The sequence below is a fragment of the Cellulosimicrobium sp. Marseille-Q4280 genome (assembly GCF_943181405.1).
GTDB lineage: Bacteria > Actinomycetota > Actinomycetes > Actinomycetales > Cellulomonadaceae > Cellulosimicrobium.
Genome location: NZ_CALPBY010000006.1, coordinates 1 through 55,845, shown reverse-complemented (window position 1 = coordinate 55,845; position 55,845 = coordinate 1). Strand labels below are relative to the sequence as shown.

Sequence of the window (55,845 nt, the reverse complement as noted above, 5' to 3'; positions counted from 1 at the left end):
ACGATGCCCGTGACGAGGTCCTTCTCCTCGGCCCTGGCCTTCCCGACGCTCTTCCCGCTCCCCGGGTCGACGTCGGGTGAGAGCGGCCGGTAGCGGATCTCGACCGGGTAGGTGCGACCGGAGACCTCGACGACGGGCGCGGCGTCGGGCAGGGCGTCGACGACGTAGTCCGGCGCGCCGCCGAGCTCGGCGAGGTGCGCGGGCGAGAAGTGCGCGGCGAAGCGGTCCGAGTCGATCGTCGCGGACGTGATGACGAGCTTGAGGTCCGGGCGCTGCGGGAGCAGCCGCGCGAGGTACCCGAGCAGGAAGTCGATGTTGAGCGACCGCTCGTGCGCCTCGTCGATGACGATCGTGTCGTAGGCGAGGAGCTGCGGGTCGCGCTGGATCTGCGCGAGCAGGATGCCGTCGGTCATGACCTTGACGAGCGTGTCCTCGCTCGACGTGTCCGTGAACCGGACCTGGTACCCGACGACGCCGCCCAGCGGCACCTGGAGCTCCTCGGCGATGCGCTCGGCGACCGTGCGCGCCGCGATCCGGCGGGGCTGCGTGTGCCCGATCTGCCCGGCACGGCCGCGTCCGAGGTCGAGGAGGATCTTCGGGAGCTGCGTCGTCTTGCCCGACCCGGTCTCGCCCGCCACCACGACGACCTGGTGGTCGCGGATCGCGGCGGCGATGTCGTCGCGCCGCGCGCTGACCGGGAGCTGCTCGGGGTAGACGATCGGCGGGACGACGACGGCCCCGCGCTTCTCGGCGGCGCGGTCGAGCTGGGCGCGGCTGACCTGGCGCGTGCCCGACGCCGGCCGGTTGCGCCGGTCCGGCCGGGTCCCCGGGGCCGTGCTCTGGGTCTGGTTCGGAGCCTGGCCCGCGCCCTGCGGCGCGCGACCGCGGCGGCGGTTCCCGCGTCGCCGGCCCGGCGTACGAGGGGTGCCCTCGTCGGCGCCGTCCTGCTGGGCAGGGCGCACGTCGGGCTGGGGCTGGGAGGACTCGGGACTCACGACGACCCATTCTCTCAAGCGGTGGCAACCGCAAATCGCCGGACGGGCTCCGTCCCGCGAGAGAACGGCCCGATGATGCTGTCAGGGTCCCGCCAGCTGTGGAGTTCGATCGGAGCGGCCCCAGGTCGATGCAGGGTGGCAGGCTAGCTCCGCTTGTTCTTCGGCACCGCCCAGTCAGGTGTTCGGCGCTGGATCGGCTGCGCCTGGTGCCTCGGACGAGAGGCGTACGTGGACAGGCGGTCGAGTGCAACTGCTCCGCCGTCGACCAGCGCGACGATTGGTCTGTGGTCTCGGCGCAGTACGCCGATGGCGTGAGCGAGCCGTTCGGCATCCAGCTGGTTGAGCTGTGCGTCATTCTTGAAGTCTTCTGGCTGGACGAGGACTGCCATCGCGACGAAGTCCTCGAGGTGCCGGCGCACGTCGCCGGGAAGCAGCAGCGCAGACGCCTTGCCGATCAGCGATCCGACCAGCGTAGGCCGGTTGACGGTCGCGGACCGGTCGCTGATGACGACGGTGACCTGCTCGCTCCGGTTGATCTGCTTCTGAGCGCCCGGGGTCTCTAGGCCCCGGGCGCCGTGAATGTCGGTCCGGGAGGAGGCGACGGGGCCCAGGAAACGAGGGATGAGAACATCGATGACCGCCTCGTCGCGGCCACCGATGGTTGACGTCGTTGACGGACATGGCGAGGTCGGTGACGAACCCGATCTCCGACAGGATCTGGGTGACGGATCTGAGGGCGTTCGGCTGCTCACGGATGTGAAGGACCGTGTCGACATCTGTGGTGGAACGAACTGGCGGAACGCCGCGTTCGAAGCAGTGCAGCTGGACCATCTGCCCACCGACGAGTGTCCAGTCATCGGGCATACGGTCTGCAAGGTCGAAGAGGCCTAACCAGGAGGCGGTCTGCGCTGGCGGCATCTCCGGCAACACGATGGTGGTCACAGGTACTCCCTCGCCAGCTCACGTGCCTGACGGACGTCGCGCTCTGACCCGTTGTCCACCAGGTCGGCGATGACGAGGGCGATGGGCACCGGGTTGGGTGGCAAGAACGGTGACACGTGAAGGATGGCGTTCGGCTTGCCGCGCGATGGCACGAGCCAATGGTCAGCCTTGATCGCCTCGGCTTCATCCTGATGGACGTAGCCCTCGACCAGGTCCGATACAGCCATCTGGGAGCGTCGGTCGCTGACTCCGCTGGGCACGACCCTGATGTCGTCGAGCACCTTGGCGGGATCGGGTGCGGACATCTCGAGTCGCTCGCCGCGCGAACGTAGCCATGATGCGAGGACCAGAGCGGGGTCGCTCCGGTCGCGCAGGTGGGACATCCGATCGTTGAGCTTCCACGCTGCCTGGGCGTCGAGCCAGCTGTCCGTCTTCAGGATGAGCGCCCACGCGTTGCGGGGACTCATCGGTCGCCCGGCCGGCTTGGGTTGGCGTAAAGAATGTGGGCTGACTACCCAGCGTCCGCCGACCTTCTCGCCCTTGAGCTCGCCGGAGTGCAGCATGGCGAGCACCCGACGTTCGGACACGCCGAGTGCTCGTGCTGCGTCGGCTACGGAGACGATCATGTCGCCAATTATACGGGTGCACGAACGATTGACGACACCGCTCCGGCGGATCGGTTGCTCGTGTCCTTCGGGTGCACGAACGGCTGCGTTGCACGACGTCGGCAGCCGGAGCAGCCAGCTCGCGGAGAGCGGGGTCGGCGTACGGAGCTCCAGTCACCTCCCTGGAGCCGGCAGCAGAGAGAGCGAGGCCCGGAGTCAGCGCGTCGCGTTCCACACGTCCGTGGTGTCGCACGTGGCGGGGACGTGGAGTCCGGCGGGCGGCTGCCAGTCCCCGGAGGCGTTCTCGACGAGCACGCCGCCGCCGAGCCCGACAGCGTCGCCGTCGACGTACGACCCGCCCGCGCCGCTCAGCGTGGTCCCGTTCCAGGCGACGAGGTCCTCGCTGAACACCGGCAGCCAGCGGGTGCCGAACCCGTCGGTGACGTAGACGCACCCGTCCTCGACGGTCAGGCGACCCTCGAGGAGGGCGTGGTCGCCCGCGCCGACGCTTTCGCCCCACAGCGACCTCGTCGACCGTGACCCCGCCGGATCCCGTCCACAGCGAGGCGCAGCCGCCCGTCGCACCCGCGCCGAGCGCGAGGAGGGCCGCGGCGGTGACGGAGCGTCGTCGTCGTCCGGACGCCCGGTGCCGGGTGCGCGAGCGCGCCGTCGCGCCGGTGCGTGTCATGGCGCGACCGTAGCGGGTGTCGGGGGGCGGTGGGACGCTCGGACGACATCGCCGAGCGGGGAGGAACCATGAGCAGCACGGTCCAGGTGACGTTCGACGCGCGGGACCCGCGCGCCCTGTCCATCTTCTGGAAGGAGGTGCTGGGCTACGTCCACCCGGGCCCGCCGGGCGTGGAGCTGCCGGACGGCGCGGACCCGCTCGCGGCGTGGGACGAGTTCCTGGAGCGTTCGGGCGTCCCGGAGGACCAGCGCAACAGCGCGTCGGCGCTCGAGGACCCGGACGGCAAGGGTCCGCGGATCTTCTTCCAGCAGGTTCCCGAGGAGAAGGTGGCGAAGAACCGCGTGCACCTCGACGTGCGGACGGCGCCGGAGCTGCGCGGCGACGAGCGGATGGCGGCCCTGGAAGCCCGGTGCGACGAGCTCGTCGGGATCGGCGCCTCGCGGCTGCGACGCTTCGAGCCGGAGCCCCCGACGAGCATCGGGTTCATCGTCATGACCGACCCCGAGGGCAACGAGTTCTGCCTCGACTGAGGACGTCGGCCCGGTCTTGCGGCAAGGAGGCGTCACCGCCCGGATGGCTTCACCGCCCGGACGGCGTGACCCGCCCGCCCTGACGGGCGGACGGGTCACGGGCGTGAGGTGCGGGTCGTCAGCCGCAGGCGACGCCCTCGAACGGGACGGTGACGCTCTCCTCGGGACCGGTGCCGTCCGTGGCGGATGCCGTGACGGTCACCTCGCCGTCCTCGACCGTGCCGGACCTGGTCGAGAACGACGCGTACGCGAACTTGCCCGGGGCGACCGCGGCGAAGTCCTTCGCCCCGAAGCCCGTGTCGAACCGCACGTCGAGCGCCGCGTCGTCGGCGTTCGCGGCGCGGACCGCGACGTACGCCCGGCCGGCGAGGCAGCGGGACTCGGCGGTGACGTCCGAGAGCGTCGACGGCCCGGTGGCGTCGCCGACGGTGAACGTGTGCACCGGCGAGACCACGGTGCCGCCGTACGGCCCCGTGACCACCGCGTACCACCCGTGCTCACCGGGCTCGACGTCGGTCCAGGTCGCCGTCGCAGCGGTGCCGCTCGGCACGCCGGTGACCTCGTCGATCGTCTCGGTGGTGAGCACGTCCACGGTCAGCCCGTCGGTCGCGAGCCGCTTCGTGGTCGGCTCCAGCCCGAGCGCGGCGTAGGGGATCTCAAAGTCCTGCATGCCGGGCGGGTCGTTCAGCGCGGCGTCGTCGGAGTCGAAGTCGTCCAGCGACGGCGAGTACGTCCGCACGACGATCCGGCCGCTCCCGTCGGTGCCGCCGTCGTTGTCGAAGTGCAGCAGCCGCAGGTACCCGAGACCGCCCTCCGGCAGGCCCTGGTAGTCGAACAGCATCGAGTACACGGTGCGGTCGGCGACGCCGTCACCGTCGTCGTCGAAGTCGTCGGTGCGGGTGTAGGCGTCGTGGTAGTGGCCGGAGCTCACGAGCGCGACGTTCGGGTTCGGTGCCACGACCTCGTCGAGGATGCGCTGCGGGATCGGCCCGAGCCCGCCCGTGGTGAGCATGTACTCGTGCAGGTTGATCCAGACTGTGCGCTCCGGGTACCTCGCGATGACGTCGTTCATCCACGCGATCTGCTCGTCGCCGGGTGCCCACCCCATGTACAGCATGAGCAGGTCGACGCCCTGGACGCTGACCAGGTCGTAGTGACCCCGGTTGTCCTGGATGTCACCTCCCCACCACGGGTTGGCCGAGAACCGGTCGGCGCCGAAGTACTCCGAGTACGTCGAGTAGTCGGCGAGCGCGCCGCCGACGTCGTGGTTGCCCGCCAGCACGCCGTAGGGCAGCCCGGCGTCGTCGAGCGTGCGGTACGTCGGGTCGGCGTTGAGCCACTGGTGCTCCTGGTCCCAGTCGTCGACGATGTCGCCGGTGTGGACCAGGTACTGCAGGTTCACCTCGTCGCGGGCCTCGAGGACGAAGTCGTGGATCGCCTCCTGGTGCGAGTACCACTCGTCGCCCGAGCCGTCCGTCGGCTGGCCCTGGTTGTCGTTGTAGTACTGCGTGTCCGACTCCCAGGCGATCGTGAAGTCGTACTCCGACCGGGCCGTGGCGTCGGGGTGGAACGGCGTGGCGACGTCCTCGCGGCCCGACCGCGGCGTCCCGGCGAACCCCTCGGAGTGCTGCACCAGCACCGTCACCTGACCGTCGCGGACGTGGTCCTCCACGGGAACGGTGCCCCCGAGCTCGAACTCGGTGGCCGCCCCGTCGGTCGTGACGTACCGGTCGACCTCCTGCCAGGTGTCGCCGGCCACGTCGAGGACGGACAGCAGCACCTTCGCGCCGGCGTTCGCCGACCCGGACCAGGCGATCCGCACCTCGCTGTCGGAGCCGGCGTCCTCGGGCACGTCCACCGTGAACAGCTGGTACGGGAGCTCGGTGTCCGAGGAGACCTCGGCGGAGAGACCGTCGGTGCCGACGATCCTGTCGAGCTCGTCGGCGCTCAGGAGGGTGCTCCCGTCCCGGTCGGTGGACGACGCATCCGTCGTGGTGCCCGAGAACGCCTCGACCTGCGGGTCCGCGGCGTCGACGGTGTGGCCGACGCGGAACTCGACGTCGAGGTCGTCACCGGTCGCCGACCCCGGGGTCGCGGACAGCGTCACGTCGCCGGCCTCGACCGTCGCACCGTCGGCCGGAGCGCCGAGCTCGACCGTCGGGACCTCGTCGGGCGTCGTGAGCCGGAGCGTCCGCTCGGCGAGGTTGCCCAGCGCGTCCGTCGCCCTCAGGACGACGGTGTGGTCGCCGGCGGCGAGCTCGAGCGACGACGTGGTGTGGGGCAGGTCGATCTCCTCGCCGTCGAGCGTGGCCGTGACGGAGTCGACACCGGAGCCCGAGTCCGACGCCTGCGCGTCGATCGTGAAGCTCCCGCGGTACGTCTCGCCGTCGACCAGGTCCGTGCTGAGCTCGGGCGCCGTGTTGTCGACGACGACGGTGCGGGTCAGGGACCCGGCGCCGTCGGCGCGGCTCGCCGAGACGGTGTGCTCGCCGTCGTCCACCGCGGTGGTGTCCCAGGTGTGCGCGAGCGAGTCGAACGCGTCCTGCGGCACCGAGAAGGTGGCGGTGAAGTAGACCTGGTTGGCGTCGTTGAAGCCGATCCGTGTCGTGGGATCCGGGCACTCGCGGACCGTCTCCTCCTGGCCCTCGCCCGCCCCACCGCACACCTCGGGGCGCAGCACGCGGCCGTCGGGCAGGGCGAGGCGCAGGTTCATCGCCACGAAGTCGTCGTTGTTCTCGTCCGGGTCGGGCTCGGGCCACGCCTTGGTGCCGGCGTAGATGCCCAGGGTCAGGCCCTCCCCGGCGACGACGCGCTCGACCGGCACCTCGCTGGTGACCGTCTCGACGCGGGAGTAGAAGCCCTCGTCGAAGATCGTCAGCACGTCGTCGCCGAGCCTGACGCCGTTGCGGAAGAACGCGTCGGTGTTCGTGGCCTCGAACGCGAACAGCGCGGGGGCCTCGAGCGCCGCGGTGAGCTCGTCGACCTCGGAACCGTCGATCGACAGGCTCAGGTCGGCGGGGTCACCGGTCGTCGTGGCCGCGACCCGCGTCGCGCCGCCGACGTGCTGCCCGTCGGCCACGCCGAGCCGCACGGGAGCGTCGCCGGTGTCGTCCAGGTCGACCCTGACGGGGCCGAACGTGGTCGCGTTCTGCCCGTCGGACGCCCAGACGGTGTACTCGACCCAGGTCTTGCCGTAGAGGTCCACGGCGGGGACGGCGTAGGAGAACCGGTCGGCGGCCTCGGCGCGCAGCAGCTGGGTGACCGGCTCGCCGACGTCGGAGGTCAGGGTGAGCTGAACGGTGCTGACCAGCCGGTCGTCCGTCGCCTCGAACAGCAGGGCGAGCCCGTCCATCTGCGGGGCGTCGTCGCTGCCCGTCAGGTCGGTGACCACCGGCTCCTCGTCGTCCTGCGGCGTGACGACGAGCCCGGCGGGCACCTGGTCCGGCGCCACCGAGCCGGGGGTCGCCGCGCCGGTCCCGACGAGCGTCTGGGTCGTGCCCTCGTCCCAGCGGTACTGGATCGGCTGGTCGGCGACCGTCTGGCCGTCGTTCATGTAGTCGGCGCGCGAGACCGGGTGACCGGTGTTCGTCTCGACCTGCAGGCCGCGCAGGCCGCCGTTGGCCATGCCGCCGGAGGAGATCTCGACGAGGTCGGTGCCGGCCGTCAGCGTGCTCCCGAAGTGGGCGTTGAAGTCGGCGGCCGTGAGGTGGTCGTTCGCGCCGTTCTTGATCCACAGGACGAGCGTGCGCCCGGGCGCGATCTCCACCAGGGCCGTCGACCTGTCACCGGGGACGGCGAAGTGGGTCGAGACGCCCGGTGCGGTGGAGGTGCGGTCGTAGACCGACCAGCTCAGCGCCTGCCCTGCCGGGTCGTCCACACGGATGCCGCGCGACCCGCTGTTGGCCATGCCGGGCTGCCCGGTCACGTGGAAGATCGGGAGGTCGGCGGCGGCACCGACCGCGGCGCGGAAGTCGCCGTCGGTCCGCGCGAAGCTGTCGACGGTGGTCGACGTGTACTGCAACCAGAGCACCGCGCTGCCGTGCGCGGGGATCGTCGCCGTCTCCTCGGCGAGCGTGAGCGGCTTGTCGCTGCTCGACGTCCCGGCGTTCGTGAAGACGTAGGTGAAGCCGTGGCCGGCGACGTCGACGGGCTCGTCGGTCGTGTTCGTCACCTCGAAGAACTCGAAGTCGTCGTACCCGTCGTTGTCGGGGGCGATCTCCGTGACCACCAGGGGTGAGAGCGGGGTCGTGTCGGTGGTCGCGGCTGCTGCCGCCGGGACGGTGGCGATCGAGCCGCCGGCGACCACGAGCGCGGTGATGCCCGCGACGCGTCTGCTGAGGGCATGTCGTGACAGAGGCATGCGAAGAGGACCCTTCGTTCGTGGATGACGGTCGAACGCTGCCCGCACCACGTGAACGGATCCGTTCTCGGAGGTGAACCCGCGGCGACCGGGAGCGGTCGGGCGGGGTGCGCTGAAACCTGGGTTTCAGCGTGTGCTCAGCCGAGCATCCTGCGCATGACGACGCGCGACGTCCCGCCGCTGCGGCCGGTCGTCGCGGCGGCGCGCTCGAACCCCGCGCGCTCGAACAGGGCGACGTTCCCGACGTACCCGGAGATGACGTCGACCCGCTCCGGCCCGGAGTCCACGGGATAGCCCTCGATCGCGAGCGCGCCGTGGCCCTCGGCGTGCTCGACGGCGCCCGCGAGAAGGTGGTGCGCGAGGCCCATCTTCCGGTACCCGGCACGGACCACGAAGCACACCACGCTCCACGCGTCGAGCTCGTCGACGAACGGGATGGTGCGCGAGTGCATGAGGCGCCGGTACGTGCTGCGCGGTGCGACGGAGCACCAGCCCGCGACCTCGCCGTCGACGTACGCGAGCACTCCGGGTCCGGGCTCGGTGCCGCACAGGTCGGCCATGTAGTCGGGGCGCTCGTCGTTGCCGACACGGCTGTCCCGGTACGACATGCACCAGCAGCCCTTCACCCCGGGGCTCTTCGGGCCCACGACGGTCGCGAAGTCGTCGAAGCGGCCGACGGCGGGGCGCACCTCCACCCTGCTGTCGCCCCACGTGCCCGTGCCCACGGTCGTCACGCTAGTCCGCCCCGCACCCCGCCGCGTGCCGAACCCCGGCTTGTGGCGGCATCTGGAGCCCATGTGCCGCACAACCCGGGGTTCGGCAGCCCCGCCGGGCGCCCGGGTCGCGTCGCCGGGGCGACCGGGCGGCGTCGTGTGATGGGATCGACGGGTGTTCACGCGTCCCCGCACCCGCCTCGACCTCGTCCCGCGCCGCGTCCGCGTCCAGGCCGTCGTCGAGACCTCGACCGCGCTGCGCCGCATCACCTTCCGTGACGCCGGCGAGGGTGCGTCCGGTGTCCCGGGGTCGGACGACCCGGGGACGCTCGCCACGCTCCGGTCGCCCGGTCCCGACGACCACGTGAAGGTCTTCCTGCCCGACCCGGCGTCCGGCGTGCTGCACCCCCCGGCGCTCACTGCCGACGGTGCGCTCCAGCGCCCGGGCGGCGTCGTGTCGATCTCGCGCGAGATGACGGTCCGGGCGACCCGGACGGTCGACGGCGCGGGTGAGGTCGACGTCGACTGGGTGCTCCACGGCGACGACGTGCCCGGTGCCCCTCCCGGCGAACCGGGCGGTCCGGCGTCCGCCTGGGCGGCGCGCGCGAGGCCCGGTGACGAGGTGGTGCTCGTCGGACCGACGGCGAGCCAGGGCGTGCCCGACGGGATCGGTCGGCTCCTGGTTGTCGGGGACGAGACGGGTCTGCCCGCGCTCGCGCGATGGGTCGCGGCCGTCGGGCCGGAGATCCCGGTGACGGCGATCGTCGAGATCGGCGACGACGTGGACGAGGCGTTCGTCGAGGACGAGCTCGGGCGCGCGACGGTCGAGATCCTCTACCGCACCGACGGCCCGGGCCAGCTCGCCGAGGCGGTGCGTGCGCTCGGTCCGATCGACGCGGACGAGTACGTGGTCGGGGTGGGCGAGGCGACCGATCTCGTGCCCGTGCGTCGCGACCTGCGCCGCGCGGGCGCGCGCCCCGACCAGCTCGCGATCCGCGGCTACTGGCGGCGCGGCGTCGTGAACCTCGACCCGGAGGCCCCGCTGGACCCGAGCGACCCGGACTGACGGGTCGTTAGGCCCCGGCGACGACGTCGACCGCCAGCCCCCGGCTCGCGGCGTGCAGGCGCTGGTCGTCCGTCCACAGCGCGGAGCACCCGTGCACCTGAGCGGCGGCGAGGTGGAGCGCGTCCGGGGTACGGAGGCCGAGCGCCGCCCGGAAGCGGGCGGCTCGCTCGAAGACGTCGGCGTCGACCGCCAGCTGGCGGAAGAGACCGAGGATCGTGCGGTACCGCGCCTCGAGCTCGAGGTCGCCTTGGCGCAACGGTCCGACCAGGCACTCCATGGCGACGAGAGGGCTCACGGCGACCGCTTCGTCGCCGGCTCGCGCGAGGCGGCCCCGCACCGCGTCACCGCGCGTGCCTGGATCCTCGACCGCGTAGATGACGACGCACGAGTCGAGGTAGATCACTCCCAGCCCTCGCGCTCCGCCGCGATGTCGGCGTCGACCTCCTCCGCGCTGCGGACCGAGCGTGGCGGGTGGGCCTCCAGCCACTCGAGGATCGCGGGCCCCGTCCCGTGCGAGAGGTCGGCCCGCACAGGGACGAGTCGCACGAGGGGGACGTCGCGCTTGGCGATGACCACCTCCTCGCCCGCAGCAGCGCGGGCGATCAGCGCCGACAGGTTGTTCTTGGCCTCGAGCACGTTCACCTGCATGCGTCCTCCTCGTCCTGGCCAGGTTGCCTGGCCAGGCGACGCGAACGTCAAGGGGCTGTGGAGGACCCGAGCGATGCGAGGCCGTCTGCCGACCGCGTAAGCGGCTGCGTGCGGGCGCGCCGTGCGCGACGCTGGGCCGCATGACGACTCGGCTCCTGGTCTTCGGTGGTTCGGACTTCGTCGGCCGCGCGGTGGTCGACGACGCCCTCGCGCGCGGCTGGGACGTCACGGTCCTCAACCGCGGCACGCGGCCCGCCCCCGACGGCGCGCAGCAGCTCGTCGGCGACCGCACCCGCCCTGACGGGCTGGACGCCCTCCGCGCGGACGACGTCGCGCAGAAGTGGGACGTCGTCGTCGACACGTGGTCGTGGGCGCCCGTCGCGGTGCGCGACGCCGCGCGCCTGCTCGCGGGGCGGATCCCGGGCGACAGCCGGTACGTGTACGTGTCGTCACGCTCGGTGTACGCGCCGTGGACGCCCCGGGGCGCGGACGAGTCGGCGCCGCTCGTCGACGCCCACCCGGACGAGGGGACGCACGACGACTACGCGCGCGCGAAGCGGGGCGCCGAGATCGCCGCCGTCGACGCCCTGGGCGACCGCGCGCTCCTGCTGCGCGCGGGCCTGATCCTCGGGCCGCGCGAGAACGTCGGCCGCCTGCCGTGGTGGCTGCGCCGCGTCGCGCAGGGCGGTCCCGTCCTGGCGCCGGGCCCGGCCGAGCTCCCGCTGCAGCACGTCGACGCGCGCGACCTCGCGGCGTTCGCGCTCGACGCGGCGCTCGCGGGCGCGTCCGGTCCGGTCGACGTGGTCTCCGCACCGGGCCACGCGACGATGCGCGACGTGCTCTCCGCGTGCGTCGCGGTGACCGCCGAGGCGGCCGCGGCGGCCGGGAACCCGCCCGCCGAGCTCGTCTGGGTCGAGCCGGAGGTGGTCGAGCGAGCGGGGATCGCCCCGTGGTCGCAGCTGCCGATCTGGATCCCGCCGGGCGAGCTGTACGACGCGCTGCACGGCTCGGACACGTCGCGCGCGTTCTCGCTGGCGCTCCGCACGCGCGACGTGCGCGAGACGGTCCGCGACACGTGGGACTGGCTGCAGGCCCTGGACGCCGACGGCGAGGCGACGCCGCAGCGCGCGGACCGCCCCGGCGTCGGGCTCCCGCGCGAGCTGGAGGAGGAGGCGCTCCGCCTCGCCCGGTCAGAGGCCGCCGACGCCTCCGGCGGCGGTGACGGACCCGGCCGACCTGGCGTCGGCTTCACGGCCTGAGATCCCGTCGCGCGAACGCGGCCGGCGGTGCGTGAGCTCGTGGTGCCGAGCACGACGCCACGCGCCGTCGACCACGACCTGAAGGTCGCCGACGACCGGTTGACGACCTTCAGGTCGTGCTCGGCGCGGTGCGTCCGGCTCAGCCCTCCGCGAGCAGCTCGCGCACCCGGGGGATCACCCGTGTCCCGTAGAGCTCGATGCTGCGCATCATCGCGTCGTGCGGCAGCGTCCCGGACGAGTACTTGAGGTCGAACCGCCCGGCCCCGAGCGTGCGCACGGTCGAGGCGATCTTCTGCGCCACGGTCTCGGGCGACCCGACGTACAGCGAACCGTCCCGGATGTCGTGCGCGAACCGGCCCCGGTGGTACGCGGGCCAGCCGCGCTCGCGGCCGATCCGGTTGTTCATCGCGGCGAAGTGCTCGTAGACCTCCTCCTGCGCCTTCTCGTCGGTCTCGGCGACGTGCCCGGGGGAGTGCACGCCGACCGGCAGCACCGGCTGCCCGAGCTCGTCGACCGCACGGTGGTACAGGTCGACGTACGGGCGGAACCGCTCGGGCTCGCCGCCGATGATCGCGAGCATGAGCCCGAGCCCGTGCCGCGCCGTGCGGACCACCGACTCCGGCGAACCGCCGACCCCGACCCACGTGCGCAGCCGCCCCGACTCGGTCTTGGGGTACACCTCCTGGCCGGACAGGCCCGCGCGCGTCGTCCCCGACCACGTGACGGGGCCCTCGTCGAGCAGGTGCACGAACAGGTCGAGCTTCTCCTCGAACAGCACCTCGTAGTCGGAGAGGTCGTAGCCGAACAGCGGGAACGACTCGATGAACGACCCGCGCCCGAGGATCACCTCGGCGCGACCGTCGGACAGGGCGTCGAGCGTCGCGAAGCGCTCGAACACGCGCACGGGGTCGTCGGAGCTGAGCACCGTGACGGCTGACCCGAGCCGGATCCGCGACGTGCGTGTCGCGACGCCCGCGAGCACGACCTCGGGCGCGCTCACGGCGAAGTCCTCGCGGTGGTGCTCGCCGACGCCGAAGAAGTCGACGCCCACCTGGTCCGCCAGCACGGCCTCGTCGACGACCTCGCGGATCGTCCGCGCCGCGGTGACGGGTGCGCCGTCGGGCCCGGCGGTGACGTCGCCGAAGGTGTCGAGGCCCAGCTCGACCTGGTCAGGGGCAGGCGCGGCGCCCGTCGTGGGGGTGGTGGTCGGCTCGGACATGGTCTCTCCTCGGTCGTCGCACGCCGTCCGGTGGCGGCGGTGCGTCCCGGACAACCGTGCGCGGCCCCGGAATCTTCCGCACGTCCGCCGGACGACCGACCCGGGCGCCAGGAGCTGCCGAGGAGAGGTGTCAGGCGGTCGCGCGGGTCGTCTCGCCCCTGAGCTCGTCGATGTGCGACTGGAGCCGCTCGAGCGCGACGGCGACACCCTCGCCGGCGTCGTGCGCGAGGTCCGTGACGTACCGGAGCTGGGCGGACGCGGCGTCGAGCGCGACCTGCGCGTCGGCGAGGGCGATCGTCGCGCGCCCGTCGGCCGCGTGGTCGGCGTCCTTCGCGTGGTCGAGAGCGGCGCGCGCCTCGTCGGTCGCGGCCTGGACGGACTCGGTCGCGTCGACGACGTCGTTGCGCAGCACGGGGTGCAGGGCGGGAAGGTGGGAGCCGACGCGTTCGATGTCGTCGCCGATCGTCTCGGTCTGGACCTGTGCGTCGGCGATGAGCTGTTCCACCTCGGCGGCGCTCGCGGTGGCGCCGAGCGGGAGCATCATCGACAGCGCGAGCAGGCTGGCGGCGGCGAACCGGGCAGACGTCCTCGTCCGCGGCGTCGCCGACTGATCGCTCGTCCTCGCTGACATGGTGAACAGTCTGGGGTGCGTTCCTGGGAAGAGCCAGGGAATCAGGGCCCGAGGTGTGGAGATTTCGCACACAGCGCAGGTCGGACGGCTCAGGATCGCGACGCGGCGACGGCGCGGCGCCGTCGGGCCCGCGCGACGCGCGTCGTGAGGAGCCCGTGCCGCGGGCTGAACAGGTAGGCGAGCGCGAAGACGGCACCGAGCGTCACGACCACCGTCCCGCCCGACGACGTGTCGAGCCAGTAGCTGAGGAAGATCCCGACGACTCCTGACGCGGCCGCGACGAGCGGGGAGATCCACAGCATGTGCGAGAACCGGTCCGTGAGCAGGTACGCGGTCGCGCCCGGCGTGATGAGCAGCGCGACGACGAGCACGACCCCGACCGCCTGGAGCGCGACGACGACCGTCAGTGCGAGCAGCCCGAGGAGCAGCGCCCCGAGCCGGCGCGGCGAGAGGCCGATCGCGTGCGCGTGCACGGGGTCGAAGGCGTAGAGCGTGAGGTCGCGCCGCTTGAGCACGACGACGGTGAGCGTCACGGCGCCGAGCACCAGCACCTGGAGCAGGTCCGCGCGCGAGACGCCGAGCAGGTTGCCGAACAGGATGTGGTTGAGGTCGGTCTGGCTCGGGGTGACGGAGATGAGCACGAGGCCGAGGGCGAAGAGCGTCGTGAACACGACGCCGATCGCCGCGTCCTCCTTGACGCGGCTCGTGTCCCGGACCGCGCCGATGAGCAGCACCGCGAGCAGCCCGAACAGGAGCGCGCCGAGCGCGAACGGCGCCCCGACGACGTACGCGAGCACGACGCCCGGCAGCACCGCGTGCGACACCGCGTCGCCCATGAGCGACCAGCCGACCAGCACGAGCCAGCACGACAGCACCCCGCACACGATGCCCGCCGTGAGCGTCACGGCGAGCGCCGTCCGCACGAACTCGAACGACAGCGGCTCGACGACCAGGTCCCAGATCCCCGGGCTCACGGCGCGACCTCCAGCCCGAACGCGAGCGCCAGGTTCTCCGGGCGCAGCACCTCCTCGGGCGTCGCGTGCAGCAGGACGCGGCGCATGAGCAGGATCGCCTCGTCGGCGAGCGCGGGCAGGCCGTGCAGGTCGTGGGTCGAGACGAGGACGGTCGCGCCGTCGTCCGCGAGCTCGCGCAGGAGCGCGGTGATCGTCGTCTCGGAGCGCTTGTCGACCCCGGCGAACGGCTCGTCGAGCAGCAGGATCGTGGCGCCCTGTGCGAGCCCTCGCGCCACGAACGCGCGCTTGCGCTGCCCGCCGGACAGCGCGCCGATCTGCCGGTCCGCGAGGTCGGTGAGCTCGACGCGCTCGAGCGCCTGGTCGACCGCCGCGCGGTCGGCGGCGCGCGGACGCCGGGTGAAGCCCTGGAAGCCGTACCGGCCCGTCATGACGACGTCGCGCACGCTCAGCGGGAACGCCCAGTCGACGTCCTCGCTCTGCGGGACGTACCCCACGGCCTGGGCGCGCCGGGCGCGTGCCGGCGGGGCGCCGTCGAGCAGGACGGTGCCGTGGTCGGGGCGGAGCATGCCCATGATCGCCTTGAACAGCGTGGACTTCCCGGACCCGTTCATCCCCACGAGCCCGCACACCGTCCCGCGACCGCGGGTCGAGCCGACGGTCAGGGACGCGGCGTCCAGCGCCAGGACCTCCCCGTGGTGGACGGTGAGGTCGCGCACCTCGATCGCGGGAACGGCGCCGGCGCCCGACGCCGCGCGGTCGCCCGACGCCGCCTGCTCGCCCCGCGCCGCCCGGTCACGCGCCATCAGTCCTCGCTCCCCGGCGCCTCGCCGGTGAGGCCGGCGACGATCGTGTCCGCGTCGTGGCGCAGCAGGTCGAGGTAGGTCGGGACGGGGCCGTCGGGCTCGGAGAGCGAGTCGACGTAGAGCACGCCGCCGAACGTGGTGCCGGTCGCCTCGACGACGCGCTGCATGGGGCCGTCGGACACCGTGGACTCGCAGAAGACGGCCGGGACGTCGTCGCGCTCCACGAGCTCGATCGTGCCCGCGACCTGCCGCGGCGTGGCCTGCTGCTCGGCGTTGACGGCCCACAGGTAGTGCTCGGTGAGGCCCGTGTCGCGCGCGAGGTAGGAGAACGCGCCCTCGCACGTGACGAGCGCGCGGTGCTCGGCGGGAAGGGAGTCGAGCGACGCCGTGAGCTCCTCGTGCACGGCGTCGATCTCGGCGGCGTACTCGTCGGCGGCGGCGTGGTAGTCCTCGGCGTGCTCGGGGTCGATCTCGGCGAACGCGGCGGCCATGTTCTGCGCGTAGAGCCGGCCGTTCACGGGCGACATCCACGCGTGCGGGTTCGCCGTGCCCCGGTACTCCTCGGCCGTGTCGTCGCCGAGCGCGATGGTCTCCACCCCGTCGCTCACGACGACGTGCGGCACGTCGAGGTCGCCGACGAACCGGTCGAACCACGCCTCGAGCCCGAGCCCGTTGTCGAGGATCAGGTCGGCCTCCGCGGCGCGCCGCAGGTCGCCCGGGGTGGGTTCGTAGCCGTGGATCTCCGCCCCGACCTTGGTGATCGACTCGACGCGCAGGTGGTCGCCGGCGACGTTGCGGGCCATGTCGGCGAGCACGGTGAACGTCGTGAGGACGACCGGGCGGTCGTCGGTGGCACCTCTCGACGACCCGGCGTCCGTGCCGGTCGAGCACCCACCGAGACCCAGCGCGACGGCGAGCGCCACGAGCCCTGCACCCGCGCGGCGCGCGGCCTGTCCGGCGGTGACCCGGAGAGGAAAGTTCGGCATACCGAATAATCTAGTCCGGCGGCGCGTGCCGGGCAACGAGGGCGCGCGGTGCGCCGGACCGGACGGGGGTGGGTCAGGGCTTCGCCGCGTGCACGACGGCGACCGGGCCGTCGGCGTGGTGCAGCACGTCGTGGCTCACGGAGCCGATGAGCATGCCCTGGACGTCACCTCTGCCGCGCGACCCGACGACCGTGAGCCCCGCGCTCCTGCCGGCCTCGTGGAGCGCGACGCCGGGCCGCCCCTCGACGACGAACGTCTCGACGCCCACCGCGTCGTGCTCGGCGGTGCGCACGCGAGCGAGCGCCGCCTCGACCGTGCGCGCCGCAGCGCGTCGCGCGTCGCGCTCCGCCTGGGTGTCGAGCGCGAGGCGCTCCTCCGGCTGCAGGCTCGCGGCGAGACGCCATGCGCACACCGCGACGACGCGCCCGCCCGTCGCGGCTGCCTCGTCGAGCGCGAAGCGCAGCGCCGCATCACCGTGCACCGACCCGTCGACCCCCACCACGACGTCCGCCGTGCGGTGGTGGCACCTGTCGACGGGCGGCACGACGACCACGGGCGCCGGGCTGCGGGCGGCGAGGCGCGTGGAGACGGAACCGAGGAAGGCGGCGCCGACCGAGCCGAGGCCCCGCGTCCCGACGACGACGAGGTCGGCGTCCTTCGCGGCGTCGAGCAGCACCTCGGTCGGGGCTCCGGAGCGCAGCGTCGTGCGCACGTGCACCGTCGGGTCGACGCGCGCGGCGCGGTCGACGGCCGCGTCGAGGACGGGTCGGGCGATGGCGTCGACCTCGTCGACCGTCGGGTAGTACACGCCGCCGACGAACGGCGTCGACACCACGGGCACGTACGCGACGTGCAGGACGCGCAGCGTCGCACCGCGGCGGGCCGCCTCGCGGACCGCCCAGTCGAGGGCGCGCCCGCTCGTCGTGCTGCCGTCGACGCCGACGAGCACCACCGGCCCGTGTCCCTCGCCCGCTCCGTCCCTGCGCATCGTCCTCACCTCGCCCTCCGCGACGGGCCCGTCCCGTCCTCTTCTGGATACCTCCGCGGGACCGCGACCCGCGACGGCCGCACGGCCTGCCGGGCCCGGTCCGACGGCACGACTGCCGGGGACCAAGGTCCTGACCTCGCCGTACGGGCCGCACCCGACGGGAGACGACGCCGTCGAGCGACTAGGTTGAGAGCCATGGGCTCTCCCCACCCGATCCGTGTGTTCCTGCTCGACGACCACGAGGTGGTCCGCCGCGGCGTCGCCGCGCTGCTCGAGGCGGCCGGAGACATCACCGTCGTCGGCGAGGCCGGCACGGCCGCCTCCGCGCTCTCGCGCATCCGCGCGACCCGGCCCGACGTCGCGATCCTCGACGTGCGGCTTCCCGACGGCTCCGGCGTCGAGGTGTGCCGCGAGGTCCGCTCGGAGCTTCCCGAGGTCGGCTGCCTCATGCTCACGTCGTTCGCCGACGACGAGGCGTTGTTCCAGGCCGTGCTCGCGGGGGCCTCGGGCTACGTGCTGAAGCAGATCCACGGCTCGGACCTCGTCGGCGCCGTCCGCACGGTCGCCGCGGGCGGGTCGCTGCTCGACCCGTCGAGCACCGCGCGCGTGCTCGAGCGGCTGCGGCACGCCGCGGACGAGATCCCCGACCGGCTCGAGGGGCTGTCGCAGCAGGAGCGCCAGATCGTCGCGCTCATCGGCGAGGGCCTCACGAACCGGGAGATCGGCCAGCGGCTCTACCTCGCCGAGAAGACGGTGAAGAACTACGTGTCGCACGTGCTCGCGACGCTCGGCCTCCAGCGCCGCACCCAGGTCGCCGTGCTCGCGACGGAGATCCGCACCGAGGAGGCGCGCGGCGGGACCGCCGGGTCGCCGGGCTCGACGGGCGGGGCTCCCGGTGGGCAGCGGCCCCGGCCCTGACGGTGCCGGCCCCGACGGTGCCGGCGCCGACGGTGCCCGCCCTGACGGCGCCGGACCCGTCGCTCCGGGGCCCGGTGACCGCGCGTCGTCGGGACCTTCGGCACTCACGGATCTGACACCCCGGCGCGACGATGAGGACATGACGACCACCGGCGCCCGGGGCGGGCTCGCGTCGGCGGGGCTCACGGAGCTCGCGCCGGAGGAGAGCTACGCGCTCCTCGCGACGGTGCCCGTGGGGCGCATCGTCTTCACCGATCACGCGCTCCCGGCCATCCAGCCGGTGAACTTCGTCCTCGACGGGCCCGACGTCGTCTTCCGGACGGGCGAGGGCTCCAAGCTCGCGGTCGCGGCGAGCCGCGCCGTCGTCGCGTTCGAGGCCGACTGGTTCGACGCCGAGGCCCGCTCGGGCTGGTCCGTCGTCCTGGTCGGCCGGACGTACGAGGTGACGGACCCGGAGGAGCGCGAGCGCCTGCTCTCCCTCCCGCTCGTCACGTTCGTGCCGGGGGACCGCGACCGCGTCATCAAGGTCGTGCCGCGCATCGTCACGGGCCGCCGCATCGCCCGGTCGGCCTGACCGTTCGGCGGGTCCTGCACCTTTCGGTACCTGGAACCGCCGAGCCGGTGCTCGGCCGCCGACGACCACGCGAACCGCCGAACGGTCCGGCTAGCCTCGACCCGTGACCACCGCGCCCGCCGTCCGCGACGCCGAGCTCGCCGACTGGCCCGGCATCTGGCGCGTCCTCGAGCCCGCGTTCCGGGTCGGCGAGACCTACACCTACCCGCGCGACATCGCCGAGGACGACGCCCGCGTCGCCTGGACGGGCTCACCGGGCGTGCGCGTGCTCGTCGCCGTGGACGACGCCGGAACGGTCCTCGGCACCGCGAAGTACCTGCCGAACCATCCGGGGGCCGGGGCGCACGTCGCCAACGCGAGCTTCGTCGTCGGGCCGGACGCCGCGGGGCGCGGCGTCGGGCGGGCCCTGGCGCGTGCGGTCCTCGACGGCGCCCGCGCCGACGGCTACCGCGCGATGCAGTTCAACGCCGTGGTCGAGACGAACGAGCGCGCCGTACGTCTCTGGGAGTCGCTGGGCTTCGCGGTCCTCGCGACCGTCCCCGAGGCGTTCGACCACCCGGTGCACGGGCTCGTGGGCCTGCACGTCATGCACCGCACGCTGTAGCCGCTACCCGAGCGGGGCCCACCACTCGAGGCGCGTGCCGCCGTCGGGCAGCGCGGTGACCGTGCACCCCCCGCCGAGCGCCGACGCCCGCGCGTCCATGTTGCGCAGCCCGGAGCGGCGCCCGCCCTCGCGGATGCCGACGCCGTCGTCGGTGACGGTCAGGCGCGCCTCGTGCGCGGTCACGCCGAGGTGCACGACGACGGCGCTCGCCCCCGCGTGCCGCGCGACGTTGGTCAGGGCCTCGCCGAGGACGACGACGAGCTGGTCCGCGACCTCCGCGGGCATGCTCGGGGCACCCTCGGTCACGCCCGCGCCCGAGCGCTCGCCCGAGACCTCGACCTGGACGTCGGGCGCGAACCCGAGGACCGTCGTCGCCGCCGCGGCCTGGGCACGCAGGCGGTCCTCGATGGACGGCGCGTCGGGGTCGGCCGCGGTGTGCAGGGCGAAGATCGTCGAGCGGATCTGGCGGATCGTCTCGTCGAGGTCGGCGACGGTCTCCTCGATGCGCGTGCGCGCCGTCGGGTCTACGACGAGCGGCTGCACGCTCATGAGCGACATCGCGGACGCGAAGAGGCGCTGGATGACGACGTCGTGCAGGTCGCGCGCGATGCGGTCGCGGTCCTCCAGGACGCCGACCTGCTTCGCCCGTCCGTAGAGCCGCGCGTTCTCGATCGCGACGCCGGCCGCGGCGGCGAGGGCGACCACGGCAGCCTCGTCCTGCGCGGTGAAGGGCTCTCCGCCGGCCTTGTCCGTGAGGTACAGGTTGCCGAAGACCGTGTCGCGGACGCGCACGGGCACGCCGAGGAACGTGTGCATGGGCGGGTGCCCGTCGGGGAAGCCGGCGGAGCGTACGTCGTCGGCGATCTCCGGCACGCGGATCGGCTCCGGGCGGTCGATGAGCTCGCCGAGGAGGCCCTCGCCGTGCGGCCAGTGGTCGATCGCCGCGACCTCGTCGTCGGAGAGCCCGAGCGGGACGAACCGCGCGAGGCGCTCGCGACCCGAGGGGTCCAGGACGCCGAGCGCGCCGTAGCGCGCGCCGGTCAGGTCCATGGTGGCCCGGACGATGCGCTGCAGCACCTGGTCGAGGTCCAGGTCGCTCGTCACCGCGACCACGGCGTCCAGCACGCGCTGCCCGACGCCGTCCGGCAGGTCGGTCTCTCCGCTCACCGGTGCAGTCTCCCAGACCGGCACGCGCGGGCCGTCCGCCCGGCGCGTCCGGTGTGACCCACGTGACATCGTCGTGCGCTAGGGTGCGTCCACGCCGACGCGGGGGACGGAAGGACGCGCTGCTGCCATGTCCACCCTGCCCTCCACCCGTGAGAGCGCTCTCGCCGACCTGCGCGCCGCCGTCGCGCACCTGCACCCGGACGACCCCGCCGAGCTCGTCGCGATCGCCGACGACCTGTGCGCGCTCGGCACCCCTGCCGCTGCCGTCCCGTTCTACGAGGAGGCCGCGGCGAGGGAGGTCCCCGGGGCGCTCTACCGGCTCGGCATCGCCCGGTACGACGCGGGCGACGACGTCGAGGCCTTCCGCTGCTTCGAGCTCGCGGGCCTCGCCGGGGACGCCCACGGGGCGTTCATGGCCGCCCAGGTCGCGCACGAGCGCGGGGACCTCCACGCGGCTCGCCGCTGGTACGAGCAGGCGGAGGGCGTCGACGGCGCGTCGGAGCGTCTCGCGCAGGTCCTCGCCACCCTCGGGGCCGGGTCGGGCGAGCCCTCCGGCGCCGGCGCCGGCGCCGGGGCGGGCGGGGCGTTCGGCGCCAGGACGGCCGGGCCGCCTGGCGGGACGGCCCGCGAGGACTGGGAGACCGCCGTCGAGCAGGCGCGGTCCGGGTCCATGGGGCCCGACGCCGCCGTCGGGCTCCTCGAGTCGTGGGCCGAGGCCGGGGAGCCCCGGGTCGCGCCGGCGCTCGCGGACCTGTACACCCGCGCGGGTCGCCTCGCCGACGCCGAGGACCTGCTGGAGCAGGCGGCGCTCGTCGGCGACGCGGCGTCGGGCACGGCGCTCGGCGTCCTGCGGCTCAAGGCCGGCCGCGTTCCCGAGGCGATGGACCTGTGGCGCGACGCCGCGGACCGCGGCGACCAGGACGCGGCGGAGCTCCTGACGCGGTTCGGCTGACGCCCCGGCCCCGGCGGCTCGGGGCACGACAGAGGGTGTGCGGGTGGTCTCCCCACCACCCGCACACCCTCTTCCCCGGGGCGGCCTGCGCTGCGACGGCCTCAGAATCGTCGCGCGGTCCTGGGTCCCGCCCCTGTGGCCCGCCGTTCGCGGCGAGCGGTCCGGTGCGTCACACGAGCCAGCGGTTGCGGCGGACGACCGGGAGGTTCTTCCAGACCTTGCCCAGACCGAGCACGTCGCCTCCGCCGATCAGCGCGAGCGCCACGATCGTCAGCGCCATCGTGAGGTGGTCGTCGATGATCGGGTTCGTCTCGAGCGGCAGCGCCGCGAGGTACATGAAGACCAGGAGCAGCGAGCCGCTCACCGCGGCGATGCGCATCCCGATCCCGAGGACCAGCGCGAGCCCGATGCCGAGCAGGCCGATCATGAACAGCCAGTCGGCCCAGACCGCGCCCGCCATGCCGTTGAAGAACCCGGCGAACGGACCCTCGACGCCCGACAGGAAGCCGGTCGTGGGGCTCCCGCCGTTGACCCAGGCCCTCTCGGCCGGCGTCGCGAAGCCGAGCCCGAACGTCTTGTCGAAGAATGCCCACAGGAAGTAGAACCCCAGGGCGATGCGCAGCACGCCGAGCACGACCTGCGCAGGCCGGCTCGCTCGTGCGGCGAGGCTGAGGGTCTCGGGCGTCGTGCCCTCGACCGTCGTGAGCGGTACGTTCACGTCCCGCTCGGTCGTCCCCGTCATCGTCGTCCCCTTCTCGTCGACCCGGTCCCTGTGGCCGGGCTCCTCGATCTCCATTCCACCGTGTGGAGGAGTCGTGGACGCCAGGAGAAGGTCGCGCGACGGCGGGACCTAAGACCTTTCGTGGGGACGAGGACGTGGCGTCGGGCGCACGCCGGCGCTCAGCCGGTCGACGAGTCCAGCCCGGCACGCAGCTCGTCCACCTGCGCCCGCAGGTCCTCGAGCGACTCCCGGACGGCCGCGTCCGCGTCGGAGAGCGACGACGCGACGGCGTCGAGCTGGTCGGACGCCGCGTCGAGGCGCTCCTCGGCGTCCGCGAGCCGCTGCTCGGCCTCGGCGCGCTCGGCCTCCGTGGCCGACGCCGCGTCGTCGACCGCGCTCCGGGCCTCGTCCGCCGCGTCCTGGGCGGCGGTGACGGCCTCCTCGGCGCGGGCGCGCGCGTCGTCGGGCAGCGAGCCGAGGTCGTCGGTGAGCGAGCGGACGTCCTCGCCGATCGTCTCGGCCTGCGAGCGCGCGTCCTCGAGCAGCTGCTCCAGGCCGTCGCCGGTGAGGGTGAACTCCGGGACGGAGACGGAACCGTCGTCGGCGCAGGCCGTGAGCGCGAACGAGCCCGCCACGGCGACCGCGGCGAGCGCGCCGCGCGATCTTGACCAGGGATGACGCGCAGATGAACTCATGGGTTCGATTCTCCTGTCCGATCGTGACCACATGGTGAGGGCCGTGGGGACGCGGTGTACCGTAATCGGACGAGGCACTGCGGCGGTCCGACATCGCAGCGCCGGGCGCGACGACGCGTGCGACCGGGCATCACCATGCACGACCAGGACCGCACGGTGCGACACGTCAGCGCGTACGAGGGAGTCACGGTGGGCACGGAGACGCACAGCGAGGACGCGGGCGACCGCGCGCTGCCCGCCTCGTCGAGCCGGGCCCGCACCGTCTCTCAGGTTCTCATCTCGTCCGCGCTCGGCATCACGCTCGTCGCGGCGCTCGCGAGCAGCGCCCAGCCCCAGCAGGGTGCGTCCTTCTACGCGACCCCCGTGTCGACCGCCGCCGAGCCGGTCGCGAGCGTGCTCGGCACCGGGCTCGACGAGTCCCAGCAGCTCGACGGCGCCATCGAGGTCCTCGCGACCGCGAACGCGCTCGAGTCGGGTGTCGTGAGCCCGTCCATCGAGCAGGCACGGTCCGAGCTCGGGATGCTGCTCGCGACCTACCTCGCACAGCAGGACGCCGCACGCCGGGTGCCCGTGCAGGTCGTCCCCGAGGACGAGCTCGACCTCGACTCCTCGCTCGACGAGCCCACGCTCCCGGGCCTGCCCGACCCCCTCGCGCCGCCCGCGGACGACCTGGACGGCGACGCCCCGCTGGAGGACGCGCCCCCGGAGGACGCGCCCCCGGAGGACGCCCCGGCCGGCGACGCCCCCAGGACGGCGGTGCCGAAGAAGGACGCGCCCGACGAGAGCGCGCCGGACGACGAGCCTGCCACGCTCGCCTCGTCGACCCCCGCCCCCGTGCCGACGCCCAGCGGCTCTCCCTCGGGGACGCCGACCGACGTCCCGTCCGACCTCCCGACCGACGTCCCGACGGACCTCCCGACCGGGCCGTCGAGCGGCTCGGACGACGCGCCGTCGGGCACCGAGCAGCCGGACGGCTCGGGTGAGCGAGTGCTCCCCGAGGACGCCGTGCCCGCGCCGGACGGTGTCGCGCCCGGCGAGCTCGAGGGCGACGACGAGGACGGCGAGGGCGACGACAGCTCCGGCGACGGGGACGACGACGGCGCGCACCACGACGAGGACGGCCACGACCACGGAGCGGTCACGCTCGACGACGTGGTGGTCTCCGCCACGCACCTCGCCGACCTGCTCGGCACGACGACCGCGTTCCCCGAGGTCGACGTCCTCCCGGCGGACGGCATCGACCCGGCGACCGGAGCGCGGGTCGGGTCCACGCTCGCGGACCGCCTCGCCGAGGTCGTCGCGAAGTACGCCGGCTCCACGGCCGAGTACGAGAACGGGCGCATCCCCGCGAACGTCCTGTGCGACCTGTCGTTCGCGCCCGGCCAGTCGCTGCGGTGCGACGCCGCGGAGCAGCTCGAGGCCCTGGCCGCCGAGTTCGAGAAGGCGTTCGGGTACGCGCTGAGGATCACGGACTCGTACCGGCCGTACGAGGACCAGGTGCGGCTCAAGGCGATCAAGCCCTACCTCGCCGCGGTGCCCGGCACGTCCCAGCACGGGTGGGGGCTCGCGATCGACGTCGGGGGCAACGTCCCGTCCGGGACCTCCGCCGAGTACGTGTGGATGCGCACGCACGCACCCGACTACGGGTGGGACAACCCGTCGTGGGCCCGGCCGAACGGGTCGAAGCCCGAGCCGTGGCACTTCGAGTTCTTCGGTGCGGGCGCGATGCCGGACCGGTACACGCCGGCCGAGACCACGACCCCGGCCCCGAGCCCGTCGCCGAACCCCGCGCCCGGGCCCAAGCCCACCGCGCCGCCGGCACCCGCGCCGACGCCGACCCCGAACCCCACGCCCACGCCCACTCCGACGCCGCCCCCGACGGACCCGCCGACCGAGCCGACGCCCGACCCGACGGACGAGCCGACGTCCTCCCCGACGTCGATCCCGACGGAGTCGCCGACAGAGGGCGCGACCGAGGCGCCCTGACCCGGCCGCGCGAAATTCCCGTGACGTCGGGACGTGCGCCGCGTAGCGTCGTCCCCGATGTGATCCTCACCTGCCCCGACCGGCCCGTCCGTCCTCGCCCGAAGCCGGCCCACGCCCCGTCGCGTGGAGCCCCGGGCACCCCTCGGCAGGTGATCCCATGAATCCCGTCCTTCGTGCGTCCGACATCCACATGTCCTACGACGGCCGCGCCGTGCTGCGCGGAGTCGACCTCGCCGTCGACCCCGGCCACCGCGCCGGGCTCGTCGGGGAGAACGGCGCCGGGAAGTCCACGCTCCTGCGCGTCCTCGCGGGCACGACCGCCGCGGACTCCGGCACGGTCGAGCGCCCTCCGGACCTCGGGTTCCTCCACCAGGAGTTCCCGTACCCGCCGTCGACCACGGTGCGCGCCGTCGTCGACGACGCGCTGGCGGAGGTCCGGGCGATCGAGGCCGCGCTGGAGGCGGCGGCCGTCACCCTCGCGAACGTGTCGGGGCCACAGGTCGCCCCGGCGACGCCGTCGACCGACAGCCCTGGCACGCGTGAGCGCGACGCCGAGGCCGCGTACGACCGCGCACTCACGCGCGCCCAGCTGGCCGACGTGTGGGACGCCGACGCGCGGGCCGCACGCACGCTCGCCGGGCTCGGGCTGGACGTCGAGGGGGTCGCGGACCGGCCCGTCGGGACGCTCTCGGGCGGGCAGCGCACACGGCTCGGGCTCGCCGCCCTGCTCGTGCGGCAGCCGGGGGCGCTCCTGCTCGACGAGCCGACGAACCACCTCGACGACGGCGCCGCCGAGTTCCTCGCCGCCGCGCTGCGCGCCCTGCCCGGTGCCGTCGTGCTCGCGAGCCACGACCGCGTGTTCCTCGACGAGGTGTGCACGGAGATCCTCGACCTCGACCCGTCGGCGGCGCCGCACCGCGGGGCGTCGGGGGACGGCGCGTCGTCGGGCATCACGGCCTACGGAGGCACCTACAGCGACTACCTCGAGGCCAAGCGCGTCGAGCGCGAGCGCTGGGAGCAGCAGTTCGCGGCGGAGCAGGCGGAGCTCGCCGAGCTGCGCCGGTCCGTCGCGGTGACCGCGCGCGACGTCAGCAAGAACCGCGAGCGGGGCAACCAGGCGAAGATCCTCTACGACTTCAAGGGCGAGCGGGTCCAGAGCCAGGTCTCGCGCCGCGTGCGCAACGCCCAGCTGCGCCTCGACACGCTCGACCGCGAGCAGGTCCGCAGGCCGCCGCCGCCGTTGCGCTTCGCGCCGCCCGCCGCGGCGTCGCGGTCCGCGCGCGGTGAGGCGCTCGGAGGTGACCTCGCGGTGTGGGCGCGGGACGTCGTCGTGCGCCGGGACGGTCCGGTGCCGCCGGGGGAGCGGGCCGCCCGGCTCGACCTCGCCGCGTCCGGCGCGCGGTCGATCGAGGTCGCGCGCGGCTCGCGCCTCCTGGTCACGGGTGCGAACGGGGCCGGCAAGTCGACCCTGCTGCACGTCCTCGCGGGGGACCTCGTGCCCGACGCCGGATCGGTGGGCCGGGCGAAGGGAGTCCGGGTGGGGCTCCTCGAGCAGGACGTCCACCTGCACGACGACGCCCGCACCCCGCGCGAGCTCCTCGCCCTCGTGCAGGGCGTGGCGGAGGGGGAGGATGCGCGCGACGCTCGGGTGGACGCGCACGGGCTCGTCGCGCCGCGCGACCTCGGCCGTCCGCTCGCGGACCTGTCGGTCGGGCAGCGACGCCGGGTCGTCATCGCGATGCTCGTGTCGCAGGCGCCCGACGTGCTCCTGCTCGACGAGCCGACGAACCACGTCTCGCTCACGCTCGCGACCGAGCTCATGGAGGCGGTCGAGGACTGGCCGGGCGCCGTCGTCGTCGCGTCGCACGACCGGTGGCTGCGGCGGCGGTGGACGGGCGACGTCGTGCACCTCGCCTGAGCCCTCGGCCAGGGACCCCCGGTGCGGCGAGCCGCCCGCCCGACCGTAGGGTCGGGGCATGGACAGCACGCTCCCGGTCCCCGCCAACGCCTGGAAGCAGGTCGTCGCGTCGCTCGCGGACGACGGGCGGCTGCGCCTGTTCGGTCGCGTCGTCGTCGAGGCGCCCGCGGAGGCGGACCTGACGACCGACGACCGGCGTCGGCTCGCGCCGCTGCTCGCGGCGGGCGTCGTGGTGCGCGACGACGCCGGGGTGCTGCGGGCCGACGCCGGCCGGTTCGCGGCACTGCTCGCGGGCGCGTCCGCACCGCAGGAGACCGGTCCGGAGCGGTTCCTCAGCGAAGGCCGCCTCGTGCGCAGCCCGAAGCGCCTGCGCGACCGGCAGCTCGTCGTGCGGTACCTCGCGTCGCAGGTGCTGCCGCTCGAGGAGCCGGTCACCGAGCTCACGTTGACGAAGCGGCTCGCGGAGCGTGCGGTGGACCCCGTGTCGCTCCGGCGCTCGATGGTCGACGCCGGCCTCGTGCATCGCACGCGCGACGGCGCCGAGTACTGGCGCACGGTCGTCACCGAGTTCGACGACGTGTGACGCCTCCCCGGTGAACCCGGGACGTCAGCCGCGGGGGACCCAGCGGACGCCGAGCTCGTCCTGCGTCGGGGCGCTCCCCGGAAGGCGTCGTCCGTCGCTGGCGGACGCGCGCAGCCCCGCGAGCTGCAGCTCGAGGTACCGACGGCGCAGCGCGGCGACGCGGTCGGGGTCGCCGAGACGGACGGCCGCGAGCTGCTCGTAGACCATCGGCAGGTCGGTGTCGTCGACGTCGGCACGCACGACGCCCGCCTGCTGGGCGCGCCGGAGCACGGTGCCTGCGAGCTCGCCGGCCTCGACGGCGAGCTCGCGGTGCTCCGGTGTCGGCGTGAAGCGGCCCGCGAGCTGCACGGTCAGGGAGTGCACGTCCGCGTCGACGATGCCTCGCAGGAACGTCTCGAACGACTCCCACGGGTCCGTGACGTCGAGCGCCCCGCGGGCGACCTCGACGAACCGGCGCAGCCCGTCGAGGCACAGGGTGGCGAGCAGCGACTCCTTGCTCGGGTAGCGGCGGTACAGCGCGCTGATGCCGACGCCCGCGGCCTGCGCGACGGCGGCGACCGGCGCGTCGGGCTCCGCGACGAACACGTCGCGCGCCGCCGCGAGGATCGCGGTGTCGTTGCGGGCGGCCTGGGCGCGCCGTCCGCTCAGCGCCGGGCTGCTCTCGGTCGTCATGAGCACGACCATAGCACTTGTGCGGAACGGAACGTTCCCCTACTGTGGAGTAGAACGGAACGATGTATTCCGTTCCTGGCGATCGGACCCGACCGCCGGAGGGCAGCGCCCGGACCTCGGAGGAACCCATGACCACGTACACCGACCCGACGGCAGTGATCGACCGCGCCCACGCCGCGCTGCGGCAGGTGGTCGCGGCGCTCTCCGCCGACGACCTGGCGCTCCCCACCCCGTGCGCGGGCTGGACGGTCGCCCACGTCCTCCAGCACGCTGCGGGCGACCAGCGGGCCTACGTCGCCGCGCTCACGGGGGAGGGCGGGCCGACGGAGGACCCGTTCGCCCCCTCGGGTGAGCTCGCCGGGAGCCCGGGCGAGCTCGTCGAGCCGGCTCTCGCCGCGTCCGCCGCCGCGTTCGCGCTCGTCGAGCCCGGCAGCGAGGTCTCCACCCCGCTGCCGATCGGGCCCGTGCCCGCGCTGTCCGCGGCCGGCGCCGCGGCGATCGACGCGGCCGTCCACGCGTGGGACGTCGCCGTCGCCACCGGGCAGGACTCTCCCCTCGACGACGACCTCGCGGCGTTCCTGCTCTCCGTCGCGCCCCCGCTCGTCGAACCGGTCCGGCCCTACGGCGTGTACGCGGCGGCGCTCGACGCCCCCGACGGCGCGGACCCCGGCCCGGCCGACGCGCTCCTGCGCTACCTCGGCCGCGACCCAGGCTGGACCGCGGTCGTCCCGACCCGGATCGAGATCCCCCAGGCCGACCTGGACGACGTCCGCGAGCGTCTCGCGCGCACGCGCTTCACCGACGCGCTCGAGCCCGACGAGGGGTACGGCACGAGCGTCGCGTCGGTCCGCGAGCTCGTCCGGTACTGGCTCGAGGACTTCGACTGGCGCGCGCTCGAGGCCCGCCTCAACGCGTACCCGCAGGTCGAGACGGTGATCGACGGCCAGCGCGTGCACGCGCTCCACGTGCGCTCGGGCCGGCCGGACGCCGTCGGGCTGGTCCTCACGCACGGCTGGCCGGGGTCGGTCGTCGAGTACCTCGACGTGATCGAGCCGCTCACGGCGGCCGGGTACGACGTCGTCCTCCCCTCGATCCCGGGCTTCGGCTTCAGCGGTCCGACGACGGAGGCCGGCTGGGACAACCGGCGCGTCGCGCGCGCGTGGGTCGAGCTCATGCGCCGCCTCGGGTACGAGCGGTACGGCGCGGTCGGGAACGACGCGGGGTCGATGATCTCGCCGGAGGTCGGGCGCCTGGACCCCGAGCACGTCGTCGGCGTGCACGTCACGCAGCTCTACTCGTTCCCGTCGGGGGACCCGGCCGAGATGGCCGACCTGAGCGAGGAGGAGCAGGCGGCGCTCGCCCACCTCGGCTGGTTCTGGGAGAACCTGGGCGGGTTCAACGTGCTGCAGTCGCAGCAGCCGCAGACCCTCGCGCACGCCCTCGCCGACTCCCCGGCCGGGCTGCTCGGCTGGAACTCCCAGCTCATGGGCGACGTCGGCACGGCGTTCGTCGTCGCCAACGCGGCCGTGTACTGGTTCACCGGGACGCAGGGGTCCGCGCTGCGGATGTACCGCGAGAACGCGCTCGCCCAGCAGCGCGCGGGGGTGCCCGAGGGCGGTGGTGGGGAGCCGTCGGGCCCGACGACCGTCCCCATCGCGCTCGCCCAGGCCACGGGCGACTTCGCGTCGATCCGTCGCTTCGCCGAACGGGACCACGCGGACATCCGGCAGTGGACCACGTACGAGCGGGGCGGTCACTTCGCGGCCCACCTCGAGCCGGAGCAGACCGCAGGCGACGTCGTGGGGTTCTTCGACGGGCTCTGATCCCCACGACGCGGACGGGCCGCGTAGGGTCGGGTGGCATGGGCAGCGAGCGCGCCGAGGCGGCGCTGGAGGCGTCGGGCATCGACCACACGATCACGCGGCACGGACCGGTCTCCTCGCTCGAGGAGGCCGCCGCGGCGCGCGGCGTGGACCCGTCGCGGGTCCTCAAGACGATCGTCGTGCGGCGCGCGGAGGACGACTACCTCTTCGTCCTCGTGCCCGGCGACCGGCAGATCTCGTGGCCGAAGCTGCGGGCGCTGCTCGGCGTCTCGCGGCTCTCGATGCCCGACAAGGAGGTCGCACGCGACGTCACCGGGTACGAGCGCGGCACGATCACGCCGTTCGGCGCGACGCACGCGTGGCCGGTCGTCGCAGACCTGCGCGTCGTCGCGCTCCCTGACGGGGACGAGGTCGACGTGTCCGGGAACGCCGCGGACTCCGGGGACGGCGTCGGTCAGGTGTCGATCGGTGCGGGCGCGCACGGCGTCGCGGCGACCGTCGACGGTGCGGCGCTCGTCCGCGCGCTGGACGCACAGGTCGCCGACGTCACCGACCCCGCGTAGCCTTCCGGGGCCGTGACCGGCGGTGCCCCGCGTCCTCGTCGGGTGCCTCGCCCCGGTCCTCGCACTCCGGCGGCCTGTGGACGTCTCGCGCAGATCCGTCCTGGCGGGCGCGCACGGGGTGGTGTGCCGGCCGCGACAGGTGCAGACTCAGGGTGCTTCGGCCGCGGTCGTCCGTGCGGGACGTCACCCCACCGTGCACCCTTCGGGGAACAGGGGTCGTCCTCCGGGCGTTGGACGTGGTCGGGGCAGGGGCGCGACAGCAGTCGGTTCGAGAGACGGTGGAGCTGGGACGCATGGAGACAGTCAGCGTGATCGACCGCGCGAACGGGATCACCTACGCGCCGCACGAGGGCGGCGTCGTCGTGACGATGTGGGGCGAGGTGGACGCCGCGCTCCGCGACCGGGCGAGCGAGGCGATGTCGTACGTCCTCGACACGCGCGGGCCGGTGACGGTCGACGTCGCCGGGGTGACGTTCATCGACTCCTCGGGCATCGCGTTCATCATCCAGCTCTACATGCTGGGCGAGGAGGACGGCCGCGCCGTCGAGCTGCGCGACCCGTCCCCGAGCATCGTCGAGCTGCTCGAGATGATCGGCATGGGCGGGCGCATCCCCGTGGTCCGCAGCGGCGCGACGACCGGGCCGACCGAGGTCGTCCGCGTCGGCTGACGCGCCGCGACCGGTCTGCGCCGGCCGGTGTCCCGCCGGCCTCCCGGACGGTGTCGGTGCGTGCGGCTACGGTCGCACCATGCGGTTCCTGCACACGTCCGACTGGCACCTCGGGCGCACGCTCCACGGGGTCGACCTCCTGGAGCACCAGGCCGCGTTCGTCGACCACCTCGTCGAGCTCGTCCGTGCCGAGCGGGTCGACGCGGTGCTCGTCGCCGGAGACGTGTACGACCGGGCCATCCCGCCGGTGGAGGCGGTCTCGCTCCTGTCCGACGCCGTGGCGCGCCTCGCGGAGCACGCGCACGTCGTCCTGACACCCGGGAACCACGACTCCGCGGTCCGCCTCGGCTTCGCCGAGCAGCTCCTGCGGCCGGGCGTCCACCTGCGCACGCGGGTGCCCGACGTCGGGGCTCCGGTCGTCCTGGCGCCTCACCCGGGGAGCCGGACGGGGGCGGGCGACGGGACGATGCTCGTGTACGCCCTGCCCTACCTCGACCCCGACGCGGCACGGTCCGTCCTCGCGGACGACGCGTCGAGCCCGCTCGCGCGGTCCCACGAGGCCGTCATGAGCGCCGCGATGCGCCGGGTGGGCGGGGACCTCGCCCGACGTCGCGCGAGCGGGTTCGTAGGCCGGGCGGTCGTCATGGGCCACGCGTTCGTCGTGGGCGGGCTGGTGTCCGAGTCCGAGCGGGACATCCGGGTCGGTGGCGTCGACGCGGTGCCCGCCGGTGCGTTCGGCGGGTGGGGCCTCGACTACGTGGCGCTCGGCCACCTGCACGGTCCGCAGCGCGTCGTCGTGCCCGAGGTCGCCCGGGACGCGCCCGGAGAGGCCGGCCCCGTCGCGGGTGCCGCGGCGCCCGTCGCGCGGTACTCCGGGTCGCCGCTCGCGTTCTCCTTCTCGGAGGCGCGCCAGCGCAAGTCCACGGCCCTCGTGGACGTCGGACGGCTGGGGGAGTCGGGCGACGACGCGGTCCAGCTCGTCCCTGCGCCGGTGCCCCGTCGGCTGGCGGACCTCACGGGGACGCTCGACGACCTGCTCGGCGCCGCGGGGGAGAACCACGTCGACGACTGGCTGCGCGTCGTCGTCACGGACCCGGTGCGTCCCTCCGAGCTCTACGCGCGCGTCAGGGGGCGGTTCCCGCACGCCCTCCAGGTGACGCACCGTCCGCCGCGCCCGGCCGAGCGGGAGACCGTGACGGCCGTCGGTGCGGGGCACGACCCGCTCGACGTCGCGCGCGACTTCGTCGAGCACGTCTCGGGTCGCGCGCCGTCGGACGCCGAGGTCGTCGTGCTGCGCGGCGCGCTCGAGGACGCCCTCGCCGCGGACCGGAGCGCCTGATGCACCTGCACTCCCTGACCTTCCAGGCGATCGGACCGTTCCCGGGGCAGCACCGCATCGACCTCGCGACGCTCGGCGCGTCGGGCATCTTCCTGCTCGACGGACCGACCGGGTCGGGCAAGTCCACGATCATCGACACGATCGTCTTCGCCCTCTACGGCAAGGTCGCGTCGGAGGCGACGAGCGACGACCGGCTGCGCTCGGCCTTCGCGGCGGGGGACGTCGAGTCGTTCGTGGACCTCGTGCTCGAGGTCCCGGGCGGCGTCTTCCGCGTGCGCCGGACCCCCGAGTACCGCCGCCCGAAGAAGCGCGGCGAGGGCATGACGACGCAGCAGGCGTCGGTCCGGTTGTGGCGGCTCCCGGCGGTGCCGTCCTTCACGGACGAGGACCCGCAGGGCGAGCTGCTGTCGGCCCGGCTCGACGAGGCCGGGGCGGAGATCCAGCGTCTCGTCGGTCTCGACCGGCGCCAGCTCGTGCAGACGGTCGTGCTCCCGCAGGGGGAGTTCGCGAGCTTCCTGCGCGCCGAGCCCGAGAAGCGCCGCGACCTGCTGCAGAAGGTCTTCGGCACCGAGGTCTACGAACGGGCCGCCGCACGGCTCGGCGAGCTCGCGCGGGCCGCCCGTGCCCGGACGGACGTCGCGCGGCAGGGCGTCACGGGCGCCGTCGAGCACTTCACCGGGGCGGCGGGCCTCGCCGTCGACGCCGCGCACGAGCTGCGGGAGGCCGCCCGCGACGACGCGTGCCTGCGCCGGGCGACACCGGACGACGTCGACGCGCTGCTGGCCGGTGGCGTCGCGGACGTGGACGCGGACACGGATGCCGGGTCGGTCGTCCCTGCGGCGGCCGAGCCAGCCGAGGAGGCGACCGCCCGCGCCGGGGTGCACGCGCTCGCGCTGGCGCGCGCCCGGCGTCGCGAGGCGGAGGCGGACGAGCTCGTGGCCGCCGAGCTCGTCGCGAACGAGGCGCTCGTCGTCGCGCGCGACCGCCTGGAGGTGGAGCGGTCGACGGCCGCGGCGCTCGACCGCCGCGCCGCGCTGCGCGCCGAGCGCGCACGCCTCACCGAGGCCGAGCCGCGGGTCGCGGAGCACCGGCGGCGGCTCGAAGCGGCAGCACGCGCGGCGGTCGTCGCTCCTGCGGCGCGGAGCGCGGTCGCCGCGGCCCACGCCCTCGGGGCTGCGCTCGAGCGCGAGGAGCTCGCGCGTGCCGGCGTCCCCGCGGGGCTCGCGGGCGCTGACGAGAGCACGCTCGAGGCAGTGCGCTCCGACCTCCTGACGGCGACCGTGCGCGTGCAGCGGCTCCTCCCCGTCGGCGCTGCCCTGCCGGCGCGCGAGCGCGAGCTGGCCGACGGCCGCAAGGACGTCGAGCGCGCCGCCGAGGAGCGGCACCGCGTGCTGGCCGAGCGTGCCGGCCGTCCCGCTGCGCGGGACGCGCTCCGGCAGCGCGTCGTCGTGCTCGGCGAAGCAGCGGGCCGGCTCGGCGAGCTCCAGGAGCGCGCCCTGCGGGCGCGCGCGGTCGCGACCGCGGCGGCGGACGCCGAGGCGCTGGACGCCGAGCTGGCCCGCGCCCTCACCGACCGGGCGAGCGCCGCCGAGCGCGCGCGCGACGCCGTGGAGGTCGAGCGGCGCGTGCGCACCGCGCGCATCGCCGGGATCGCGGGCGAGCTCGCCTCCGGCCTCGGCGCCGCGGAGCCGTGCCCGGTGTGCGGCTCGCCGAAGCACCCCCGACCCGCCACGCGGACCGACGACCACGCGACGCCGGCCGACGTCGAGGCGGCCGAGGCGGCGCGCTCCGCGGCCGAGGCCACGCTGACCGACGTGTCCGGCCGGGTCGTCGCGCTCACCGAGCGCCGCGACGCCCTGCGGCACGCGGCAGGAGGCCTCGACGCCGGCACGGCGCGTGAGCGGGTCGCAGCCGTCGAGGCCGAGGCCGAGGTCGCGCGGGACGCGGCGGTCGAGCGCGCGGCCGCCGAGCGCGCGCTCGACGAGCACGACGCGGTCACGGCCGCGCTCCAGGAGCAGGCCGCGGCGCTGGCCGAGGCCGTCGCGGCGGGGACGTCCCGGCTCGACGAGCTCGCCGCTGCCGTCGACGCCGACCGGGCGGAGATCGCGCGCGAGACCGCCGCCGCGCTCGCGCTCGTCGACGGGCCCGTCGGGGCGGACGCGCCGGCCGGGTCGGACGGTGCACGGGCGACGGACGGGCCGGGGCGTGCGGACGGCACGGAGACGGCGCTCGACGGCACCGGGGCGCGCAACCAGGTCGCCGTGCTCGCCGCGCGACTGGCCGAGCGCGTCCGGTCCGTCGCCGCCCTCGCCGAGGCGCACGCGGCGGTCGCGGTCGCCCGGCGCGACGTCGACCGGCGGGACGCCGAGGTGGCGGACCTCGTGGCCCAGGGCGGTTTCGCCGACGCCGCGGACGCGCTCGCCGCCGTGCTCGAGGGCGCGGACCGGACGCGGCTCGAGCACGAGGTGTCGCAGCACGCGGCGGCGCTCGCGATGCTCCGCGCCGGGCTCGCCGAACCGTCCGTCGCCACGCTCGCCGAGGACACGACCGCGGACGTCGACGCCGTCCGGGCCGCCGTCGCCGAGGCCGAGGAGGCGGCGCGGGCGGCGACGCGACGGCACGAGTTCGCCGCGCGGCAGGCAGCGGCTGCGGCGGACGGGGCCGACGCGATCGGCTCCGCGGTCGACGTGTGGCACGCGGCCCGCGCCGACGCCGCGCCCGTGACCCGGATGGCCGCGCTCGCGGCCGGCACGGGCAGCGACAACGTCCAGGCGCTGTCCCTCGCGACGTTCGTCCTCGTCCAGCGGTTCGAGGACGTCGTCGCCGCCGCGAACGACCGCCTCGCGGAGATGTCCTCGGGACGCTACGAGCTCGTCCGCAGCGCGACGCGCGAGGACGTGCGGTCGCACCGCACCGGTCTCGCGATGAAGGTCCTCGACCACGTGACGGAGCGCTCGCGCGACCCGCGCACCCTCTCGGGCGGGGAGACGTTCTACGTGTCCCTGTGCCTCGCTCTCGGCCTCGCCGACGTCGTGACCGCCGAGGCGGGCGGCGTCGAGCTCGGCACGCTGTTCGTCGACGAGGGCTTCGGGAGCCTCGACGCGGAGACGCTCGACGTCGTGCTGGGGGCTCTCGGGCGGCTGCGGGCAGGGGGACGGGTCGTCGGCGTCGTCTCGCACGTCGAGGCGCTCAAGCAGGCCGTCGCGGAGCGCGTCGAGGTCCGGCGTGCGCCCGGGGGCGGGAGCACCCTCGCCGTGCGAGCGTGAGACGAGGCAGGAGCACCGGACGACGAGGAGTGGCGTGGCCGACGACGCGACAGGACCCGACGCGCGTCCCCCGTCCACCGGGCGCAGGCTGCACCGCCTGCGCCGGAGGTGGGACCGCGAGGCCGGTGCGTACGACCGCGCCATGGCGGTCGCCGAACGACGGCTCTTCCCGGGCGTGCGGCAGCAGGTGTGCGCGCTCGCGCAGGGCCGCACGCTCGAGGTCGCGGTCGGCACCGGGCTCAACCTCGCCCACTACCCGGCGGCCGTGGTCGCCGCCGGGCTCACGGGTGTGGAGTGGAGCCCGGCCATGCTCGACCACGCCCGACGGCGCGCGGCCGACCTCGACCTCGACGTCGACCTCCGGCTCGGCGACGCACAGGACCTCGACCTGCCCGACGGCGCGTTCGACACGGTCGTGTGCACCTTCTCGCTGTGCGCGATCGCGGACCACGAGGCAGCGCTCGCGGAGATGGCGCGGGTCGTGCGGCCCGGCGGTCTCGTGCTCCTCGCCGACCACGTCGTCTCGACGTCGTGGCCGCTCCGGCTCGGTCAGGCCGTGGCGGAGCTCGTGAGCGTGCCGCTCGCGGGCGAGCACTTCCGCCGCCGGCCGCTGCGCTGGGTCGAGGAGCACGGTCTCGACGTCGAGCGTCACGAGCGGTCGCGGCGCGGCGTCATCGAGTGGGTCGCGGCGCGCACACCCGCTCGACCAGCTCCGTGACCGCGCGGCGGAGCGCGTCTCGCCCCGGTCCGCCGCCGTCGTCGGACGCCAGCGCGGCACGGTCGAACGCCGCGGAGAGCAGGAGCGTCAGCGCGTCGAGCTCGCGGGCGCCGGGACCGTCCGCGCCCGGCACGTCCGCGCCCCGCACGCCAGCGCCGGGGGCGTCCGCGCGCATCGCCGCCTGCAGCCCTTCGCGCAGGGTGCGGCGCGCGTGCCGCGCATCGAGGTCGTCGGCCGCTGCCGCGCCGAGGACGGCCGGGGCGTCGACGAGCAGCAGCCGTGTGCGGCCCGGGACGGCCATCGCGTCGAGGTAGGCGGTGGCGCCGGCCGCGAGCTGCCGGCGGGCCGCGGCCGGGGTGTCCTCCTCGGCCGGGGCCGCGGTCTCGATCTCCCGCGCGACGGCCTCCGCCTCGGCCTCGACGACGGCACGGAACAACGCCTGCTTGTCGGCGAAGTGGTGGTACAGCGCGCCGCGGGTGACGCGCGCGGCGGTCGCGATCCGGGGGGTCGACGTCGCGGCGTACCCCTTCTCCACGAACAGCGCCCGAGCGGCCGAGACGAGCGCCGCCTGCGTGGTGCGGGTCCGCTCCTCGTTGCTGCGCCGGGTGCTGCGGTCCCGCGGTGCCTCTTGCATACCGACAGACTGTACGTCATTCTAGAGAAACAGACAGACTGTATGTGAACCGTCCGGAGCTGCCGGATCTCTCCGGCCCGGGCGCGAGGAGAGGACACCGTCGTGCGCATCACGAGCTGGTACCCGGTGATCATGACCGGCGACGTCGCGGGGACCGCCACGTTCTACGTCGACCACCTGGACTTCCGGCCGCTCTTCACGAGCGACTGGTACGTGCACCTGCAGTCCGTGCACGACGAGTCCGTGAACCTCGCCGTGCTCGACGGCGACCACGAGACGATCCCGGAGAGCGGTCGGGGCCGGGCGGGCGGTCTGCTGCTCAACCTGGAGGTCGAGGACGTGGATGCGGTCCACGCGCGCCTCGTTGACGCCGGCCTCCCGGTCCTGCGGTCGCTGCGCGACGAGGCGTTCGGCCAGCGGCACTTCATCACGGCCGACCCGAACGGCGTCCTCATCGACGTCATCACGCCGATCCCCCCGACGGGCGAGTTCGTCGAGCAGTACGACCCCTCCGTGCTGCCGACGGGGTGACGCTCTCGATGTCACGAACGGACGTCGTCACCGTCCCTCCCCTGGGGGCAGGGAGGCGGCACGTCGGTCCGGTCGAAGGAGAGCAGCATGGCAGCAGCATCGTCCCTTCTGGAGCGTGAGCTCCGGCGCATGGAGGTCATCGAGCGCCGCGAGCAGCTCCGTCTCGTCGGGCGTGTGGCACCGCGCGTCGCGGAGCGGCGCCGGTGGGCCGACGCGCCACGCCGGCAGTCGCCGACGACCGCATCGCGCTGAGTCAGCCGATGGGTTCGCCCAGCCCGGCGAGCCCTCGCGCCCGGAGCAGCACGGCGTCGAGCATGTCGGGCGTGAGCCGTCCCGTGAAGGTGTTCTGCTGGCTCACGTGGAAGCACCCCAGGAGGGTGAGGGTCTGCTCCTGCGCTGCGCCCCCGCCGTCGGGCACGGGTGCACGACGCCGTAGCGTCACCTCCGCGCCGTGCGCGAACCGGGGTCGCGGGCGGGGGACCTCCCACCCCTGCTCGGCGAGCGTCGCGAGCAGCGCCTGCCAGCCGAACCCGCCGAGCACGACGGCGACCCGCACGGTCGCGCCCAGGAACTCGACCTCGCGTGCGAGGTAGGGGCCGCAGCGCTGCCGCTCCGCGGGGAGCGGCTTGTTGTCGGGCGGCGCGCACCGGACGGGCGCGGTGACGCGGACGCCCGTGAGCCGCAGGCCGTCGTCGGCGCTCACGGACGTGGGCTGGTTCGCGAGGCCGGTGCGGTGCATCGCCGCGAAGAGGAAGTCGCCGCTGCGATCGCCGGTGAACATGCGTCCCGTGCGGTTCGCGCCGTGGGCGGCGGGAGCCAGACCGACGACGAGGATCCCCGGCCGGTCGTCGCCGAAGCTCGGGACCGGCCGCGCCCAGTACTCGTCGTCACGGAACGACGCCCGCCGGACGACCGCGACGTGCTCGCGCCACGCGACGAGCCGCGGGCACGCGCGGCACTCCACGAGGTGCGCGTCGAGCGCGTCGAGCGTCGGCGCGTCACGCACCTCGCGAGGGTAGGCGTCGTCGTCGGGCGTCACGCGGCCATCCTCGCCGAGAACGCTCCCCGTCGATCGCCGAGCACGACCTGAGAGTCGTGAACGGGCCGGAAACGGCCCTCAGGTCGTGCTCGGCAGCGAGCGGGTACGTGCTCGGCGTCCCGCGTCAGGCGTGGACGTCCGCCGTGGCGGGCTGCGGGGTCGGCGGCAGCGACGTCGTGCTGTCGACGGGTGCGGCGAACGTGCGACGCACGGCGACGAGGATCGCCCCCGCGACGGCGACGACGCCGAACATCACGGCCGCCATGGTCACCGCGGGCGGTCCGCCCAGCAGGCCCGTGACCGGCGCGATGACCGCCCCGACGCCGAACTGCGCCGCGCCGATGAGCGCCGCCGCGCTGCCCGCCCTGTGGGCGTTGCGCTCCAGCGCGATCGCCGGGACCGACGGCATGACGAACCCGGCCGTGCCGAGCGTGAGCACGATGAGCGGGACGAGCACCGCGAGCCCGCCGCCCGCGAGCGCCGCGACGAGGAGCGCGCCCGACAGGACGAAGCCCGCGGCGATCGCGGCCTGGAGGATCCGCTCGGGCCGGACCCGCCCCACGAGCGCGCCGTTGATCTGCGACCCGGCCGTCACGGAGACGGCTCCGGCGCCGAACACGATCGCGTACTGCTGCGCGGACATCCCGAACGTCTCCTGGAAGACGAACGTCGACGCGGAGATGTACGTGAACATGGCCGCCATGTAGAACCCGGCGATGAGCGCCAGCCCGACGAAGGACCCGTCGGAGAGCAGCGACCCGTACGAGCGCAGGGCGGCGCCCGTGCCACCGGTCCGGCGGCGCTCGACGGGCAGCGACTCGCGCAGGCGCAGGAGCACGACGACGAACAGCACGACCCCGACGCCGGCGAGCGCGACGAACATCGAGCGCCACGTCCACAGGTGCAGGAACTGCGCGCCGATGGTCGGCGCGAGGATCGGCGCGACACCGACGACGAGCATGAGGCGCGCGATGACCTTGCCGATGCGGTAGCCGTCGAACAGGTCGCGCACGATCGCCATGGACAGGACCATGCCCGCCGCGGCGGACAGGCCCTGGACGAACCGCAGTCCCGTGAGCGCCTCGACGGAGCCGGCGAACACGATGCCGACCGACGCCGCGACGTAGACGGCGAGCGACACGAGCAGGGGCAGGCGCCGGCCGACCGCGTCCGAGAGCGACCCGATGAGGAGCTGCCCGAGGGCGAGGCCGGCGAGCGTCGCGGTGAGCGTGAGCTGGACGCGCGACGCGGTGGTGCCGAGCTCGTCGACGATCTCGGGGAACGCGGCGAGGTAGAGGTCGATCGTCAGCGGGCCGACGGCGGTCAGGGCCGACAGCAGGATCACGAGACCCGCGGGGATCCGCTGGTCGCGGGGGAGCCGGGTGCGGCGTGCGGGAACACGTCGTGCGCGATCACGTGCTGAGACGGCCGCCCGGTCGCGTCAGCCCTGCGCGTCGCGCCAGGCCACCCACTCCTTGGTGAGCGCGAGGTCGTAGTCAGGGCCGTCCGTGTCGGTCGTGAACAGCGTCGCGCCGGCGGCGACGAGCTCGTCCGCGACCTCGCTCGGCGGCCGCGAGACCCCGATCGACCGCTCGACGAGCGCACCCGTGTCGCGCCCGACCGCCGCGCCGTGCTCGTCGAGGATCGCGCTCTTGCGCGCGAGGGTCGACGCGTCGCCGAAGGAGTGCCACACGTCGGCGTGCTCGGCGACGAGGCGCAGCGTCTTCCTCTCCCCGCCGCCCCCGATGAGCACGGGGATGTCGCGCGTCGGCGCGGGGTTCTTCGCGGCCCAGCGCGCCCGGATGCGGGGGAGGGCGTCCGCGAGGTCGGCGATGCGCGAGCCCGCGGTCCCGAACTCGTAGCCGTACTCGGCGTAGTCGCGCTCGAACCAGCCGGCACCGATCCCGAGGATCAGCCGGCCGCCCGAGATGTGGTCGACCGTGTGCGCCATGTCGGCGAGCAGGTCCGGGTTGCGGTAGCTGTTGCACGTCACGAGCGCGCCGATCTCGACGCGCTCGGTCTGCTCCGCCCAGGCCGCGAGCATCGTCCAGCACTCGAAGTGCTTGCCGTCCGGGTCGCCGCTGAGCGGGAAGAAGTGGTCCCAGTTGAAGATCACGTCGACGCCGAGGTCCTCCGCGCGCAGCACGGCGTCGCGGATCTGGGCGTAGTCGGCGTGCTGCGGCTGGAGCTGGACGCCGATGCGGAAAGGGTGCTGCGAAGAGGTCATGGGCGGCAATCTACGTCGCCGTCGAGCACGACGCCGCCCGCGGTCGAGCACGACCTGTGGGACGCGAAGGTGCTCAGAACGGCCGTCATGTCGTGCTCGGCGGACCTAGGGTGGGCGCATGAAGCGCCTCGTCGGTGTCCTGGTCGTGCTGGTCGTCCTCGTCGGGGTCGCGGTGGTCGCGGACCGCATCGCCGTGCGGTCGGCCGAGCGTGGGGCCGTCACCGCGTTCGAGCAGGAGGCGGACGACGTGACCGGCGCGCAGATCGACATCACGGGCTTCCCGTTCCTCACGCAGGTCGCGCGCGGCGAGCTCTCGCACGTCACGGGCTCGGCCGACTCGGCGACCTTCGCCGGCTATGCCGTCTCGGACCTCCAGGTCGACGCGCGCGGGGTGGGGACGTCGGAGCCGTACACGGTCGCGTCGGGCACGGCGTCGGGCGTCCTCGCGGAGTCGTCGCTGCAGGAGGCCGTCCAGGAGCAGTCCGACCTCGACGTCACGGTCACCGCCGACGGCGACGTCCTCGCGCTCGGGGTCGACGTGCTGGGCCTGCCCGTCACCGTCGACGTCACGCCCCGCGTCTCCGGTCCCGAGACGCTGGCCGTCGACGTCGAGGCGGTGCGGACAGGTCTGGGCGTCGTGTCGGTCGACGACCTCCCCCCGGGGGTCGCCGGGGCCCTCACCGACCTCCAGATCGCCCTCGACCTTCCCGAGGGCGTCGCGCTCGACTCCGTGGCCGTCGCGGAGGGCGGGGTCCGGGTCGCGGTCACGGGGACCGACATCGTCGCCACGGACCTCGTCGCGTCGTGAGCCCCGGGCGAGGCGCCGCGCGCGGACCCGACCCGGGGACGCCCCCGCTCGACGGCGACCGCGTGCGCGCGGCGCGCCTCGCCGCGCACCGCCTGCGGTCACCCGACCTGCCGGACGTCGCGACCGCCGTCGGGCACCTCGTCGCGGTGCAGGGCCAGGAGTTCCACCCCGCGCTGTGGGGGCTCACGCGCCGGCTCGACCCGGCGGTGCGGCCGGGCGCCGCGGGTGCGGTCGCGGCGTGCGACCGGGGCGAGGTGCTGCGCACGCACGTCCTGCGGCCCACGTGGCACCTCGTCCGGCCCGACGACGCGCGCTGGCTCCTCGAGCTCAGCGCGCCGCGCGTGCACGGGACCAACGGGACGATGTACCGGCAGGTCGGCACCGCGGACCACGCGCGTCAGCGCGACCTCGTCGTCGAGGCCGTGCAGGACCGCCCGTGCACGCGGCGCGAGCTCGCCGCGCTCCTCGCCCAGCGCGACCTCGCGCTGGACGGCATGGCCCTCGGGTACGTCCTCATGGCGGCCGAGCTCGACCGTCAGGTGATCAGCGGCCCGGTGCGCGGGAAGCAGCAGACGTACGCCGCGTTCGACGACCGGGTCCCCGCCGGGTACGGGCCGCTCGGCGCGACGTTCGACCGCGACGCGGCGCTCGTCGAGCTCGTGCGCCGATACCTCGCGAGCCGGGCGTGCGCGACGGTCAAGGACGTCGCGCAGTGGTCGGGCCTCACCCTCACGGACGTGCGCCGCGCGCTGGACCTGCTCGGCGAGGAGGTCGTCGCCGCGCCCGGTGGGGGTGCGCTCGACGGCCTCGTGCTGTGGCGGCTCGCCGACGACGCCGCGGGGGAGCGCGTGCTCGACCCCGAGCGGTATCTCGCCGTCAGGGGCCCCGACGGCCATCCCGGGGGGCCTGTCGTCGACCTCCTGCAGAGCTACGACGAGCTGTTCATGTCCTACGGCGAGAGCCGCGGCGTCGTCGTCGCGCCCGGCGTCGACCTGGGCGACCGGCTCGGGTCGTTCATCCACGGTCTCGCCGTCGACGGCGTGGTCGTCGGGCGGTGGCGGTGGGTCGTCGGAGCGCGTGACGTCGCGGTCGAGACGCAGTGGCGCCGCGACCCGTCCCCGGCGGAGCGTGCGGCGTTCGCGGCGCAGGCCCACGAGGTCGCGACGCACTGGGGTCTCCCGCTGCGCGACGTCACGTCGTAGGGTTTCGGTCGAGCCGTCATGAGGACGGCCGGGCCAGGGGGGCACGATGACGTCGGAGCGACCGGGAGCACCGCCGCAGGGGGCGGCGCGGACACCGTCACGGTCCGGGCTCGTGCTCGCCGGCGGAGTCGTCGTGGTCCTCGCGGGCGTCGCGCTCGCGCTCGGTCCGGCGCTGGCACCGGTTCCTCGCGCCGCGACGGCCGACGAGAGTCCGGCACGGCACGTCCCCGACCCGGAGGTCGAGCCGAGGACCGGCGGGGAGGCTCTCGACCCGCAGCCCGCAGAGCAGGCCCGCCCCGTGCTCCCGACGAACGGCATCCGCGACTGCTCGTCGGCGGACCAGCCGTCGCAGGGCTCCGTGAGGGTCCTCGGCGAGGACGGCGAGGAGTACGAGCACCGGGGCATGGAAGGGCCGTGGAGCAGGTTTCCCGCGGACGAGGAGGGGAACGTCCTCCCGGTCGAGCAGTGGCCCCTGTCGGACCTCGAGCACGCGGTGATCGCCCAGGTCGAGACGACCACCCGCACGGTGCTCATGACCTTCGACCGGCGGACCTGCGCGCCGGTCCCCGACTACGTCGCGCCGTCGCTCGACCACCTGCCGCCGTCCACGGTCGTCGTGCTCGACGTCGAGACCGGTGCGGTGGTCGCGGAGGAGCAGGTCACGCTCGTCGGGGCAGCGTCGGCTCCGTGACCCCCGGCCGGGGTCCGGCACGCACCGCCGTCCCGGGAGGACGACCCCGGTCTCCGCCGAGACGGGGGTCTCCGCCGCGGAACCGGGCGGACGAGAGGCCGAGGCTCGCGTCGAGGCCGCCCAGGCGTGGCAGGGTGGTCCCGTGACGACGCCGACGACGACCCGCACGAGCCGCACCACGAACTGGGCGGGCAACCTCACGTACTCCTCGACGGAGGTCGTGCGCCCGACGACGCCCGACGAGCTCGTCGAGCTCGTCCGCACGTCCCCGCGGATCAAGGCGCTCGGCTCGCGCCACTCGTTCGACGACGTCGCCGACACGACCGGGACGCACGTCGTGCTCGACGCCTACGAGGACGGACGCCCGCCCGTCGAGGTCGACCCGGCGACCGGGGTTGCGTCGATCGCCGCCGGGCTGCGCTACGGCGACGTCACGCGTCACGTCCTGGGCGCCGGGCGCGCGCTCGCGAACCTCGCATCGCTCCCGCACATCTCCGTCGCGGGCTCGGTCGCCACCGCCACCCACGGCTCGGGCGACGGCGTGGGCTCGCTCGCCAGCGCGGTCGTCGGGGTCGAGCTCGTCACGGGCGGCGGCGAGGTCCGCACGCTCCGGCGGGGCGACGCCGACTTCCCCGGCGCCGTGGTGGCGCTGGGCGCGCTGGGCGTCGTCACGCGCCTCGAGCTCGAGACCGAGGCGACGTTCGACGTCCGCCAGGACGTGCACCTCGGGCTGCCGTGGGAGGCGATCACGTCCCACCTCGACGAGATCACCGGCTCCGCGTACTCGGTGAGCCTCTTCACGGACTGGGGGCCCGACGGCGCGCAGCAGGTCTGGCGCAAGACGCGCCTCGCGCCCGGCGAGGAGGGAGCGCCAGGAGACCTCTTCGGCGCGCGGCCCGCGGCGACGCCCGTCCACATGCTCGACGGCATCGACCCGGTGCACTGCACGCCCCAGCTCGGCGAGGCGGGCCCGTGGAACGAGCGCCTGCCGCACTTCCGGCTCGACTTCACGCCGAGCAACGGCGAGGAGCTGCAGTCGGAGTACCTCGTGCCGCGCGAGCACGCGCTCGCGGGCATCGCGGCGCTGCGCGCGCTCGGCCCCCGGGTCGCGCCCCTGCTCCAGGTCTCCGAGATCCGGACCGTGGCGGGGGACCGCGAGCCGCTGTGGCTGAGCCCGTTCGACGGCCCCACGGTCGGCTTCCACTTCACCTGGAAGAACCTTCCCGACGACGTCGCGGCCCTCCTGCCCGACGTCGAGGCCGCGCTCGCTCCCCTCGGCGCGCGCCCGCACTGGGGCAAGCTGTCGCACGCGGTCGCCGCCGGGGCCGCGCCGGAGGCGCTCGCGCGACTTGCGGACGCGTACCCGCACCTCGCCGACTTCCGCGCGCTCGCGGAGCGCTACGACCCGGCGGGGACGTTCCGCGGCGGGTTCGTGGAGCGCCTGCTCGCGCTCTGAGGGTCGGGCGGGCGCGACCGTCCCCGTTCGCGCGCGAACGGGGCCCTCGGTACGGTCGATGCGGACGATCCGGCCCGCCGTCGCGCCTCCGTGCCGACGCGCGAGCCACCGCACGGCATGAGGAGACCTGTGACAGCGACACCGAGCACGACGGGCGGGGCGGCCGCCCAGGACGCTCCGCGCGAGGAGTGGACCGGGCAGGTCGGCTTCATCATCGCGGCGATCGGCTCGGCCGTCGGGCTGGGCAACATCTGGCGCTTCCCGGGTGTGGCGTACGAGAACGGCGGTGGCGCGTTCCTCGTGCCCTACCTGATCGCCCTCCTCACCGCCGGGATCCCGATCCTGTTCCTCGACTACGCGCTCGGGCACCGCTTCCGCGGCTCCGCGCCGACCGCGTTCCGCCGCGTCGCACGCTGGCTCGAGGGCCTCGGCTGGTTCCAGGTGATGATCTGCTTCGTCATCGCGATCTACTACACCGCGGTCATCGCGTGGGCGCTGAGCTTCTTCGTCTTCTCGTTCGACCTGCGCTGGGGCGACGACCCGGCCGCGTTCTTCACCGGCGAGTACCTGCAGCTCGCGGACCCGGGCATCTCCTTCGACTTCGTCCCGGCGGTGCTGATCCCGCTCGTGCTCGTGTGGGTCGTGACGATCGTGGTCCTGGCGGCCGGTGTCGCGAAGGGCGTCCAGCGCGCCAACACCGTCTTCCTGCCGCTGCTCGTCGTCGCGTTCCTCGTGCTCGTGGTCCGCTCGCTGTTCCTCGAGGGCGCGGCCGACGGCCTCGACGCGCTGTTCACGCCCAACTGGGCTGCGCTCGGCGACGCGAACGTGTGGATCGCCGCGTACAGCCAGATCTTCTTCTCGCTGTCCATCGCCTTCGGGATCATGATCACGTACGCGTCGTACCGCAAGCGCCGCGCGAACCTCACGTCGCCGGGCCTCGTCGTCGCGTTCTCCAACTCGTCGTTCGAGATCCTCGCGGGCATCGGCGTGTTCGCGACGCTGGGCTTCCTCGCCCACGAGGAGGGCATCGGCGTCGGCGAGCTCGAGGGCATCAGCGGGCCGATCCTGTCGTTCGTCACCTTCCCGGCCATCGTGTCCGAGATGCCCGGCGGCCCGATCTTCGGCGCCCTGTTCTTCGGCTCGCTCGCCATGGCCGGCTTCACGTCGCTGCTGTCGATCCTCCAGGTGGTCTCCGCGGCGTTCCAGGAGAAGTTCGGCTGGACCCCGCGCGGGGCGGCGACGCGCGTCGGCGTCGTGAGCGCCGTCGTGTCCGTCCTGCTGTTCTCCACGACGACCGGCCTGATCGCGCTCGACACCGCGGACCAGTGGGCCAACAACATCGGCATCGTCGCGTCGGCCGTCCTCACGACGATCCTCGTCGTGTGGGTCCAGCGGCGCGGCGAGGAGCTGCGCTATCACCTCAACGCCGTCTCGACGTTCCAGGTGGGGCGCTGGTGGGTGTGGCTCGTCGGGCTGCTCGCCCCGGTGGTCCTCGGGTACATGCTCGTGTCGCGCATCGTCACGCTGCTGACCGACGGCTACGAGGGGTACCCGGCGTGGTACCTGGCGGTCTTCGGGTGGGGCGCGGTCCTGCTCATCGTGGTGGGCGCCGGGGTGCTCACCGCGATGCGCTGGCGTCGCAGCCCCGACGACTTCGCGGCGTGGCCGCCCTTCCCGCCCGACCGGGCGACGTCGACCCGCCGCGCGGAGCCGGAGGTGACCCGATGAGCACGGAGGCGATCGTCCTGCTGGTGCTCGCGATCGTCGTCGTGTGGGGCGGGCTCGTGGCGAGCGCGCTCGCCCTGCGCGCGCGCTCGGAACGGACGGACTTCCCGCCGGGCGGGGAGGACGACCGCCGCGAGGACGCTGCGCCCCTGGAGCGCGACACGTAGAGCCGGCGCGGCGGCCAGGGCCGCCCGGTTTGGCGTGCGGGGCCCGTCTCCCGCACACTCGTCCCCTGGTGCTGCGCACCGCCGGGTCCTCTGTTCCCCGTACGTCCCCCCACCCCCCGGGTGCCGACGTAACACGACGGAGACGATCGGTGAATACGCTGCCCCTGCCCGGCCCACCCCCGATCGGAGAACCTCATGCGTACGACCTCGCGCAAGCCGTCCCTCACCGGTCTCGTCGCGCTGACCGCGACGAGCGCCCTCCTCCTCACCGCGTGCACCGACGCGTCCCAGACCGGGACCGACGGCAGCACCGCGGGCACGGACGGCGAGTCCAGCGCCGCGCCGTCGTTCGACCCGTCGACCATCGAGGTCGACGACGCGGCGGCCGCGCTGCTCCCCGAGGAGATCGCGTCCGCGGGCGTGCTCACCGTCGGCTCCAACACCGAGTACGCGCCGGCCGAGTTCATCGGCGAGGACGGGCAGACGCCCGTCGGGTTCGACATCGACACGATCAAGGCCGTCGGCGCGACGCTCGGCCTCGAGGTCGAGATCCAGTCGGCCGACTTCCCGGCGATCATCCCCGCGCTCGGCACCAAGTACGACGCCGGCATCTCCTCCTTCACGATCACCGAGGAGCGCATGCAGGAGTCGAACATGATCTCCTTCCTCAACGCCGGCTCCGCGTACGCGGTGGCCTCGGGCAACCCGGACGACATCGACCCGGAGAGCCTGTGCGGCGTCACGGTCGCGGTCCAGACGGGCACGATCCAGGACGAGGACATCGCCGTCCAGAGCGAGGAGTGCGAGACCGCCGGCGAGGAGGCCATCGACATCCTCCAGTACGAGTCGCAGGCCGACGCGACGACGAACCTCGTCGGTGGCAAGGCGCAGGTCATGTACGCCGACTCCCCGGTCATCGGCTACGCCGTCGAGCAGACCGGCGGCCAGATCGAGCAGCTCGGCGACGTGTTCGACGCCGCGCCGCAGGGCATCGTCGTCGCCAAGGACGCCACCGACCTCGCCGCGGCGATCCAGGCCGCGCTCCAGACGCTCATGGACGACGGGACGCTCGTGGAGGTCCTCGACGGCTGGGGCTCCGGCGACGCCGCGCTCGAGACCGCCGAGATCAACCCGTCGGTCGGCTGACCCTGCCCTGACCGCGCCGGTCGCGGGCCCCGGAAGCAGATCGGGGCCCGCGACCGGCACACTGGTCGTCGGCGGGCGCGAGGACGCACCCGCCGCGGCCGCTCGGTGACCCGAGCCCGAACCCCGAGGTGGACCCATGGCCCTGCCCGGACCGAACGCCCCGCACCGCGCCGACGACGCGTCGTCCGACCGGTCGACCGATCCTGCGCCCGACGCGTCGACCGACCCGGTCCCCGACCGGATCCACGCGCGGCCGGTGCCGCGGCCCGGCCGGTGGATCTCGGCCGTCGTGCTGCTCGTCCTCGCCGCGATGGCGGTGCACGGCCTCGTGACCAACGAGAAGTTCCGCTGGGACGTCGTGTGGCTGTACCTGCGCGACGTCAACGTCATCCGCGGCGTCGGGTGGACGCTCGTCCTGACGTTCGGCTCGATGGTGATCGCCATCGTGCTCTCCGTCGGCCTCGCGGTCATGCGACGCTCCGACAACCCGGTGATGCGCTCCGTGAGCTGGGCGTACATCTGGTTCTTCCGCGGGACGCCGATCTACACCCAGCTCGTGTTCTGGGGCCTCCTCGCGGTGCTCTACCCGCGGCTGAGCCTCGGCATCCCGTTCGGACCCGAGTTCTTCGAGTTCCGCACGCAGGACGTCATCACCGCGTTCTGGGCCGCGCTGCTCGGGCTCGCGCTCAACGAGGCGGCGTACCTCGCGGAGATCGTGCGCGCCGGCCTCGGGTCGGTGGACCCCGGGCAGAGCGAGGCGGCGCGGGCGCTGGGCATGAAGGACCGCAAGATCCTCACGCGCGTCGTGCTGCCGCAGGCGATGCGCGTCATCGTGCCCCCGACGGGCAACGAGACGATCTCGATGCTCAAGACCACGTCCCTCGTGCTCGCCGTGCCGTTCACGCTCGACCTCACGTACGCGACGAACGCGATCGGCAACCGCACGTTCCTGCCGATCCCGCTCCTCATGGTCGCGGCGTTCTGGTACCTGCTCATCACGAGCATCCTCATGATCGGCCAGTACTACATCGAGCGGTACTACGGCCGCGGGTTCGGCGACCAGGCCGGTGCCCGACGACGCGGCGGCGGCCCGGGCGGGCGGCGCCGCCGGGGCAGGCCCAGCAAGCAGGAGCTCATCGCGGCCTCCCGCACGACCAAGGACGACCCCTTCCTGGAGGTGACCCCGTGAGCGGGACGGACGGCACGGCAGCGGGCACGACGTCGAGCACGGGGCCGACCCGGCGGGACGACGCGCCCATGGTGCAGGTCGAGGGCCTGCACAAGATGTTCGGCGACCTGCACGTCCTGCGCGGCGTGGACCTCGACGTGCCGCGCGGTTCGGTGTGCGTCGTGCTCGGGCCCTCGGGCTCCGGCAAGTCCACGCTCCTGCGGTGCGTCAACGAGCTCGAGGAGATCACGGGCGGGCGCATCCGCGTCGCGGGAGAGCTCATGGGCTACCGCGAGGTCACGAAGAACGGGCGTACCGTGCTGCACCGCCTGCACCCGCGGGTCGTCGCGCGCCAGCGCGCCCGGATCGGCATGGTGTTCCAGCGCTTCAACCTGTTCCCGCACATGACGGCGCTCGAGAACGTCATGGAGGCGCCCGTCCAGGTGCGCGGGCTCAGCAGGGCGGAGGCGCGGGCCCGCGCGAACGAGCTGCTCGAGCGCGTCGGCCTCTCCGACCGCGCCGACCACTACCCGGCGCAGCTCTCGGGCGGTCAGCAGCAGCGCGTCGCGATCGCGCGGGCGCTCGCGATGGACCCGGACCTCATGCTGTTCGACGAGCCGACGTCCGCGCTCGACCCCGAGCTCGTCGGCGAGGTGCTCGCCGTCATGCGCGACCTCGCGCGCTCCGGCATGACGATGATGGTCGTCACGCACGAGATCGGGTTCGCGCGAGAGGTGGCCGACACCGTCGTCTTCATGGACGAGGGCGTCATCGTCGAGCAGGGCACGCCCGACCAGGTGCTCGGCGACCCGCAGCACGAGCGCACGAAGGGGTTCCTCGCGCACGTGCTGTAGGGAGCGGGGTCAGGAGGCCCGACGGCGCGGCAGGACGGGCACGTCCTCCGACGGGACGATCCGGGGTTCGAGGCCGACCGGACGGGCGACCGTCACCATCTCTCCGCTGAGCGCCCGGCCCAGGTGGAGGAGCGGGAGCTGGTTCTCGTGCTCGACGACGAGGGCGTCGAAGATCGGGGTCTCGCTGTCACTGGTTCTGGTGTCGGTCCTGCGCACCCGACAACTCTCCGTGATGGGCGTGAAGGGCGCGACCGGAAGCGGTGACGTGTCGGTGACGACGTCGTGCGCAACCGTGCAGGGGCCACCGTCGCCGGGTGGCGGTCCGGGCCGGGGCGCGGTTCGATGGGCGCGTCCCCCGCGCCCGGGATCCACGGGAGGTCCGATGAGCCTCGCCCCGATCGTCCACGAGCTGCGTCTCGCGTGCCCCGTCGACACCGCGTTCGACACGTACGCGCGGCGCATGGGCGAGTGGTGGCCGCCGCAGTACACGGCGCACGCCGCGACGTTCTCGGGCCTCGCCGTGGAGCCGGTCGTCGGAGGCCGGCTCGTCGCGTCGTACGGCGCGGTCGAGCACGAGTGGGGGCGCGTCACGCTCTGGGAGCCGACGGCGCACCTCGCCCACACCTTCACGCTCGCCCAGCCGTCGGGCCGGGAGTCGCTCGTGCGGGTGGACCTGCGCGCGACGCGGCACGGCACGGCCGTGCGCGTCGAGCACGGCGGGTGGGCGCAGGGGACCGAGGGCGTCCGTGCCCGGTTCACCGACTGGCCGCTCATCCTCAGCCGGTACGCGTTCCTCGCAGAGCACCCCGACCCGGAGAAATAGGCTCAGCCCCAGCTGCCGAGGTCGCCCCAGGACCAGCCGGAGTCCTCGCCGTCCTCGTCCTGGTCGCCGTTCCCGTCCTGGTTGCCGTTCCCGTTCTGGTCCCGGTTCTCCCGGTCGCGCCGTTCGCGCTCTGCCGTCGCGTCGTCGAGCTCCTTCTGGCGGGTGGCGGCATCCTCCTCGGCCTTCGCCACCGCGGCCTCGCGCTCGGCGAGACCGGCCTGTGCGGCGTCGACCTCCGTGCGCTGCGCCTCCAGGTCCGCGCGCTCGGTCTCGAGCTGCTCCCGCTCCGCCTCCACCTCTGCCTGCACGCGCTCCGCCTCGGCCGTCGCCTCCTGCGCGGCGCCCTGCGCCGACAGCGTGAGACCGATGCCGACGAGCAGGCCCAGCGCGAGGCCCGCGAGCCCGACCGCGCTCGGTACGAGCCAGCGCCGTCCCCGGTCGGGGGTGTGGTCGTCGTCGTCGGCCGCAGGGAGCGACAACGGACCGAGCGGAGCCGCCGCTCCGCGCGCGGCCGGCACCGAGGGCGCCGGGGGCGGCGACGTGGCGGCGAGGCCGGCGAGGCTCGGCAGGACCATCGTCGAGCTCGCGACCGGGTGCGCTGCGTCGTCGGCGACGACGGGCACGGGGCCGGACGGGCGCTCCCGCAGCGACCGACGACTCGGCGGGACGTCTGCCCGCACCGGCTCCGGGGCGGGCGGCGCGGGGATCTCGTCGACCCAGAACACCCACCCGGGCGGCGCCGGGGGCCACGACGGGTCCGGGTGCCAGTCGGTCGTCGGCGTGAAGCCTGGCGGGACCGACCAACCGGGGGGCGGCGTGAACCGCACGGCCATGGGACCTCCTTCGACGGGCGCCGGTCGGCGCGATCGACGGGAACACTATGCTGCAGCGGGCTTCCGCGGGACGAATCGCCCGTCCCGCCGCGGGGTGGCCCGGATGCGGTCCAGGGGCGCGCGCCGCATAATCTTGCGCGATGAGACCCGACTGGTTCGCGCGCGCGACCGCGACCACGAGCACGGGTTCCCTCGCCGGGGAGGTCGACTGGTCGGCCACGCCCCTCGGCCGGCCCTCGACGTGGCCGCACGGGCTCCGGGCGGCGTTCGTGCTGTGCTTCAGCACCCGCTTCCCCGTGATGCTGACGTGGGGGCCCGAGCTGACGATGATCTACAACGACGGCTACCGGGAGATGCTGGGGAGGGACAAGCACCCCGCCGCCATGGGAGCGCCCGCCCGGGCGGTCTGGGGCGAGATCTGGGACGACATCGGGCCGCTGTTCGACCAGGTGCTGGCGTCGGGCCGTCCCACCTGGACCGTCGACGCGAAGCTCCTCATGGAGCGATCCGGCTACGTCGAGGAGACCTACTTCACGTTCTCCTACAGCCCGCTCGAGGACGACGACGGCGTCGTGCGCGGCGTGCTCGACATCGCCACGGAGACGACGGACCGCGTGGTCGACCGTCGTCGGATGCTGCTGCTGAGCCGGCTCTCGCTCGCGCTGCAGGACCGGACGCACCGGGTCGACGAGCTGGCCCGGACCTTCGTCGACGAGGTCGCCACGAGCGCCGACCTCGTCGGGGCGGAGGTGTGGGCGCGCAGCGGGGAGGGCGAGGACGTCGTCGTCGTCGCAGCGACGGCCGAGCGGCCCGCCGCCTACCGGGCGCCGTCGTCCGACCCGGCTCCCACGGCCACGGGCCCGTTGCGCGCGGTCGCGCGCGAGGTGCTGGAGGACGGCGTCGCGCGCACGCTCGGCGCGACGCTCGTCGCGCCCCTGCACGGGCCGGGTACCGCTGCGCCGCTCGGCGTCGTCCTGCTGGAGGCCGTCCGGACGCGTCCGGTCGACGCCGCCGCGCTCGACTTCCTGCGCCTGGTCGCCGCCACCCTCGCCTCGGCGGTGCGCGACCGGGTGGGGCACGAGCGCGAGGTCCGCGAGGCGCGCGCGGCGAGCGAGGCCTTCCAGCTCGCGATGCTGCCCCCGCAGCTCACCACCTCGCGATGGACGACGCGCTACCAGCCCGCCGACGACCGGTACGCGGTGGGCGGCGACTGGTACGACGTCGTGCCGCTCGGGGACGGGCGGTGGGGCGTGCTCGTCGGCGACTGCGTCGGGCACGGGCTGCACTCCGCCGCTCGCATGGGCCAGCTCCGCAGCGCGGGGCGCGCGCTCCTGCTCGACGACCAGGGACCTGCCGCGACGCTCGCGGCGCTCGACCGGTTCGCCGCGGAGCTGCCGGGCGCCGAGTACACGACGGTGCTGTGCGGCGTCGTCGACGAGACCACGGGCACGCTCACGTGGTCGTCCGCGGGTCACCCGCCCGGGCTGGTCGTGCGCGACGGCGCGGCACACTGGCTCGCCGGAGGTCGGGGCGCCCCGCTCACCCTCGCGACGTCCGCGGGCCGCACGGAGACCAGCACCGCGCTCGAGGCGTCCGACGTGCTCGTCCTCTACACCGACGGGCTCGTCGAGCGTCGTGGCGAGAGCCTGCGCGAAGGGCTCGCGCGACTCGCGGACGTGGCGTCGCGGACCGTGCGCGAACGCCCCGCCACCGAGGTCGCCGACGCGCTGCTCGTCCGGCTCGTCGGGGACGCGGCGCGCGACGACGTGGCGGTCGTCGTGTACGCGGTGCCGGAACACGTGGCGACCGGCGCCGAGGCGGTCACCGGACGGCGCGGCGTCGACGGACCGGCCGGCGGGCAGGACGGTGTCGAGGGCGTGATCGACGCGGCGGCCGGCGTGGGTGGCCGCTGGTAGAACGGGCAGCAGCCGGGACGACCGGCTCGCCGGCCGCTCACCAGCACGCCGGCGCCGTCCGAGCACGGAGGTGCGCGTGTTCCTGGTCGACGAGCCGACGAGCGGCGCCGTGCCGGGCGGAGCGCCGGCGACCGGGGTGACGACGACCGGTGTGACGACGACCGCCGTCGTGCACTCCGCGAGCGACCTGGTCGTGGCCGCAGGGTGCGAGTACCGGCTCCTGAGCCGCCTCGACGAGCAGCTCGGTCGCGCGCCCCGGCGCGAGCACGCCCAGGACGTCATGCTGGACCGCGCCGCGACCCTCGGCCGACGGCACGAGGACGCGGTCCTCGCCGACCTCGAGGCACGCCACGGCGCGTACGACCCGGCGACCGGCCGCGGGGTGCTGCGGATCGATCCGCCGCGGCACGGCTCCTGGGACGACCTCGTCGCAGCGCACCTCCGCACGCTCGCCGCGGTCGAGGGCGGCGCGGACGTCGTGCACCAGGCGGCGTTCTTCGACGGCACGTTCCACGGCCGGGCCGACTTCCTCGTGCGGGTCCCCGAGCCCGACGACGCGGGCGGTCCCGCACGGCGCGCCGGGAAGCCCCCGCGGTACACCGTCATGGACGCCAAGCTCGCGCGCCGCGCGAAGGTGCCCGCGCTCCTGCAGCTCGCCGCGTACGCCGACCAGCTCCTCGCGGCGGACGTCCCCGTCGCTCCCGAGGTCGTGCTCGTCCTCGGCACGCGCTCCCGCAGCACCCACCGGCTCGCCGACCTCCTGCCCGTGTTCCGGGCGCGCCGGGACCGCCTGCTGCGGCTCACCGACACGCACCTCGCGCGCGACGGGCGTGCACCCTGGGACGACCCCGAGGTCCGCTCCTGCGGGCGCTGCGACGCGTGCCGCGAGCAGGTCGAGGCGCGGCGCGACGTCCTGCTCGTCGGCGGCGTGTACGAGCGGCAGCGCACGCTCCTGAACGCGGCCGGCATCCGGACCGCCGACGAGCTCGCCGCCGCGACGGAGCCCCCGGCAGGGATGACCGCGTCGTCGTTCCGGCGCGTCCGCGACCAGGCGGCCCTCCAGCTCGGCACCGGCGCCGCGGACGGGACCGTCGTCTGGGCGGACGCGTCCGGCCCGCGCGAGCTCTCGTGGCGCATCGACGACCCCGCGCCCGTCCACGCGCTCCCTACGCCCAGCGCGGGCGACCTCTTCTTCGACTTCGAGGGCGACCCGCTGTGGGTGGACGCCGACGGCACGAGCTGGGGCATCGACTACCTCTTCGGCTGGGTCGAGCGACCCGTCGACCCGGAGGGTCCTCCGCCCTCCCACGCGCTGTGGGCGCACGACCTCGCGTCCGAGCGCGACGCGCTCGTCGCGTTCGTCGACCACGTGAACGCGCGGCGCCGCGAGCACCCGGACCTGCACGTCTACCACTACGCCGACTACGAGAAGTCCCACCTGCTGTCCATCGCCGCGCGGCACGGCGTGTACGAGGAGGAGGTCGACGACCTGCTGCGGGACGGCGTGCTCGTCGACCTCTACGCGGTCGTGCGACCGGCTCTGCGCATCTCCGACCCGTCCCGTTCGCTCAAGAAGCTCGAGCCGCTGTACATGGGCGACGAGCTCCGCGGCGGCGACGTGAAGGACGCCGCGGCGTCGATCGTGGCCTACGCCGAGTACACCGGCCTGCGCGATGCCGGCCGGCACGAGGAGGCCGACGAGCTGCTCCGCGGGATCGAGGACTACAACCGCTACGACTGCGTGTCGACGTTGCGGTTGCTCGAGTGGTTGCGGTGGGCCGTCGCTCGGTCCGCGTCCGGGTCCGAGGCCGTGGCCGGGTCGGGTGCGGGGCCGGAGGAGGCGCGCGCCGTCTACCATCCGCGTCCTCGTTCCTCGGACGCTCCCGCCAGGCCCGCCACGACGGCGCGCGCCTCCTCCGACCCCGCTGCGGACGTCACCTCGGCCGGTGGGTCGGTGGGCGAGGCGACGGCCGGTGGTGGGTCCGCGAGTGGCTCCGGTGACGGTGTCGCCCCCTCCGGTGGGTCGGTGGGCGGGGCGACGGCCGGTGGTG

At 74.4% G+C, this 55,845-nt stretch carries 54 protein-coding genes (1 of these 54 only partly in view); 30 read left to right on the top strand and 24 right to left on the bottom strand.

The genetic code is table 11. The features are described 5' to 3' along the window. From hrpA to NFS20_RS15565, 4 genes are all read right to left on the bottom strand, one after another. Window positions 1-995 carry the 5' end (the start) of an ATP-dependent RNA helicase HrpA gene (gene hrpA / locus NFS20_RS15580; RefSeq protein WP_251152724.1) on the bottom strand. It extends 3,700 nt beyond the left edge of the window, so only the first 995 of its 4,695 coding nucleotides appear in the window; its start codon is at window positions 993-995; its stop codon lies off the left edge, out of view. A gap of 143 nt (window positions 996-1,138) precedes the next feature. Then, complete coding sequence (locus NFS20_RS15575) at window positions 1,139-1,747, bottom strand: hypothetical protein (RefSeq protein ID WP_251152723.1); 609 nt, start codon at window positions 1,745-1,747, stop codon at window positions 1,139-1,141. A gap of 186 nt (window positions 1,748-1,933) precedes the next feature. After that, window positions 1,934-2,563 (bottom strand): helix-turn-helix domain-containing protein, encoded by a 630-nt coding sequence (locus NFS20_RS15570; protein ID WP_251152722.1) that lies wholly within the window; start codon window positions 2,561-2,563, stop codon window positions 1,934-1,936. Window positions 2,564-2,758: 195 nt separating this feature from the next. Next, complete coding sequence (locus NFS20_RS15565) at window positions 2,759-2,953, bottom strand: hypothetical protein (protein WP_251152721.1); 195 nt, start codon at window positions 2,951-2,953, stop codon at window positions 2,759-2,761. A gap of 345 nt (window positions 2,954-3,298) precedes the next feature. Between NFS20_RS15565 and NFS20_RS15560 the strand changes: the two genes are divergently transcribed. Beyond that, window positions 3,299-3,760, top strand: a complete 462-nt coding sequence (locus NFS20_RS15560; protein WP_251152720.1) for a VOC family protein — start codon at window positions 3,299-3,301, stop codon at window positions 3,758-3,760. Between the two features lie 118 nt (window positions 3,761-3,878). Here the strand turns inward: NFS20_RS15560 and NFS20_RS15555 are convergent, their stop codons facing one another. Together NFS20_RS15555 and NFS20_RS15550 are read right to left on the bottom strand one after the other, a co-directional pair. Beyond that, window positions 3,879-8,120, bottom strand: coding sequence for a metallophosphoesterase (locus tag NFS20_RS15555; RefSeq protein ID WP_251152719.1), 4,242 nt, complete (start codon window positions 8,118-8,120; stop codon window positions 3,879-3,881). 137 nt (window positions 8,121-8,257) lie between these two features. Then, complete coding sequence (locus tag NFS20_RS15550) at window positions 8,258-8,845, bottom strand: GNAT family N-acetyltransferase (RefSeq protein WP_251152718.1); 588 nt, start codon at window positions 8,843-8,845, stop codon at window positions 8,258-8,260. A 163-nt stretch (window positions 8,846-9,008) separates the two neighbouring features. On the opposite strand from NFS20_RS15550, the gene NFS20_RS15545 reads away from it, so the two are divergent. After that, entirely contained in the window at window positions 9,009-9,899 is an 891-nt protein-coding gene (locus NFS20_RS15545) for a siderophore-interacting protein (RefSeq protein ID WP_251152717.1), read from the top strand. 7 nt (window positions 9,900-9,906) lie between these two features. Here NFS20_RS15545 and NFS20_RS15540 read toward each other — a convergent pair whose 3' ends face one another. Together NFS20_RS15540 and NFS20_RS15535 are read right to left on the bottom strand one after the other, a co-directional pair. Further along, a complete protein-coding gene (locus tag NFS20_RS15540; protein WP_251152716.1) occupies window positions 9,907-10,302 on the bottom strand; it encodes a type II toxin-antitoxin system VapC family toxin in 396 nt (131 codons plus the stop codon). Continuing rightward, entirely contained in the window at window positions 10,299-10,547 is a 249-nt protein-coding gene (locus tag NFS20_RS15535) for a type II toxin-antitoxin system Phd/YefM family antitoxin (protein ID WP_251152715.1), read from the bottom strand. Before NFS20_RS15535 ends, NFS20_RS15540 begins: the two co-directional genes overlap by 4 nt. A 140-nt stretch (window positions 10,548-10,687) precedes the next feature. Between NFS20_RS15535 and NFS20_RS15530 the strand changes: the two genes are divergently transcribed. Beyond that, window positions 10,688-11,806 (top strand): NAD-dependent epimerase/dehydratase family protein, encoded by a 1,119-nt coding sequence (locus tag NFS20_RS15530; RefSeq protein ID WP_251152714.1) that lies wholly within the window; start codon window positions 10,688-10,690, stop codon window positions 11,804-11,806. Window positions 11,807-11,945: 139 nt separating this feature from the next. Here NFS20_RS15530 and NFS20_RS15525 read toward each other — a convergent pair whose 3' ends face one another. The 6 genes from NFS20_RS15525 to NFS20_RS15500 all read right to left on the bottom strand — a co-directional run bounded on the left by NFS20_RS15525 (window position 11,946) and on the right by NFS20_RS15500 (window position 17,407). After that, a complete protein-coding gene (locus tag NFS20_RS15525; RefSeq protein ID WP_251152713.1) occupies window positions 11,946-13,025 on the bottom strand; it encodes an LLM class flavin-dependent oxidoreductase in 1,080 nt (359 codons plus the stop codon). Window positions 13,026-13,155: 130 nt separating this feature from the next. Continuing rightward, complete coding sequence (locus NFS20_RS15520) at window positions 13,156-13,656, bottom strand: hypothetical protein (protein ID WP_251152712.1); 501 nt, start codon at window positions 13,654-13,656, stop codon at window positions 13,156-13,158. An 89-nt stretch (window positions 13,657-13,745) separates the two neighbouring features. Beyond that, the gene (locus tag NFS20_RS15515; RefSeq protein WP_251152711.1) at window positions 13,746-14,630 is read right to left on the bottom strand and encodes a metal ABC transporter permease; all 885 of its coding nucleotides are present in this window, start codon (window positions 14,628-14,630) and stop codon (window positions 13,746-13,748) included. Next, a complete protein-coding gene (locus NFS20_RS15510) occupies window positions 14,627-15,433 on the bottom strand; it encodes a metal ABC transporter ATP-binding protein (RefSeq protein ID WP_251152710.1) in 807 nt (268 codons plus the stop codon). Before NFS20_RS15510 ends, NFS20_RS15515 begins: the two co-directional genes overlap by 4 nt. Then, on the bottom strand, window positions 15,433-16,419 hold the full coding sequence (locus tag NFS20_RS15505) for a metal ABC transporter substrate-binding protein (RefSeq protein WP_251152709.1): 987 nt from the start codon (window positions 16,417-16,419) through the stop codon (window positions 15,433-15,435). Before NFS20_RS15505 ends, NFS20_RS15510 begins: the two co-directional genes overlap by 1 nt. A 73-nt stretch (window positions 16,420-16,492) precedes the next feature. Continuing rightward, window positions 16,493-17,407, bottom strand: coding sequence for a universal stress protein (locus tag NFS20_RS15500; RefSeq protein ID WP_251152708.1), 915 nt, complete (start codon window positions 17,405-17,407; stop codon window positions 16,493-16,495). A 195-nt stretch (window positions 17,408-17,602) separates the two neighbouring features. Between NFS20_RS15500 and NFS20_RS15495 the strand changes: the two genes are divergently transcribed. The 3 genes from NFS20_RS15495 (at window position 17,603) to NFS20_RS15485 (ending at window position 19,503) form a co-directional block, all read left to right on the top strand. Then, on the top strand, window positions 17,603-18,325 hold the full coding sequence (locus NFS20_RS15495) for a response regulator transcription factor (protein ID WP_251152707.1): 723 nt from the start codon (window positions 17,603-17,605) through the stop codon (window positions 18,323-18,325). Between the two features lie 139 nt (window positions 18,326-18,464). Beyond that, window positions 18,465-18,899, top strand: a complete 435-nt coding sequence (locus NFS20_RS15490; protein ID WP_251152706.1) for a pyridoxamine 5'-phosphate oxidase family protein — start codon at window positions 18,465-18,467, stop codon at window positions 18,897-18,899. A gap of 103 nt (window positions 18,900-19,002) precedes the next feature. Then, window positions 19,003-19,503, top strand: a complete 501-nt coding sequence (locus NFS20_RS15485; protein ID WP_251152705.1) for a GNAT family N-acetyltransferase — start codon at window positions 19,003-19,005, stop codon at window positions 19,501-19,503. Between the two features lie 3 nt (window positions 19,504-19,506). Here the strand turns inward: NFS20_RS15485 and NFS20_RS15480 are convergent, their stop codons facing one another. Then, a complete protein-coding gene (locus NFS20_RS15480) occupies window positions 19,507-20,670 on the bottom strand; it encodes a GAF domain-containing sensor histidine kinase (protein ID WP_251152704.1) in 1,164 nt (387 codons plus the stop codon). A 127-nt stretch (window positions 20,671-20,797) separates the two neighbouring features. Here NFS20_RS15480 and NFS20_RS15475 point away from each other — a divergent pair, with 127 nt between their 5' ends. Beyond that, window positions 20,798-21,622, top strand: a complete 825-nt coding sequence (locus NFS20_RS15475; RefSeq protein ID WP_251152703.1) for a tetratricopeptide repeat protein — start codon at window positions 20,798-20,800, stop codon at window positions 21,620-21,622. Between the two features lie 169 nt (window positions 21,623-21,791). Here the strand turns inward: NFS20_RS15475 and NFS20_RS15470 are convergent, their stop codons facing one another. After that, window positions 21,792-22,364 carry a DoxX family protein gene (locus NFS20_RS15470; RefSeq protein ID WP_251152702.1) on the bottom strand — a complete coding sequence of 191 codons (573 nt, stop codon included), beginning with the start codon at window positions 22,362-22,364 and terminating at the stop codon, window positions 21,792-21,794. 158 nt (window positions 22,365-22,522) lie between these two features. After that, entirely contained in the window at window positions 22,523-23,038 is a 516-nt protein-coding gene (locus NFS20_RS15465; protein ID WP_251152701.1) for a hypothetical protein, read from the bottom strand. Window positions 23,039-23,227: 189 nt separating this feature from the next. On the opposite strand from NFS20_RS15465, the gene NFS20_RS15460 reads away from it, so the two are divergent. From NFS20_RS15460 to NFS20_RS15450, 3 genes are all read left to right on the top strand, one after another. Next, on the top strand, window positions 23,228-25,024 hold the full coding sequence (locus NFS20_RS15460) for a M15 family metallopeptidase (protein ID WP_251152700.1): 1,797 nt from the start codon (window positions 23,228-23,230) through the stop codon (window positions 25,022-25,024). A 157-nt stretch (window positions 25,025-25,181) separates the two neighbouring features. Further along, entirely contained in the window at window positions 25,182-26,942 is a 1,761-nt protein-coding gene (locus NFS20_RS15455) for an ABC-F family ATP-binding cassette domain-containing protein (RefSeq protein WP_251152699.1), read from the top strand. Between the two features lie 58 nt (window positions 26,943-27,000). Next, complete coding sequence (locus NFS20_RS15450) at window positions 27,001-27,525, top strand: DUF2087 domain-containing protein (protein WP_251152698.1); 525 nt, start codon at window positions 27,001-27,003, stop codon at window positions 27,523-27,525. A 24-nt stretch (window positions 27,526-27,549) separates the two neighbouring features. Here NFS20_RS15450 and NFS20_RS15445 read toward each other — a convergent pair whose 3' ends face one another. Further along, window positions 27,550-28,197, bottom strand: coding sequence for a TetR/AcrR family transcriptional regulator (locus tag NFS20_RS15445; RefSeq protein WP_251152697.1), 648 nt, complete (start codon window positions 28,195-28,197; stop codon window positions 27,550-27,552). A 128-nt stretch (window positions 28,198-28,325) separates the two neighbouring features. On the opposite strand from NFS20_RS15445, the gene NFS20_RS15440 reads away from it, so the two are divergent. The 6 genes from NFS20_RS15440 to NFS20_RS15415 all read left to right on the top strand — a co-directional run bounded on the left by NFS20_RS15440 (window position 28,326) and on the right by NFS20_RS15415 (window position 36,574). Further along, entirely contained in the window at window positions 28,326-30,020 is a 1,695-nt protein-coding gene (locus NFS20_RS15440; RefSeq protein WP_251152696.1) for a TIGR03086 family metal-binding protein, read from the top strand. Between the two features lie 38 nt (window positions 30,021-30,058). Then, window positions 30,059-30,583 (top strand): aminoacyl-tRNA deacylase, encoded by a 525-nt coding sequence (locus tag NFS20_RS15435; RefSeq protein WP_251152695.1) that lies wholly within the window; start codon window positions 30,059-30,061, stop codon window positions 30,581-30,583. Window positions 30,584-30,876: 293 nt separating this feature from the next. Further along, on the top strand, window positions 30,877-31,251 hold the full coding sequence (locus NFS20_RS15430; RefSeq protein WP_251152694.1) for an STAS domain-containing protein: 375 nt from the start codon (window positions 30,877-30,879) through the stop codon (window positions 31,249-31,251). Window positions 31,252-31,330: 79 nt separating this feature from the next. Further along, entirely contained in the window at window positions 31,331-32,590 is a 1,260-nt protein-coding gene (locus NFS20_RS15425) for an exonuclease SbcCD subunit D (RefSeq protein WP_251152693.1), read from the top strand. Beyond that, entirely contained in the window at window positions 32,590-35,856 is a 3,267-nt protein-coding gene (locus NFS20_RS15420; protein ID WP_251152692.1) for an AAA family ATPase, read from the top strand. The genes NFS20_RS15425 and NFS20_RS15420 overlap by 1 nt, the downstream gene beginning before the upstream one ends. 34 nt (window positions 35,857-35,890) lie before the next feature. Further along, on the top strand, window positions 35,891-36,574 hold the full coding sequence (locus NFS20_RS15415; protein ID WP_251152691.1) for a class I SAM-dependent methyltransferase: 684 nt from the start codon (window positions 35,891-35,893) through the stop codon (window positions 36,572-36,574). Here the strand turns inward: NFS20_RS15415 and NFS20_RS15410 are convergent. Continuing rightward, window positions 36,528-37,208, bottom strand: a complete 681-nt coding sequence (locus NFS20_RS15410) for a TetR/AcrR family transcriptional regulator (protein WP_251152690.1) — start codon at window positions 37,206-37,208, stop codon at window positions 36,528-36,530. The genes NFS20_RS15415 and NFS20_RS15410 overlap by 47 nt on opposite strands. Window positions 37,209-37,310: 102 nt before the next feature. Between NFS20_RS15410 and NFS20_RS15405 the strand changes: the two genes are divergently transcribed. Then, a complete protein-coding gene (locus NFS20_RS15405; protein ID WP_251152689.1) occupies window positions 37,311-37,739 on the top strand; it encodes a VOC family protein in 429 nt (142 codons plus the stop codon). A gap of 87 nt (window positions 37,740-37,826) precedes the next feature. Beyond that, the gene (locus NFS20_RS15400; protein ID WP_251152688.1) at window positions 37,827-37,991 is read left to right on the top strand and encodes a hypothetical protein; all 165 of its coding nucleotides are present in this window, start codon (window positions 37,827-37,829) and stop codon (window positions 37,989-37,991) included. Window position 37,992: 1 nt separating this feature from the next. Here the strand turns inward: NFS20_RS15400 and NFS20_RS15395 are convergent, their stop codons facing one another. The 3 genes from NFS20_RS15395 to NFS20_RS15385 all read right to left on the bottom strand — a co-directional run bounded on the left by NFS20_RS15395 (window position 37,993) and on the right by NFS20_RS15385 (window position 41,005). Further along, window positions 37,993-38,778 (bottom strand): uracil-DNA glycosylase, encoded by a 786-nt coding sequence (locus tag NFS20_RS15395; RefSeq protein WP_285821139.1) that lies wholly within the window; start codon window positions 38,776-38,778, stop codon window positions 37,993-37,995. A gap of 124 nt (window positions 38,779-38,902) precedes the next feature. Beyond that, window positions 38,903-40,123 carry a multidrug effflux MFS transporter gene (locus tag NFS20_RS15390; RefSeq protein WP_251152687.1) on the bottom strand — a complete coding sequence of 407 codons (1,221 nt, stop codon included), beginning with the start codon at window positions 40,121-40,123 and terminating at the stop codon, window positions 38,903-38,905. A 96-nt stretch (window positions 40,124-40,219) separates the two neighbouring features. Continuing rightward, the gene (locus tag NFS20_RS15385) at window positions 40,220-41,005 is read right to left on the bottom strand and encodes an LLM class F420-dependent oxidoreductase (RefSeq protein ID WP_251152686.1); all 786 of its coding nucleotides are present in this window, start codon (window positions 41,003-41,005) and stop codon (window positions 40,220-40,222) included. A 118-nt stretch (window positions 41,006-41,123) separates the two neighbouring features. Between NFS20_RS15385 and NFS20_RS15380 the strand changes: the two genes are divergently transcribed. From NFS20_RS15380 to NFS20_RS15340, 9 genes are all read left to right on the top strand, one after another. Beyond that, entirely contained in the window at window positions 41,124-41,813 is a 690-nt protein-coding gene (locus tag NFS20_RS15380) for an LmeA family phospholipid-binding protein (protein WP_251152685.1), read from the top strand. Continuing rightward, window positions 41,810-43,015 (top strand): DNA glycosylase AlkZ-like family protein, encoded by a 1,206-nt coding sequence (locus NFS20_RS15375; protein ID WP_251152684.1) that lies wholly within the window; start codon window positions 41,810-41,812, stop codon window positions 43,013-43,015. Before NFS20_RS15380 ends, NFS20_RS15375 begins: the two co-directional genes overlap by 4 nt. 46 nt (window positions 43,016-43,061) lie before the next feature. Continuing rightward, complete coding sequence (locus NFS20_RS15370; RefSeq protein ID WP_251152683.1) at window positions 43,062-43,706, top strand: hypothetical protein; 645 nt, start codon at window positions 43,062-43,064, stop codon at window positions 43,704-43,706. 142 nt (window positions 43,707-43,848) lie between these two features. Further along, window positions 43,849-45,162, top strand: a complete 1,314-nt coding sequence (locus NFS20_RS15365) for an FAD-binding protein (protein WP_251152682.1) — start codon at window positions 43,849-43,851, stop codon at window positions 45,160-45,162. Window positions 45,163-45,291: 129 nt separating this feature from the next. Next, entirely contained in the window at window positions 45,292-46,890 is a 1,599-nt protein-coding gene (locus tag NFS20_RS15360; RefSeq protein WP_251152681.1) for a sodium-dependent transporter, read from the top strand. Further along, entirely contained in the window at window positions 46,887-47,054 is a 168-nt protein-coding gene (locus tag NFS20_RS15355) for a methionine/alanine import family NSS transporter small subunit (protein WP_251152680.1), read from the top strand. Before NFS20_RS15360 ends, NFS20_RS15355 begins: the two co-directional genes overlap by 4 nt. A gap of 195 nt (window positions 47,055-47,249) precedes the next feature. Then, a complete protein-coding gene (locus NFS20_RS15350) occupies window positions 47,250-48,200 on the top strand; it encodes an ABC transporter substrate-binding protein (protein ID WP_251152679.1) in 951 nt (316 codons plus the stop codon). A 136-nt stretch (window positions 48,201-48,336) separates the two neighbouring features. After that, window positions 48,337-49,389 (top strand): amino acid ABC transporter permease, encoded by a 1,053-nt coding sequence (locus tag NFS20_RS15345; RefSeq protein WP_251152678.1) that lies wholly within the window; start codon window positions 48,337-48,339, stop codon window positions 49,387-49,389. A gap of 68 nt (window positions 49,390-49,457) precedes the next feature. Beyond that, a complete protein-coding gene (locus NFS20_RS15340; protein ID WP_251153031.1) occupies window positions 49,458-50,222 on the top strand; it encodes an amino acid ABC transporter ATP-binding protein in 765 nt (254 codons plus the stop codon). Window positions 50,223-50,231: 9 nt separating this feature from the next. Here NFS20_RS15340 and NFS20_RS15335 read toward each other — a convergent pair whose 3' ends face one another. Beyond that, on the bottom strand, window positions 50,232-50,438 hold the full coding sequence (locus NFS20_RS15335) for a hypothetical protein (protein ID WP_251152677.1): 207 nt from the start codon (window positions 50,436-50,438) through the stop codon (window positions 50,232-50,234). 166 nt (window positions 50,439-50,604) lie between these two features. On the opposite strand from NFS20_RS15335, the gene NFS20_RS15330 reads away from it, so the two are divergent. Continuing rightward, window positions 50,605-51,045 carry an SRPBCC family protein gene (locus NFS20_RS15330; RefSeq protein ID WP_251152676.1) on the top strand — a complete coding sequence of 147 codons (441 nt, stop codon included), beginning with the start codon at window positions 50,605-50,607 and terminating at the stop codon, window positions 51,043-51,045. Window positions 51,046-51,047: 2 nt separating this feature from the next. On the opposite strand, the gene NFS20_RS15325 is transcribed toward NFS20_RS15330, so the two are convergent. Beyond that, on the bottom strand, window positions 51,048-51,878 hold the full coding sequence (locus NFS20_RS15325) for a DUF1090 domain-containing protein (protein WP_251152675.1): 831 nt from the start codon (window positions 51,876-51,878) through the stop codon (window positions 51,048-51,050). Window positions 51,879-52,018: 140 nt separating this feature from the next. On the opposite strand from NFS20_RS15325, the gene NFS20_RS15320 reads away from it, so the two are divergent. After that, complete coding sequence (locus tag NFS20_RS15320; protein WP_251152674.1) at window positions 52,019-53,794, top strand: SpoIIE family protein phosphatase; 1,776 nt, start codon at window positions 52,019-52,021, stop codon at window positions 53,792-53,794. Window positions 53,795-53,870: 76 nt separating this feature from the next. Next, the coding region (locus NFS20_RS15315) for a TM0106 family RecB-like putative nuclease (protein WP_251152673.1) at window positions 53,871-55,845 on the top strand (1,975 nt) is incomplete at its 3' end.

Excerpts from the sequence above, each read along its gene's own strand:
- NFS20_RS15495 (WP_251152707.1), top strand. The coding sequence starts at position 17,603 with ATGGGCTCTCCCCACCCGATCCGTGTGTTCCTGCTCGACGACCACGAG.
- NFS20_RS15475 (WP_251152703.1), top strand. The coding sequence starts at position 20,798 with ATGTCCACCCTGCCCTCCACCCGTGAGAGCGCTCTCGCCGACCTGCGC.
- NFS20_RS15505 (WP_251152709.1), bottom strand. The coding sequence starts at position 16,419 with ATGCCGAACTTTCCTCTCCGGGTCACCGCCGGACAGGCCGCGCGCCGC.
- NFS20_RS15385 (WP_251152686.1), bottom strand. The coding sequence starts at position 41,005 with ATGACCTCTTCGCAGCACCCTTTCCGCATCGGCGTCCAGCTCCAGCCG.
- NFS20_RS15355 (WP_251152680.1), top strand. The coding sequence starts at position 46,887 with ATGAGCACGGAGGCGATCGTCCTGCTGGTGCTCGCGATCGTCGTCGTG.
- NFS20_RS15520 (WP_251152712.1), bottom strand. The coding sequence starts at position 13,656 with ATGTCAGCGAGGACGAGCGATCAGTCGGCGACGCCGCGGACGAGGACG.
- NFS20_RS15465 (WP_251152701.1), bottom strand. The coding sequence starts at position 23,038 with ATGAGTTCATCTGCGCGTCATCCCTGGTCAAGATCGCGCGGCGCGCTC.
- NFS20_RS15340 (WP_251153031.1), top strand. The coding sequence starts at position 49,458 with ATGGTGCAGGTCGAGGGCCTGCACAAGATGTTCGGCGACCTGCACGTC.
- NFS20_RS15320 (WP_251152674.1), top strand. The coding sequence starts at position 52,019 with ATGAGACCCGACTGGTTCGCGCGCGCGACCGCGACCACGAGCACGGGT.
- NFS20_RS15510 (WP_251152710.1), bottom strand. The coding sequence starts at position 15,433 with ATGGCGCGTGACCGGGCGGCGCGGGGCGAGCAGGCGGCGTCGGGCGAC.
- NFS20_RS15455 (WP_251152699.1), top strand. The coding sequence starts at position 25,182 with ATGAATCCCGTCCTTCGTGCGTCCGACATCCACATGTCCTACGACGGC.
- NFS20_RS15425 (WP_251152693.1), top strand. The coding sequence starts at position 31,331 with ATGCGGTTCCTGCACACGTCCGACTGGCACCTCGGGCGCACGCTCCAC.
- NFS20_RS15470 (WP_251152702.1), bottom strand. The coding sequence starts at position 22,364 with ATGACGGGGACGACCGAGCGGGACGTGAACGTACCGCTCACGACGGTC.
- NFS20_RS15350 (WP_251152679.1), top strand. The coding sequence starts at position 47,250 with ATGCGTACGACCTCGCGCAAGCCGTCCCTCACCGGTCTCGTCGCGCTG.
- NFS20_RS15345 (WP_251152678.1), top strand. The coding sequence starts at position 48,337 with ATGGCCCTGCCCGGACCGAACGCCCCGCACCGCGCCGACGACGCGTCG.
- NFS20_RS15570 (WP_251152722.1), bottom strand. The coding sequence starts at position 2,563 with ATGATCGTCTCCGTAGCCGACGCAGCACGAGCACTCGGCGTGTCCGAA.
- NFS20_RS15370 (WP_251152683.1), top strand. The coding sequence starts at position 43,062 with ATGACGTCGGAGCGACCGGGAGCACCGCCGCAGGGGGCGGCGCGGACA.
- NFS20_RS15535 (WP_251152715.1), bottom strand. The coding sequence starts at position 10,547 with ATGCAGGTGAACGTGCTCGAGGCCAAGAACAACCTGTCGGCGCTGATC.
- NFS20_RS15380 (WP_251152685.1), top strand. The coding sequence starts at position 41,124 with ATGAAGCGCCTCGTCGGTGTCCTGGTCGTGCTGGTCGTCCTCGTCGGG.
- NFS20_RS15430 (WP_251152694.1), top strand. The coding sequence starts at position 30,877 with ATGGAGACAGTCAGCGTGATCGACCGCGCGAACGGGATCACCTACGCG.
- NFS20_RS15490 (WP_251152706.1), top strand. The coding sequence starts at position 18,465 with ATGACGACCACCGGCGCCCGGGGCGGGCTCGCGTCGGCGGGGCTCACG.
- NFS20_RS15525 (WP_251152713.1), bottom strand. The coding sequence starts at position 13,025 with ATGTCCGAGCCGACCACCACCCCCACGACGGGCGCCGCGCCTGCCCCT.
- NFS20_RS15450 (WP_251152698.1), top strand. The coding sequence starts at position 27,001 with ATGGACAGCACGCTCCCGGTCCCCGCCAACGCCTGGAAGCAGGTCGTC.
- NFS20_RS15400 (WP_251152688.1), top strand. The coding sequence starts at position 37,827 with ATGGCAGCAGCATCGTCCCTTCTGGAGCGTGAGCTCCGGCGCATGGAG.
- NFS20_RS15420 (WP_251152692.1), top strand. The coding sequence starts at position 32,590 with ATGCACCTGCACTCCCTGACCTTCCAGGCGATCGGACCGTTCCCGGGG.
- NFS20_RS15440 (WP_251152696.1), top strand. The coding sequence starts at position 28,326 with ATGACCACGTACACCGACCCGACGGCAGTGATCGACCGCGCCCACGCC.
- NFS20_RS15500 (WP_251152708.1), bottom strand. The coding sequence starts at position 17,407 with ATGCGCAGGGACGGAGCGGGCGAGGGACACGGGCCGGTGGTGCTCGTC.
- NFS20_RS15445 (WP_251152697.1), bottom strand. The coding sequence starts at position 28,197 with ATGACGACCGAGAGCAGCCCGGCGCTGAGCGGACGGCGCGCCCAGGCC.
- NFS20_RS15530 (WP_251152714.1), top strand. The coding sequence starts at position 10,688 with ATGACGACTCGGCTCCTGGTCTTCGGTGGTTCGGACTTCGTCGGCCGC.
- NFS20_RS15330 (WP_251152676.1), top strand. The coding sequence starts at position 50,605 with ATGAGCCTCGCCCCGATCGTCCACGAGCTGCGTCTCGCGTGCCCCGTC.
- NFS20_RS15410 (WP_251152690.1), bottom strand. The coding sequence starts at position 37,208 with ATGCAAGAGGCACCGCGGGACCGCAGCACCCGGCGCAGCAACGAGGAG.
- NFS20_RS15555 (WP_251152719.1), bottom strand. The coding sequence starts at position 8,120 with ATGCCTCTGTCACGACATGCCCTCAGCAGACGCGTCGCGGGCATCACC.
- NFS20_RS15435 (WP_251152695.1), top strand. The coding sequence starts at position 30,059 with ATGGGCAGCGAGCGCGCCGAGGCGGCGCTGGAGGCGTCGGGCATCGAC.
- NFS20_RS15560 (WP_251152720.1), top strand. The coding sequence starts at position 3,299 with ATGAGCAGCACGGTCCAGGTGACGTTCGACGCGCGGGACCCGCGCGCC.
- NFS20_RS15325 (WP_251152675.1), bottom strand. The coding sequence starts at position 51,878 with ATGGCCGTGCGGTTCACGCCGCCCCCCGGTTGGTCGGTCCCGCCAGGC.